This is a genomic window from Micromonospora sp. NPDC005367, from assembly GCF_040606825.1.
GTDB lineage: Bacteria > Actinomycetota > Actinomycetes > Mycobacteriales > Micromonosporaceae > Micromonospora.
In genome coordinates, this window is sequence record NZ_JBEXFP010000049.1 from 1 (window position 1) to 48,614 (window position 48,614).

The window sequence follows — 48,614 nt, forward strand, 5'->3', positions numbered from 1 at the left end:
GGTCGCGCTTCTCCTGGAGCTGGCCGTTGCCCATCTTCAGGTCGCGCATCTGGAAGGGCCGGACAGGAGCCGTTCCGCCGGGGCACCGCCGGCCGCACCGCCGGCCGGCCCTGGCCCCTCCGGTCCGGCCGCGCCCGACCCCGGCCCCGGCGGCACGGCTCCTGTCCGGCCCTTCCAGCTGCGCGACGTGAAGCTGGGCAACGGCCTGCTCCAGGAGAAGCGCGACCGCACGAAGAACTACCTCCGGCAGTACGACGAGCGCCGCTTCCTGGTGCTGTTCAACAACCAGGCCGGCCGCCCGAACCCCGCGGGCGTGTCGGTACCCGGCGGCTGGGAGGACGGCGGGCTGCTCAGCGGCCACTGGGCCGGCCACTTCATGACCGGCCTGGCACAGGCGTACGCCGACCAGGGCGAGTCGATCTTCAAGACCAAGCTCGACTGGATGGTCGACGAGATCGCCGCCTGCCAGGATGCGATCACCGCCCGGATGGGTGCCGGCGGCGGCCCGGGCGGCGGCGACCCGGAGGAGCCGCAGATCGGTCGCGCGCCGGGCAGGTTCGACAGCGGGCTCCGGCTGAACGGTCCCAGCGCGGCGCAGCACGTGACCCTCCCCCAGGAAGCGATCAGCCAGCTCACCGACTTCACGATCGCCACCTGGGTGAACCTGGCGTCGGCCCAGAGCTGGAGCCGGGTGTTCGACTTCGGTCAGAACGCCACTGTCAACATGTTCCTGACCGCGCGCGCGGGCGTCACCGGCAACGTGCCGCGGTTCGCCATCACGACCGGCGGATCCGGTGCTGAGCAGCAGATCAACGGCGATGCGGCGTTGCCGACGAACGAATGGGTGCACCTGGCGGTCACGCTGACACAGAACACGGGCACGCTGTACGTGAACGGTCGGGTGGCCGGCACGAACTCGAACATGACCCTCAACCCGACGCACCTCGGGAACCCCGGAAACCGGTGGATCGGACGGTCCCAGTACGGCGACCCGTTCCTGGACGCGACCATCGACGAGTTCCACATCTTCGACCGGGCCCTGAGCCAGCAGGAGGTCCAGTCCCTGCTGGACTCGGCGGCCGGCACCACCGGCGGCGGAACGATCGCCTGGTACCGGTTCGACGAGGAGGGCGGCTCCACCCTCAAGGACTCCTCGCCCAACGGCCGGGACGCGGGCGTCGTGGCGAACCAGGCCGAGACCGAACTGTGGGTCCCGACCCACCCCGGCTACGTGGGCGCCATCCCGGAGGACGCCGTGCTGCGCCTCGGCCCGCCGCGGTGGGCGGTCTACGGCGGCAACAAGGACACCAACACCTGGGCCCCGTGGTACACGCAACACAAGATCATGCGTGGCCTGCTCGACGCCTACTACCACACGGACAACCAGAAGGCGCTCGACGTGGTGGTGAAGATGGCCGACTGGGCTCATCTCGCGCTGACCGTCGGGGACAAGAACCACCCCGACTACACGGGCCCGATCACGCGGGACAACCTGAACTACATGTGGGACCTCTACATCGCCGGGGAGTTCGGCGGCGCGAACGAGGTGTTCCCCGAGGTCTACGCGCTCACCGGCGACGCGAAGCACCTGGAGACCGCCAAGTGCTTCGACAACCGCGAGTCGCTCTTCGACGCCTGCGTGCAGAACCGCGACATCCTCGTGGTGACTCCGGAGAACCGGCCCGGTCGTCGGCGTCCGGACCGGTTGCACGCCAACACCCACGTGCCGCAGTTCATCGGCTACATGCGGGTCTACGAGCACACCGGCGACCGGGAGTACTTCCAGGCGGCGAAGAACTTCTACGGGATGGTCGTACCGCACCGCACGTTCGCCCACGGCGGGACGGGCGGGAACTACCCCGGTTCCAACAACAACACCGAGATGTTCCAGAACCGGGACAACATCGCGAACGCGATGGCCCAGGGCGGCGCGGAGACCTGCACCACGTACAACGTTCTCAAGCTGGCCCGCAACCTGTTCCTCCATGAGCACGACGCCGCGTACATGGACTACTACGAGCGGGGCCTGCTCAACATGATCACCGGCTCCCGCGCCGACAGCACGAGCGTCAGCAACCCGCAGGTCACCTACTTCCAGCCGCTGACGCCGGGCACCAACCGCAGCTACGGCAACACCGGAACGTGCTGCGGCGGAACGGGCCTGGAGAACCACACCAAGTACCAGGAGACGATCTACTTCAAGTCCGCCGACGGCGGGACGCTGTGGGTCAACCTCTACGCGGCCTCGACGCTGACCTGGGCGGAGAAGGGCTTCACCGTCGTCCAGGAGACGAACTACCCGCGAGAGGACCACACCAGGCTGACCGTGAACGGCAGTGGTCGGCTCGACATCAAGCTGCGGGTGCCGGGCTGGGTACGGAAGGGCTTCTTCGTCTCGATCAACGGCAAGGCGCAGAAGGTCGACGCGAAGGCGGGCCGCTACCTGACGTTGAGCCGTACCTGGTCGCGCGGCGACACGATCGACATCCGGATGCCGTTCAGCATCCGGATCGAGCGGGCGCTCGACCGTCCCGACACCCAGTCGATCTTCTGGGGCCCGGTTCTCCTCCAGATCCTCGGCAACCCCGGCAACGGGGCCTACCGCGAGCTCACCCTCTACAGCCGACTGAAGCGGGACGGCGACTACGCCCGCTCGGCCATCACCCACGCGAGCACCACGGCCGCGGGAGACCCGCTGTTCACCACGCACGATCTCACCCTGCGCCCGTACTACATCAGCGACACCCAGCCCGCCTCCTCGTACTTCCGCCGGGTCGAGCCGACGATCGTGTTCGGGTCCATCGACACCGGGGTTGCGAACCGCAAGCGCAACGACGGGTTGCCCAACTACGACGTACCCGTGTCGGGCATCACCTCGCCCGGCGACGACGGCCCGACCTTCCTCGACCTGGTGTGGGACCAGGCGCCCTTCGGCAATCACGGTCAGTTCGTCTCGGCCGTGACCCGCACCGCGGAGTCGTTCCGCCGGGCGGGGGTCTTCACCGCGGTGGAGTCGGCTCGCGTGGTCTCGGGCGCGGCCCGGGCCAACCGGGATCTCGAGCCGTGAGGCCGGCTCGTCCGTAACCGACGGCACGGCGTCCGCGCGCGGGCGGCGGTCCGGTCCACGACCGGGCCGCCGTTCGCGCGTGCCCGCCGCAGCCGGGCGGGACCGCACAGTCGGCCCGTGTGGCGACGGCGTCCGGAGTGCCATCTGTGAGCGCTAACAGGACGGTCTCGCGCAGCGCTCGACCGGGTCCGGCACGCCGCCGCCGAACCGGTCCGTCCGTACGCCGGTCACCGCCGGTTGAGAGGTGATTGTGGTCGGCCAACGGGGCTGGACCAGAGCGTTACACGTATGTTTCCGACGGGGCCTTGACGGATGTTTATGTGAGCGCTAACACTATGGCCAGGAAGTGAGCGGAGGATGGCATGAGCGTATCCGTGGAGCCGGAAGACCGGTTCGTCATCGGCGTCGACTTCGGAACGTTGTCCGGGCGGGCCCTGGTGGTGCGCGTTCGTGACGGCGCCGAGCTGGGCACGGCGGTGCACGCCTACCGTAGCGGCGTCATGGACTCGGTGCTGGCCGCCGACGGGCAGCAGCTGCCGGCCGACTGGGCGCTGCAGGACCCCGACGACTACCGGGACGTCCTGCGGCACGCCGTGCCGGCGGCGCTCGCGGCGAGCGGCGTACCGGCCGACCGGATCGACGGCATCGGGATCGACTTCACCGCCTGCACCGTGCTGCCCACCCTGGCCGACGGCACCCCGTTGTGCGAGCTGCCCGACCTGCGCACCCGCCCGCACGCCTACGTCAAGCTGTGGAAGCACCACGCCGCCCAGCACCAGGCCGACCGCATCAACGAGCTCGCGCACCAGCGCGGCGAGCCCTGGATCGGCCGCTACGGCGGCAAGATCTCCGCCGAGTGGCAGTACGCGAAGGCGTTGCAGCTGCTCGAGGAGGACCCCGAGATCTACACCCGGGCGGAGCGGTGGATCGAGGCCGCCGACTGGATCGTCTGGCAGCTGTGCGGTACGGAGACCCGCAACGTGTGCACGGCGGGATACAAGGGCATCCACCAGGACGGTCGCTACCCGTCGCGGGACTACCTCGCCGCGCTGAACCCGGACTTCGCGGACTTCGTACAGAAGATCGACGGTCCGCTGGCCGCGCTGGGCGAGCGAGCCGGCGGGCTGACCGCGCAGGCCGCGGCGTGGACCGGGCTGCGCGAGGGCATCGCCGTGGCGGTCGGCAACGTGGACGCCCACGTCACCGCCGCGGCCGCGCAGGCTCTCGAGCCGGGCCGGCTGGTCGCCATCATGGGCACCTCGACCTGCCACGTGGTCAACGGCACCGAGCTGGCCGAGGTGGCCGGCATGTGCGGTGTGGTCGACGGCGGCATCAGCGCGGGCCACTGGGGGTACGAGGCCGGCCAGAGCGGTGTGGGCGACATCTTCGGCTGGTACGTCGAACACGCCGCACCCGCCGGGTACGCCTCGCACGAGTCGTTGAGCGAGGAGGCCGCCAGGCAGCCGGTGGGCGCGCACGGGCTGGTGGCGCTGGACTGGTGGAACGGCAACCGGTCGCTGCTGGTCAACCACGACCTGAGCGGGGTGATCGTGGGGCTGACCCTGGCCACCCGGCCACCGGACATCTACCGGGCGCTGCTGGAGTCCACCGCGTACGGCACCCGAATGATCATCGAAGCGTTCGCCGAGGCGGGCGTGCCGGTGAACGAGCTGGTCGTGGCGGGTGGACTCACCAACAACCCGCTGCTGATGCAGATCTACGCCGACGTCACCGACCGGCCGCTGAGCATCATCGGCTCCGCCCAGGGGCCCGCGCTGGGCTCGGCGATCCACGCGGCGGTCGCCGCGGGGACCCACCCCGACGTGCCGGCGGCCGCCGCGGCGATGGGCCGGGTCACCCGCGACGCCTACCTGCCGGACCCGGAGCGGGTCCGCGCCTACGACGCGCTGTACGCCGAGTACCGGCGGCTGCACGATCACTTCGGCAGGGGCGGCGACGACGTACTGCTGCGCCTGCGCACCATCCGTAACGCCGCCCGATCGGCGACCGTGCCCACACCGGCCGGCGAGGTCGCACTGTCCCAGGAGGCAATGGCATGAGCGAGCAGCGCAGTAGGAACGACACGGTGGCGCGGCTGCGCGAGACGGTCGCCGCCCTGCACGCCGAACTGGTCAGGTACGACCTGGTCGCCTGGACCTCGGGCAACGTGTCGGCACGGGTGCCGGGTCAGGACCTGATGGTCATCAAACCGAGCGGGGTCTCCTACGACGACCTCCGGCCCGACAAGATGGTCGTCTGCGACCTCGACGGGGTCGTGGTGGAGGGGGATCTGTCGCCGTCGAGCGACACGGAGGCGCACGCCTACGTCTACCGGGCTATGCCCGACGTCGGCGGGGTCGTGCACACCCACAGCGGGTACGCGACGGCCTGGGCCGCGTGTGGTGAGCCGATCCCCTGCTACCTCACCGCGCAGGCCGACGAGTTCGGCGGCGAGATCCCGGTCGGGCCGTTCGCCCTCATCGGTGGTGACGACATCGGCAAGGGCATCGTGGCCACCCTGTCCGGGCACCGCTCGCCGGCAGTGCTGATGCGCAACCACGGGGTCTTCACCGTCGGTCCCAACGCGAAGGCGGCGGTCAAGGCGGCGGTGATGTGCGAGGACGTCGCCCGCACCGCCCATTTCGCCAGGTCGCTCGGTCAGCCGCTGCCGATCGCCGCCGAGGACGTCGACTCGCTCTACGCGCGCTATCAGAACGTCTACGGGCAGAGCACCGTCCCGGCGCCGCGCCGGTAGCGCCACCGAGACCCCGGCCGGCTCCGCACCCCAGGGTCGGCTGGCTGAACGCACCTCGACGCACCAACCATCGTCTGCCCCGCCGGCGCGCTGGGGCGGCAGGCACAGCCAGGAAGGCCCACCTCACCCCCACAAGGAGTCAGCACATGCGAATCACGGGCAACATCCTCACCCGCCGCGGCTTCGGCGCCATGCTGGCCGCCGGGCTGCTCGTCACCGGGCTTGGCGCCTGCGCCAACAGCGACACCGGCGAGGCCACCGGCACGGGCGGCGACGACAAGCTCGTCCTCGGGTTCTCGCAGGTCGGCGCGGAGAGCGGCTGGCGTACCGCGAACACCACCTCCGTCCAGGAGGCCGCCGCCGAGGCCGGCATCGAGCTGAAGTTCGACGACGCCCAGCAGAAGCAGGAGAACCAGATCAAGGCCATCCGCAACTTCATCCAGCAGAAGGTCGACGTGATCGCCTTCTCGCCCGTGGTGGAGTCGGGCTGGGACACCGTGCTGAAGGAAGCCAAGGACGCGGGTATCCCGGTCATCCTGACCGACCGGGCCGTCGACTCGGCCGACAAGTCGCTCTACAAGACCTTCCTCGGATCCGACTTCGTGAAGGAGGGCCGGCTCGCCGGCGAGTGGCTGATCGAGGAGACCAAGTCCGCGACCGGTCCGGTGAACATCGTGGAGCTGCAGGGCACCACCGGTTCGGCGCCGGCCAACGACCGTAAGAAGGGCTTCGGTGAGGCGATCGCCGCCAACCCCAACCTGAAGATCATCGCCTCGCAGAGCGGCGACTTCACGCGGGCCGGCGGTAAGGCCGTCATGGAGCAGTTCCTCAAGGCCAACCCGAAGATCGACGTGCTCTTTTCGCACAACGACGACATGGGCCTGGGTGCGCTGGAAGCCATTACCGCGGCGGGCAAGGTGCCGGGCAAGGACATCAAGATCATCACCGTCGACGCGGTCAAGGACGGGATGCAGGCGCTGGCCGACGGGAAGTTCAACTTCATCGCGGAGTGCAGCCCGCTGCTCGGCCCCCAGCTGATGGACCTCGCCAAGAAGGTGCACGCAGGTGAGGAGGTTCCCCCGCGCATCGAGACCGAGGAGACCACCTTCACCCAGCAGACGGCCAAGGAGGCCCTGCCCACCCGCAAGTACTGACGGGTAGAGGCCCTCGCGCACTGTCGTGCCTGGCGGCGAACGGTCGCCCGGCGCTAGGGAACGGGCCGGCGGTGTCGACAGCACCGCCGGCCCGGCCACTCGGTCCTCCCCCGCACCGCCACTGCGGGAGCGCCGTGCGGCCGCGACGGCCGCGCACCTGACGACAATCACGAAAGGTCTGGTGGGATGTCGGATACGCGTCCGGTCCTGACGATGACCGCGATCAGCAAGTTCTTCCCCGGGGTCCGGGCCCTCGACGGTGTCGACTTCCGCCTGTTCCCCGGCGAGGTGCACGCCCTGATGGGCGAGAACGGTGCCGGCAAGTCCACCCTCATCAAGGTGTTGACCGGCGTGTACGGCCACGACACCGGCACCATCACCCTCGACGGCGAGCAGGTCTCCTTCTCCGGCCCCATGCAGGCCACCGAAGCCGGCGTGAGCACCGTCTACCAGGAGGTCAACCTCTGCCCGAACCTCTCCGTGGCGGAGAACATCTTCATCGGACGCCAGCCGCGGCGGCTCGGCGCGGTCAGGTGGCGTGACATGCGCCGCCGGGCGTCCGCGCTGCTCGCCCGCCTCAACCTGGACCTCGACGTCGGCGAGCTGCTCGGGAACCAGTCGCTCGCCGTGCAGCAGATGGTGGCGATCGCCCGGGCCGTCGACGTGCAGGCGCGGGTGCTGATCCTCGACGAGCCCACCTCCAGCCTGGACACCGACGAGGTGAAGCAGCTGATGCGCATCACGCGCCAGCTCCGCGACGAGGGCATCGCGATCGTCTTCGTCACGCACTTCCTCGACCAGGTCTACGAGATCGCCGACCGGATCACGGTGCTGCGCAACGGCCGTCTCGTCGGCGAGTACCCCACGTCCGAGCTGCCCCAGCTCGCCCTGGTGGAGAAGATGATCGGCAAGGAGCTCGACGCGTTGGAGCGACTCGACGAACAGGCCGGACGCGACCTGGCCGCCGTCGAGACGGGCACCCCGGTCGTGGAGGCGACCGATCTCGGCAAGGCCGGGTCGGTCGAGCCGTTCAGCCTGACCATCCACCAGGGCGAGGTGGTCGGTATGGCCGGGCTGCTGGGCTCCGGACGTACCGAAGCCGCCCGGCTGTTCTTCGGCGCCGACCGGGCCGACCACGGTCGGCTCGCGGTGGACGGTCACCCCGTCAGCATCCGCGGACCGATCACCGCCATCGAACGCAACATCGCGTTCTGCTCCGAGAACCGCCGCACCGAGGGCCTGGTGGGCGAACTGTCGGTGCGGGAGAACATCATCCTGGCGCTGCAGGCCGCTCGCGGCTGGCTGCGGCCGGTGCCGCGCCGCCGGCAGGACGAGCTGGTCCAGCGCTACATCGAAGCGCTCAGCATCCGCCCGGCCGACCCGGAGATGCCCGTACGCAACCTGTCCGGGGGAAACCAGCAGAAGGTCGTACTCGCCCGGTGGCTGATCACGGAGCCGCGCCTGCTGATCCTCGACGAGCCGACCCGTGGCATCGACATCGGCGCCAAGGCGGAGATTCAGCGCCTGGTGGTTCAGCTCTCCGACGGCGGCATGGCGGTGCTGTTCATCTCCGCCGAGCTGGAAGAGGTGCTGCGGCTCAGCCACAAGGTCGCCGTGATGCGTGACCGGCAGCTGGTCACCGAACTCGCCAACGACGACAGCCTCGACGCCGATCGCATCATGCGCGTCATCGCCGGCGGCGTGGAACAGAAGGACGGGACGAGGCATGAGTGAACGCAGCCAACGCGCCGAGACGCACGGCGCGTCGACACCGCCGGGCGGCGTCGAGCGGGGAGGGGGTACGCGGATGGGCAGCTGGCGAACGCGCCTGCCGGCCGTCACCGGTCACCGGCTGTTCTGGCCGGTCGTGGTGCTCGTGCTGCTACTGGCCGCGAACGTGGTCTACCGGCCGAGCTTCCTGGCCGTCGAAGTCAAGAACGGCCACCTGTACGGCAGCCTGATCGACATTCTGCGGCTCAGCGCTCCGCTCATCCTGGTCGCCCTCGGCATGACCCTCGTGATCGCCACCGGCGGGATCGACCTGTCCGTCGGGTCGGTGGTAGCGGTCAGCGGGGCGATGGCCTGCCTGCACATCAGCCGGCAGCCGGACCAGAACAGCCTCGGTGGCGTGCTGGTCGCCCTGGCCATGGCCATCGGCATCGCCCTGCTCCTCGGCATCTGGAACGGGACACTCGTCGCGGTCATCGGCATCCAACCGATCATCGCGACCCTGATCCTGATGGTCGCGGGACGAGGACTGGCCCAGCTGATCACCTCGGGACAGATCATCACGGTGAACAGCGATCCGTACCGGATGATCGGCGTCGGGCACGTGCTGACCCTGCCGTTCGCGATCGTCCTCGCCCTCGCGGTGACGCTGCTGGTGGCCGTACTGACCCGGCGCACCGCGCTCGGAATGATCATCGAGGCGGTCGGCGGCAACGCCGAGGCCAGCCGGCTGGCGGGTATCCGCGCCCGACGGATCAAGCTTCTCGTGTACGTGGTGAGCGCCGTGTGCGCCGCCGTGGCGGGGTTCATGATGACCGCGAACGTGTCCAGCGCCGACGGCAACGCGGCGGGCCTGTGGGTCGAGCTCGACGCGATCCTCGCCGTGGTCATCGGGGGCACCTCGCTGGCCGGCGGCCGGTTCTACCTCGGTGGCACGGTGGTCGGCGCGCTGCTCATCCAGACCCTGACCACCTCCGTCTACGCCATGAACATCGACCCGCAGACCGCCCTGCTGTTCAAGGCGATGGTCGTGATCGGGGTGTGCCTGATCCAGGCTCCCGCCTTCCGCGCCAAGTTCCGGCGTCGGCGTACCACCGCAGGGTCGCCGGCCGCTCCGGCCGGCGAGCAGAGGAAGGAGCAGGTGGCGGCATGAGCACCACGCAACTGTCCGAGCGGCTGCATCGCACGATACGGTGGCGGCTTCCCCGCCGGCAGCTACCGGTGCTGGTCAGCCTCGGCCTGCTCCTGGTGATGTACGGCATCGGCGTCTCGCAGTACCGGGCCTTCTCGAACGTCCAGGTCATCTTCAACGTCTTCATCGACAACGGCTTCCTGCTCGTCGTCGCGGTCGGCATGACCTTCGTGATCCTGACCGGCGGCATCGACCTGTCGGTCGGCTCGGTGGTGGCCATGACCGCGATGGTGTCGGCCGCGCTGCTACGCGACGGCCTGCCACCCGCGCTGGTCCTGCTAATCGCGTTGCTGATCGGCCCGACGCTCGGCTTCGTGATGGGCTGCGTCATCCACTTCTTCGAGATCCAGCCCTTCATCGTCACCCTGGCCGGCATGTTCTTCGCACGCGGCCTGTGCACCTGGATCAGCTCGTCGTCCATCCCCATCACGGACGGCTTCTGGACCAGCGCCGCTCAGGAACGGATCCGGATCGGTGACAACTTCGTGACCATCAGCGTCCTGATCACGCTCCTGGTGGTCGCGGTGGCCGCGTACACCCTCGCGTACACCCGGCTGGGTCGCAACGTGTACGCGATCGGCGGCAACCAGCAGTCCGCGCTGCTGATGGGCCTGCCGGTGGGTCGCACCCGGATCGGCGTGTACACCATCAGTGGCCTCTGCTCGGCTATCGGCGGCATCCTGTTGTCCTTTTACACCCTCTCCGGAGCCCCGCTGATCGCCGTCGGCATGGAGCTGGACGCGATCGCCGCCGTGGTCATCGGCGGCACCCTGCTCATCGGCGGCGCCGGCTACGTGCTGGGCACCGTGCTCGGCGTGCTGGTGCTCGGCGTGATCCAGACTCTGATCACCTTCGACGGCACCCTCAACTCGTGGTGGACCAAGATCGTGATCGGTGGCCTGCTGTTCGCGTTCATCGTGCTCCAACGCCTCCTCGGCTTCCGCAAGAAGTCGTTCTCCACCCGCTGATCGGAAGGCAAACCGCATGACTCGCCCCTCACCGGCCCCCGAGGTCTGGTTCCTCACCGGCAGTCAGGGTCTCTACGGCCCGGAGACCCTGCGCCAGGTGGCCGCCCAGTCCCAGCAGATCGCCGCGCAGCTCGACGCCGACCCCGCCATCCCGGCCCGGGTGGTCTGGAAGCCTGTACTGACCTCCAGCGCGGAGATCCTGGCCGTCTGCCGCGACGCGGCAGTCCAGGGCGCCGTCGGTGTCATCGCGTGGATGCACACCTTCTCGCCGGCGAAGATGTGGATCTCCGGACTGGACGCCCTGCGCACTCCCCTGCTGCACCTGCACACGCAGGCGAACGTGGCGCTGCCGTGGTCCGACATCGACATGGACTTCATGAACCTCAATCAGGCCGCCCACGGCGACCGCGAGTTCGGGTACGTGCAGAGCCGGCTCGGGGTCGCCCGCAAGACGGTCGCCGGACACGTCAGCAACCCACAGGTCGTCTCGCGGATCGCGGCGTGGACCCGGGCGTCGATCGGGTACGCGGCGATGCGATCGCTGCGGCTGGCCCGCTTCGGCGACAACATGCGTGACGTGGCGGTGACCGAGGGCGACAAGGTCGAGGCGGAGCTGAGGTTCGGTGTCTCGGTCAACACGTACGGCGTGAACGACCTCGTGAGCGTCGTCGACGCGGTCCCGGACGCGCGGATCGACGAACTGGTCAAGGAGTACGAGGACAGTTACCGGCTCGACCCGGTGCTGCGGGCCAACGGTGAACGGCACGAATCCCTCCGTTACGCCGCCCGTATCGAGGCCGGGTTGCGGCAGTTCCTCACCGACGGCGGATTCAACGCTTTCACCACCAACTTCGAGGACCTCGGTGGGCTACGTCAGTTGCCCGGCATCGCCGTGCAGCGGCTGATGGCCGACGGCTACGGCTTCGGCGGCGAGGGCGACTGGAAGACCTCGGTGCTCGTGCACACGCTCAAGGCCATGTCGGTGGGCACCACCGGCGGCACCTCCTTCATGGAGGACTACACCTACGACCTCACCCCGGGCGGGGAACTCGTGCTCGGCGCCCACATGCTCGAAGTCTGCCCGAGCATCGCCGCCGCGACGCCGAACGTGGAGATCCATCCGCTGAGCATCGGCGGGCGCGAGGATCCGGTACGGCTGGTCTTCGACGCCCAGCCGGGCCCGGGCGTGGTGCTGGGGCTGGCCGACATGGGCGAACGGTTCCGTCTGGTGGCCAACGAGATCGACGTCGTCGCTCCCCCGCAGCCGCTGCCGAAGCTGCCGGTGGCCCGTGCGGTGTGGCGACCCCGTCCGGATCTCGCCACCTCGGCGGAGGCGTGGCTCACGGCCGGCGCACCGCACCACACGGTCCTGTCGCAGGCCGTCGGCACCGAGGAACTGTACGACCTGGCCGAGATGAACGGCACCGAACTCCTCGTCATCGACGCGGAGACGACCCCTCGACAACTCACGAACGAGATCCGCTGGAACCAGGCCTACTACCGGCTGGCCAAGGGTTTCTAGGCCGTGTCCTGCCGATCATGTCGAGCCGAGGCGGGATCCGGGTGGCGGCCCGGCAAGGCGGAGGTTCGTCCGGATACCGGTGTTGTATCCGGACGGATTGACAACGCAGCCGGTCGTCGGCTGGACCCGACGCAGGCCGGCATTGATCGGCAGGACAGGGCCTAAGCCGATCCGCCGGCGTCGATCGCCCGTCGGTGCGCTCTCGTGTCCGGGCGCACCGACGGGTTCCGTCCCAGGCAGGAGGTCGTTTCGTCTCTGGCGGCGGGGCTACGATGACCATGAGGGGGACATGAAAATGCAACATCAGCCGGCTGCTCGTGCCGCGGTCATGAGCGATGTCGCACGGCTCGCCGGCGTCTCGCACCAGACGGTGTCCCGGGTCCTGAACAATCATCCGAGCGTCCGCCAGGAAACTCGCGAGCGGGTGCTACGCGCCGTACACCAGCTCAACTACCGCCCCAACGCCCTGGCCCGAGGCCTGGCCGCGCGACGCTCGAAGGTCATCGGGGTGGTCAGCTTCGACACCATCCTCTACGGCCCGGCCGCCACCCTGCTCGGCATCGAACGAGCCGCGCGTGCCGCCGGCTACGGCATCAACATCGTCACCCTGGAACGGCTGGACCGTTCGGGGGTGGCCACCGCGATCGACGCCCTGAGTGAGCAGTCAGTGGCCGGCGTCGTCCTCATCGCCCCGATGGTCAGCGCCGCCGTCGCCATGCACGGCCTGCCCACCGGCGTGCCCGCCGTGCTCGTCGAGCCCGGTGGCGGCAGCGAACTACCGAGCGTCTCGGTCGATCAGGTGGCCGGCGCCCGCCTGGCCGTCGAGCACCTCCTCGCACTCGGGCACGAGACGGTCGTGCACATCACCGGCCCGCGGGACTGGCTGGAGGCCCGCGACCGCCTCGACGGTTGGCGGCTGGCCCTCGAAACCGCCGGCCGCCGCGTTCCACCGGTCATCACCGGCGACTGGAGCCCCCGGGCGGGTTACGAGATCGGCCAGTCCCTCGCCGAGCGGCGGGACGCCACCGCGATCTTCTGCGCCAACGACCACCAGGCGCTCGGTCTGCTCCGTGCCCTGCATCAGCGGAAGGTACGGGTCCCGGAGGACGTCAGCGTGGTCGGCTTCGACGACATTCCCGAGGCCGAGTACTTCACCCCGCCGCTGACCACGGTCCGTCAGGACTTCGACGAGGTCGGGCGCCGATGCGTCGCGGCGCTGCTGGATCTGCTGGACGGCTCGGCGGAGGGATCGGACCTGTCTCCCGTGGAGCCGACGCTCGTGGTCCGGGCCAGCAGCGGCGGGGTCGGCTGAGAAGCACCGCTGTGAGCGCGGAACCCGCCCGGACGTCCTGCTCGTCCACTGCGGCGGGCCGTCGGCGGGACCTGGAGGGCGAGATGCGTCGCATAGCGGCGCACCTCGGCACCACGGTCCCGGAGGCCGCCCGGCGGGAACTGGTCGAGGCGGCGACCTTCTCCCGCGTCAAGCAGCGCGCGGACATGTTCGCGCCAGGCGGCCTGTTGAAGGACTATCTGCTGGAGTGGCTGCTCCGCCGCCGATGAGATCGCCTCGCCACCTGGGCGGCAGCATCGACCGGCTGGCGGGGCCGGGGTCGGCCCCCGCCACCAGGCCGTGTCCTGCCACCTGCCGGCCCGCGCAGCCCTGGGCTCAGCTCGGCACCGCCGCCCGGCAGGGCGGGTAGTCGGTGTAACCGCTGGCGCCTCCGGTGTAGAACGTCGCGGGGTCCGGCTGGGTCTCGGGCAGGTCGTGGCGCCAGCGCTCGACGAGGTCGGGGTTCGCGATCGCCGGACGTCCGACGGCTACCGCGTCGGCGATGCCTTCCGCGATCATCGCAGCCGACTCCTGCCTGGTGCTGGGCACGGAGAACCCGGTGTTGACGATGAGTGGCGCGCCGACGCGGGCCCGTAGCCGCTGGACGAGCGCCGACGCCGGTTCGACATGCACCACGCTGAGGTACGCGAGGCCCAGCGGCGCGAGCCCGTCGGCGAGTGCGTCGTACGTCGCGCGTACGTCGGCGGGATCGGTTTCCAGCGCTCCCTGGATGTTGACCGCGGGCGACAGCCGGATGCCGAGCCGGGATCCGCCGATCTGCTCGGCCACGGCCGACACGACCTCGACGACGAAGCGGGCCCGTGCCCGGGGGTCGCCACCGTATTCGTCGGTGCGGTGGTTCGCGCTGGGCGCGAGGAACTGGTGCAGCAGGTATCCGTTGCCGGCGTGCAGCTCGACACCGTCGAGTCCGGCGTCGATCGCGCGCTGGGCCGCGGCCACGAACTCGTCGCGTACGACGGCCAGCTCGGACGGCGCGAGCGCGTGCGGGGTGGGATAGGGCTGCTTGCCGTGAGCGGTGTGCACGTCGCCGGTGAGCGCGATACCGCTGGGCGCGACGATGCGGTCGGTCCCGGTGACGCTGAGGTGGGAGACCCGTCCGGCGTGCATGAGTTGCATGACGATGCTGCCGCCGCCGGCGTGCACGGCGTCGGCGACGTGTCGCCAGCCGTCGCGCTGTTGCCCGGTGACGATGCCGGGCTGGTGCGGGTAGGCGCGTGACTCGTGGCTCGGGTAGGCGCCTTCGGTGATCACCAGGCCGAAGCCGGCCCGCTGGGCGTAGTACGTGCCCTGAAGGTCGGTCGGCACTCCCCCGGCGTCGGCGCGGAGCCGGGTCATGGGTGCCATGACCAGCCGGTTCTTCAAGGTCAGCGCGCCCAGGGTGGTTGGTGTGAACAGGTCCATGTTCGTTGCCTTTTTGGGTCAGGGGTGCTGGATGGGTGACAGCGCGGCAGTGGTGGCGAGGCGGATGTCGTCGAGGATCAGCGCGTGGTTGATCGATCCGGCGGCGAGCGCGCCGGCGCCGATCGAGATGGCGACGTTCGCCATGGCGTTCACCACGTTTCCGGCTGCCCAGACGCCGTCGATGCTGGTCTGTCCGTTCCCGTCGACGGTCGCGAAGGAGCCCCAGGGGTGCTCCGTCCGCTCCGCGCCGAGCTGCCGCAAGGGTTCGTCGAGGGGTACCAGGCGCGGGATGGTGAAGATCGCGTCGAGCGCGACGGTCCGGCCATCGGCCATCTCCACCCCGACGACCCGGTTGTCGCGCGAGAGGACGCGCCGTACCGGTCCCTCCTCGACGCGAATGCCGCGGGCGTCGAACGCCGATCGCGTCTCGCCCTCGGGCCCGCCGACGGCGTCCGCCAGGTAGGTGATCGACGAGGACCACTGCCGCAACAGTTGCGCCTGGAACTCGCTTCCCGGACCGGTCGCGAGGATGCCGATCCGCTGGTCACGAACCTCGTATCCGTCGCAGTAGGGGCACACCGCGACGCCTCGTCCCCATTGTTCGGTCAGGCCGTCGAGCTCGGGAAGCTCGTCGCGGGCCCCGGTCGCGACCAGGAGTTTGCGGGCCCGCACGACCTCGCCGTCGGTGGTCTCGACGGCGAACCCGTCGCCCTCGCGGCGCGTCAGCCGTGCGGCGGTGTTCATGATCTTTCCGCCGTACGACTCGACTTCGCGTCGCCCGTCGGCCAGCAGCTCTGCCGGTGGCTTGCCGTCGTGACCGAGGACCGCGTGCATGTGTGCCGCGAACCTGTTTCGTGGGGACCCGCCGTCGATGACGACGACCCGGCGACGCGCTCGGCCGAGCATCAGGGCGGCGCTCAACCCGGCGCTGCCTCCACCGATCACCGCGGCATCCCAAGGAATCTGATTCATGCGCCCCACGGTGCGTCAGCGCGAACGGGATCGCAAATGAAGTTGCGATATCGGCAAAGATCAAGTTTCCGGGCGGTGTGCGGCGGTCCCACGGCCTTCAGCCGTCGGGCCGCCGCACCGCATGTCCGGAACACCCCGGTCCCGACCCGCACGCGTGTCCGGAACACCCCGGTCCCGACCCGCGCGTCGTGTCCGAAAACCGGTCCCGGCCCGCGCACCCCGTCTCCGGAACGCCCGGCCCCGGCCGGCGCATCTCGCGTCCGGGGCCCCGGGGCCTGGCCACCGGTAACGCGCGGCCGGTCAGAAACCGGCCAGCAGGTCGCGGGTCAAGGCGCGTAGCCGCTGCCGGTAGTTCGGCTCGTAGGCCTCCGCCGCGGCGCGTGCCTCCTGCCCGCTGTCGAAGTAGTGGCCGGTCACCCCGGCCACCTCGGCTCCGTCGACCAGCCTCCGCACGGCGGACACGCCCTTCTCCAGGGTGTCGACGAAATCCATGCCGGAGCGGGTCGACATGCTCGTCGGCATGTACGAGGCCGGGTGCACGCTGTTCGCGGTGACACCGGTGCCCGCGAGTTCGTCGGCCAGGTCCATGGTGTGGCAGATCAGCGCGAGCTTGGCGCGGCTGTAGGCGACCGGCTCGCGGAAGTCGTGTTCGAACTGCGGGTCGTCGAAGTCGATCGGCTGTTGGCCGACCGAGGCCACGTTCACCACGCGCGCCGCCGGGGCTCGGCGCAGCAGTGGCAGTAGTTCCCGGGTGAGCAGCACCGGAGCGAGGTAGTTGACCGCGAGGCACAGCTCGTAGCCGTCCCGGGAGAGTTGACGTGCCGTGCCGTCCACATGGAAGCCGACGCCGGCGTTGTTGACGAGGACGTCCAACCGGTCGTAAGCCTGGCTGACCCGCGCGGCGAGGCGTTTCACCTCGGCGAGCGAGGACAGATCAGCTCGCAGCGGGACACCGCCGGTGGCCTGCGCGACCTGCGCAAGCCGGTCGGCATTGCGGCCGTGCAGCAGGAGTTGGTGCCGGCCGCCCGCCGCGAGGTCTTCGGCCAGGGCGCGGCCCAGCCCGTCGGAGGCTCCGGTGATCAAGATCGTTGACATGTTCCTGTCCTTACTGGCTGAGCTGTCGCGGTTGTCGTGGGCTGGCCGGACCGTGCGGCGAGCTGGCCGGCGCTAGGGCGTGTGTCGACGCGCCGGGAGCGGCGTCCGGTGACGCGATCCGGGTGTGCTGGCGTCGCCGGAGCAATGCGAGAGCGGTCACGACCGCGAACGCCGCGCCCGCGAGCGCGAAGGCGAGAGTGAAGCGGCCTTCGGCAGGTAGGGCGGCCGGAGTGCGCGCGGAGGCGCCGCCGGCGAGCAGCACGCCCAGCAGCGCGCTGGCGACCGAACTGCCGACCGAGCGGAAGACGGAGTTGACACCGTTGGCCGCCGCGGTCCGGGTCAGGGGAACGGCGTCGAGCAGCACGGCGGGCAGCGCGGCGAACCCGAAGCTGACCGCGATGCCGACCAGCACGCCTCCGCCGAGTACCCCGGCGGTCCCGCTGTGGACGGCGGCCAGCAGCGCGAAGCCGGCCACCCCGGTGGCGCTGCCGGCAGCGAGCGCGCGGCGGGCGCCCACCCGCCGCGTCAGCGCACCCGCGACCCGGGCGGCGAACAGTGCGGCCACGGCCGGTGGCAGGAGGTATTCGAGCGCGGCCTGCGACACGCTGGCCCCCAGGCCGTACCCGGCGGGGGCGGCGGGAATCTGGACCACGGCCGATACGCCGATGAACTGCATGAACATGGCGAACCCCAGCAGGAATCCGGCGAGGTTGGCGAGCGCCACGGCAGGGCGGGCGACGATGCGCAGGTCCACCACCGGATCCGGTTGTCGACGTTCGACGTGCACCCAAACGGCGCCCAGCAGCAGGCCCGCGCCGAGGCAGCCGAGGGTCCGCCGCGACGACCAGCCCCAGTCGGAGCCGCGGGACATCGGCAGCAGAAGCAGCACGAGGACGCCGGCCAGGAGCGCCGCCCCGAGCCAGTCCGTACGCCGACCGCCGGCGGTGGCGGTGGTGGTGGTGGTGGGCACCACCATGGCGGTGGCGGCGAGCGCGAGCCCGGAGACGATCGCGGCCAGCCAGAAGACCAGGTGGTAGTCCGAGGTGGACTCTCGCCCGAGCAGGCCCGCGCTGGTGAGCGCGACGCCGTTGCCGATGGCCAGGGCACCGCTGACGGCGCCCATCGCCGCCGGCAGCCGACCGGCCGGCAGGCCGTGACGCAGGACCGACTGTGCGAGCGGGAAGACCGCGGTGGAGGTCCCCTGCATCGCTCTCGCGACGATCAACCATGGGAGTGTGCTGGAGACGGCGGCGACGACCGACCCGACGACGGTCAGCGCCAGCACGGCGAGCAGCACCCGGCGGGCGCCGTACTGGTCGCCCAGTCGCCCGGCCAGCGGGGTGCAGACCGCCGCCGCGAGGAGGGTGGCGGTGGTGAGCCACGCCGCGTCCCTCGTGGAGACGTGCAGATCCTGCTGGATGAGGCCGAGGACCGGCACCACGAGGGTCTGCATCATGGACACGACCACAGCGCCGAGTCCCAGGACGGCGACGAGGACCGGCATCGGGAGCCGGGTGTTCGCAGGTACGTCAGCTGTCATCGATTGTGGGCTTCCGTGACTCTAGGGTCCGGCCCGCCGGGTGAGGTGCCCGAACTGGCGTCCTCATCCGGCGGCCGGTCAGGCGGTGTGTCGCAGCGTGCCGAGCGGTCAGACCGTGCCGAGCCGGCCGAGCAATGCGGTGGCCAGCTCGGCGGAGGAACCGGGGTTCTGGCCGGTCAGCAGGTTGCGGTCGGTCACGACGTGCGACGACCACGCCGGGGCCTCGGTGAAGCGCACACCGAGCGCGACCAGGCGGTCCTGCAGCAGCCACCTGGCCCGCTCTGCGAGCCCGGTCCGGGCCTCCTCGGCCTTGGTGAATCCGGTGACCTGGTAGCCGCGCAGCGGCGAGACACCATCGGTCTCCTCGGTCGCCAGCAGGGCCGCCACCCCGTGGCACACCAGCGCCAGCGGCCGGCCGGAGCCCAGGGTCTCGGTGATCACCCGGGCGGACTCGCGGTCGCCGGAGAGGTCCTCCATGGGGCCGTGTCCACCGGGATAGAACACGGCCGCGTAGTCGGCGGGGTCGACGTCGGACAGGGCCACCGGTCGACGGAGCGGCGCGGCGCCGTCGAGCAACGCGGCGACGGCCTCGGCGCCCTGCTCGCCGCCGTTGAACTCGGGGGCCAGGCTGGCCCGGTCGACGGTCGGGACCACGCCGCCCGGCGTGGCGACGGTCACCTCGTGCCCGGCCTCGGTGAGCGCGCGGTACGGCGCGGCGAACTCCTCTGCCCAGAAGCCCGTGGGATGCCGCTCGCCGTCGGCCAGCATCCAGTGGTCGGCACCCGTCATGACGAACAAGATCTTTGCCACTTCAATCGCTCCCTTGGTCGTTTCCTAACTTCACATCCGGAGGGCGTGCTCGGCGCGGAGGTGTCCCGCGCCTGTTCACGGACCCGACGGTAGGCGGGGGTGCGCTCGGATAACCAATAGGATTACCGGCATGGCCCCCAAGAATTCCGATGGCTCGGCGGCCGGCAGGCCGCTCGATCTCACCCAGCTGCGTACCTTCCTGGCCGTCTATCGGGCCGGTTCCCTGACCGAGGCCGCCCGCCGCCTCGGGCTCGCGCAGCCGACCGTGACCGGTCAGATCCGCGCGCTCGAACAGCAGCTCGATCGTCAACTGTTCGAGCGTCTGCCCCGCGGGGTCGCGCCGACCGCCGTCGCCAACGACCTGGCCGCGCGGATCTCGGCGCCGATGGACGAACTGGCGATGGTGGCGGACCGCGACGCCGCGGCCCCCACCGAACCGGTGCACCTCGGCGGGCCCGCGGAGGTGCTGGCCGTCCGGATCATGCCGGTCCTCGCTCCGCTCGTCGCTGAGGGCGTACGACTACGTGTCACCCCGGGGCTGGCCGACGACCTGCTCGACGGATTGCGCGCCGGGCGTTTCGACCTCGTCCTGTCCGCCGTCCGACCGCGTGGACGCTCCGTCCTGGCGGCGCCGCTCATGGACGAGGAGTTCGTCCTGGTCGGGGCGCCGGCGTGGCACGCTCGCATCGGGCCTCTCGGCACCGACGACGTCGCGGTTCTCGACGGCGTACCGCTGATCAGCTACGCGGAGGACGTGCCGATCCTGCGCCGCTACTGGCGTCACGTCTTCCGGCAGCGACTGACCGTTCGACCCGCCCTGGTGATGCCCGATCTCCGCGGCGTACTGGCCGCCGCCGTGGCGGGCGCCGGCGTCACCGTGCTGCCGCGCTACCTCTGCGCCGACGAACTGCGTACGGGTGCCCTGCTCACCCTGCTCGACCCGGAAGATCCACCCATCAACACCGGGTTCATCGCGCAACGCGCGAACACCACACTTCGTCCGGAGGTGGCCAGGGTCCGCGATGCGATCCGGCAGGCCGCTCGTTCGTGGTGACCTGCGGCGTCGCCGCGCTCGACGGCGGTGCCGGCGGGTCGCCGGGCTGCTCCGGCCGGAGCGAACCGCCGCCTTCTGCCGACCATCTCTATGATCCACCGCATGGCATTGCTGCACCGGGCGGACGTGCGCCCCACGAAGCTCGAACTCCTGGCCGCCTGGCTGCCCGACCAGGCCTGGTTCCGCGGCGACGCGGGCGTCGCCCCGGAGCGGGTCGCCTCGTACCGCTTCGACGACCCGGCGGGCAGGGTCGGGATCGAGACGCTGCTGGTGCGCGCCGGTGCCGGGCCGATCCACCAGGTGCCGTTGACCTACCGCGATGCTCCGCTGGACGACGCGCAGCGGTGGCTCGTCGGCACGACGGAGCATTCGGTGCTGGGCCGCCGCTGGGTGTACGACGCCTGCGGTGACCCGGTCTACGGCGCGGCCCTCGCGTCGGCCGTCCTCACCGGCACGGGCCAGGCCGAGGAGTACTTCGAGGTGGACGGACGGCGCGAGGTACGGGCGCCGAGCATGGCGATCGCCGCCGACGGGCCCCGCCTGGCCACCGCCCCTCCGGTCGGTTCGATCGACCAGGTCGAGGACGGTGACCTGACCCGGATCGTCTGCGGATCCGTCGAGCTGACCGTGCTCCGGCGGCTCGGTGAGGACAGCGGTCTGCCGGGAAGCCGGCTTACCGGGTCCTGGGAGGGGCAGCACAGCGCGGTGCCGCTGGCGTACGTCTCGCTCCGCTGATCCGCCGAGCGAGCCGGCGGTTCGCTCAGCGGGCCCGCTGATCCGCCGAGCGAGCCGGCGGTTCGCTCAGCGGGCCCGCTGATCCGCTGAGCGAGCCCGCCGGTTCGCTCGCAGGGCGCCCAGAATCACCCCGGGCGTGATCAGCGAGTTCGGGTGCGCGCGCATGGACACGACCTGGTTGAACCGTCGCGCGACGGCCACGTCCGTGACGGTTGCCGAGATGATCTGCCTGCTGACCCAGCTGCGGAGCCGGTACGCGCGCGGGTACGGGCCGTCGACGTGCGGCAGCGCGAGGTCGGCGGAGGTCGACGTCGCCCAGGCGGCGTCGACCACGACCTTCTGCAGGGCGAGGAACTCCCGCGCGGGCACGCTGAGGTCCGGCTTCGACCGCAGGTACGTCGACAGGCAGGCCGCGTGCAGGGTCGCGGCGGTAATGCCCTGCCCGTACACCGGGTTGAACGACGCCACCGCGTCACCGACGCTGACGAGCCGGGCGGGGAATCGTGTCAGCGCGTGGAAGTCCCGCCGTCGGCTGTCGGCGTGGTGGTACGTCTGGACGTCGCCGAGCAGTTCGTTCCCGGCGACCTCGCCGAACTCCGGCGGGAACTGCTCGCGCATCCGCCGTACGAAGTCCTCCGCGGTGCGCCCCGGACGGTTTTCGCCGTAGCCGGCCATCATGGCCATCCACCGGTCGTCCTCGACGGCGAAGAACGCGGCACCGGCCACTTCCGACGACACGCTGGGACTGTGCAGTGCCAGGACGAGAGCGGGATGCGGGTTGGTCTCGCGTCGTCGGAACATCGCCGTCGCGTAGTTGAGGTTGACCGTCATCCGTCGGGTGGCTGGCCGGTCCCAGCCGGCCTGCTCCAGCCAGTCGGAGAGCCGGCTCGAACGCCCCATGGCGTCCACCACCAGGTCGGCGTTCTCGACGCCGGGCGTCCCGCCGACATCCACCCGGACTCCGGTGGTCGCGGCCCCGTCGAAGACGAGACCCACAGCCCTGGCGGCCACGGTCTTGACGTTCGGCAGTGCAAGCACCCGCCGGCGGATCAGCCCTTCCAGAAGAGGACGGGTGCCCGCCAGGCTGTCGGCGTCGTCGGGTACGACGACCTTTACGCGGCCGTCGAGGTAGTTGCGCCTGCTCGGCGGCGGAGCCTCGATCGCTCCCTGCGCCACGGCCTGCTCGCGGAAGCCCGGAAACAGGAGTTCGAGCTGGAGGAACCCGCCGGGCAGCAGCGCATGAAGCTGTGTCCCCTGCCGCACGCCGGGACGCGCGCCGGTCGCGTGCAGGTCGTCGCGATCGATGATGACGACACTCTCCGCGAAGTCGGACAACACCCGAGCGGCCAGCAAACCGGCGACGCTGCCGCCGATCACGACTGCCCCGCCCATGACCGGATGTGCCTGATCCGGTGGCCGCACCGCGTTCAGTTCCGCGAAGATCCGGGCCGGGGAGGGTGACATTGTGTCCTCCATAGGTGCGGGTGTGTTGTGTTGTCGAATCCTCTCAGGCAGATGGAAGGACAGGTTGCCGGGTGGCGACCTCGGTCTCCGCCGGCCTCGCTCAGGCCCCGCCCGCGTCGCTCAGGCCACGTCGTCGCTCGCGTCGTGGGCGAGCAACGCGAGCTGGATCCGGTTGGCCAGGCCCAGTTTCGTCAGGGCACTGGAGACGTGGGCCTTGACGGTGCCCACCGACATGAACAACCGGTCGGCGATCTCGCCGTTGGTCAGGCCCTCCGCCACGGCCGCCGCGACCTCCCGCTCCCGCTCGGACAGCCGGCCGAACCGCTCCCGGGACTGCTGCCGGCGCGCGTCGGGGCGGTGCCGACCGTCGCCGGCCACGTGCTGGATGAGGGTACGGGCGACGGTCGGCGACAGGACCGGCTCCCCGGCGGCGGCCCGGCGAACGGCGTCGACGATCTGCTCGGGCGGGGTGTGCTTGACCAGGAATCCGGCCGCGCCGTTGCGCAGCGCGTCGAGGATCGTCGCGTCGGCGTCGAATGTGGTCAGCACGATGACCTCGGGGCGGTGTCCGGTCCGGTCCGCGATCGCCCGGGTCGCCGCGATGCCGTCCAGCACCGGCATGCGTACGTCCATCAGGACCACGTCGGGGCGCAGTCGGGTGACGGCGTCGACGACGTCCACACCGTCGGCAGCCTCTCCCACCACGTGGATGTCGGGTGCCCCGCCGAGCATCAGTCGCAGACCGGTCCGGACCAGAGCGTCGTCGTCCACGAGCAGCACCCGGATCGTCGCGCCGCCGGTCATAGCGGCCACGGTAGCCGAGTCGTCAGCCGAAATGTTCCGTCGGCGACCCCGTGTTCGATGACGCCCCCGTCGATGGCGAGCCGCTCCGCGAGCCCGGTGAGACCGGCGCGGGCACCGGGGATCGTGGCGGCGGTGCGGTCAGGTGGAAGCGGGTTGCTGACCGTGGTGACGATCCCCGTCGCCGGGGTGACCTCCACCCGCACCGCCACCTCGGCCTGACCGGCGTGTTTGCGGGCGTTGGTGAGGCCCTCCTGCACGGTGCGGTACACGGTGCGCTGCACCGCCGGCTGCAACGACTCGGCCGCACCGGGCGCGCAGACGAACTCGAACCGCACCCGTTGCCCGGCCGCCTGCGCCTCACTCACCAGCCGGCCGATGTCGGCGAGTCGGGGCTGCGGCGCGCTGCGGCCGACCGGTTCGCCCCGGTCCTCGTCGCGGTGCGGCGGGTCGCCGTCGCCGCCTTCGCTGTGGAGGTCGCCGATGTCCGGCTCGCGGTCGTCCTTGGCGCTGGTGCGGAGCACGGCCAGTACGTCACGCAGCTCGACCAGCGCCTGCCGAGCGTTGTCGCGGATGACCTCGATCGCACCGCCCACCTCGGCAGCGTTCGGTGCGATGCCCGCGCCCGCATCGGCCTGTGCTGTGCGGTAGGCCAACGCTCCGGCGTGCACCGAGATCAGCGAGATCCGGTGGGCGAGGACGTCGTGCATCTCCCGGGCAATGCGCTCACGTTCGGCGCGGCGGGCGCCGTCCAGTCGTCGCTGGTGGTCGCGGCGTTCCCGCTCGACCTCTCGGCGCAGGTTCGCGATGAGTTGCCGGCGGGCCCGCACCGCGATCCCCCATCCGAGCGGTACGAGGTACATCAGGCAGATCAGCGTCACGTACGCCCAGCGCGTGACGCCGGGCGGCGGATTCTCGAAGCCGAATGCCAGGGACGGCAGCAGTTGGATGCCGGTGATCAGGGTCGCGGGCAGCCAGTTTCGGTGCACGGCGACGGTGAGCACGATGACCAGGGCGGCCCCGAGACCCGTCGCGGCCACCATCAGCACCCCGAACATCGCGATGCCGAGAGCCACCGGGTACCGGTGGCGCCACCACAGGCTCAGGCAGGCGACCGCACCGACCCAGGGGTCGATGGTGTGCATCCAGCCAGGAATGCCGTCGACATGGTGCAGCGGGGTGGTGTGCCACGTCCAGGCCCAGTGCCCGACCGCGACGCCGAACAGCACGGCGTCGACGAGCCAGTCCCGGGCGGTCCGCCGACGTGTCTCGGGACGCGGACCGGCCGTCGCGCGCCGGGGCCACCGGCGGCCGGGTGGATGGATTCGCCAAGCCCGATCCATGCGGCCAGCGTACAAAGGGTCGACGTCCCCGGGCCCTGGTCCAAAGGCTGACGGACCTGGCCAGGCGGCCAGGCCGGGTTGGTCGGCTGGCAGATGCGGCGAGGTCGGCCGGTGCCGCACCGTCTAACCATGAGGGAGCGGGTGAAGCTCGTTCGCTCCGTTCATGACAGCGACGAGCGCGGCGAGGAGATGCCATGAGTCGCCTGAGCCCTGGGGCCGAGCCGGCACCGGTGCAGCCACTGCCGGCTCAGCCGGAGCTGGTGGAGCCACGGCCGGGGGCACCGGCCCCGGTGGGAGGGTCGCGGTCGATCGGGTTGCGGTCGCTGCGGCACCGGGTCGACCGGCGGGCCGTCCGGTGGTGGACGGTGCGGGCGGTCCTGGCGATGGCGCCACTGGTGGCCGCGGTGGCGACCGGTCACGCCGTACTGGACGCGGCCCGGTCGTGGCTGACGCCGCTGCTGGTCGCCGTGGTGGCGATCGCGCTCGCGTACGTCGCCGTCGTACCGTCCCTGCGCTACGCCGTGTACCGCTGGGAGACGACACCGGAGGCGGTGTACGCGGTGTCGGGTTGGTTCGTCCGCGAGTGGAGGGCGGCGCCGGTCTCCCGGATCCAGACCGTCGACACGGTGCGCGGGCCGGTACAGCGGCTCTTCGGGCTCGCCACGGTGAGCGTGACCACCGCCTCCGCGCACGGTCCCGTCGTGCTCGTCGGGCTCGACCTGGACGTGGCTGACGAGACCGCCCGGCGGCTGACGGAGATCGTCCAGCGGACACGAGGGGACGCGACATGACCGTCGGCTCGCAGTGGCGTCGCCTCGACTCGCGCATCGTCTGGATCGACGGGCTGTACGCCGTCCTGTCCCTGGCACCGGCCGGGCTGACGCTGCTCGTCATCGACGAACCCGGCGCGGCGGTGCTGCTCCCGGTGCTCGTGGCGGCGGTTGTGGGCGTCCTCGACGCCGCCCGGGACAACCTGCGCTGGTTGAAGACCCGTTATCGACTGACGGACGAGCGGGTGGAGATCCGCACGGGCCTGCTGGTCCGGAAGGAACGGTCACTGCCGATCGACCGGATCCGCAGCGTGAGCACGACCGCGCGGTTGCGGCACCGGCTCGCCGGGATCCGGGTCGTCACCGTCGGCACCGGGCAACCGGGGGCGGCCGGCTCCGAGGCGTTGCACCTCGACGCGGTTTCGCGGGCGACCGCCGAGGAGCTACGCCGGAGGTTGCTGACCGATGCGACGGGGGCGATCGGCAGCGGCTCCGAGCCGGCCCCTGGGGTACACGAGGCGTCCGGTGCGGCTATTACATCTGGCGCTGAGGACCACCCCGCCGGTGACCGGACCCTGGCTCGGATCCGCTGGTCCTGGTTGCTCCACAACGTCTTCGGATTCTGGTCGTTGGTCACCGCCGCCGGCCTGCTGTGGGGCGGCTTCGCGTTAGCCGGCTCGTTCGGGCTCGACGCGGCCGGGTTCGTCGGTGAGCTGCTCGACTGGCGGGCGCTCGGCCCGTGGTGGTCCGCCGTGATCGTCGGGTTGCTGCTCGGCACGCTCGGCGTGCTGGGCATGGCGGTCGCGTTCATCGCGGAGAACTGGGACTTCCGGCTGGCTCGGGTCAGGACGGTGAACGGCAGCCTCCTGCGCACCACGCAGGGGCTGTTGAACACCCGGGAGGTCAACCGGGACGAACACCGGGTGCGGGGGATCGAGATCTCCGAGCCGTTGCTCTGGCGGTGGATGGGTACGGCGGACACGAACGTCGTCTCCACCGGTCTGCGGATCTGGAGCATGCACCCGGCCACCACCATCCTGCCGCGCGGCCCGGTTCGCGCGGCTCGTGCGGTCGCCGGCGAGGTGCTCGAACTGGACGAGGCCGAGAACCCGTTCCGGGTGCCGCTGCGCCCGCACCCACCAGCCGCGCTGCGCCGCCGGATCGGCTGGGCGGTTCTGGGTACCGCGGGCGTGGTCGCGCTGATCTGGCTGGGCGGGATGGTGTCGGCGCTGCCCGACCGGATCTGGCTTGCTGGCCTCGGCCTGCTCCCGCTGGCCGTGGGCGCCGCCGTGATCGCGTACCGATCGCTCGGGCACGGCATCGTCGGCGACTACCTGGTGGTTCGCTCGGGCCTGCTCAGCCGGTCCACCACCGCCGTCGCCCGCCCCGCCGTCATCGGCTGGCGGGTGCGCCAGTCGGTGCTGCAACGCCGCCTCGGCCTGGCCACGCTGGCGGCGACCACCGCGGCCGGACACGGCTGGTACGCCGCGATCGACGTCCCCGCGTCCACCGCGATCGCCTTCGCGGAGGCGGCCGCGCCCGGCCTGCTGACCCCGATCCTGGAGGAACCGTGCGAACGCGTCGCCTGACCCGGGCTCTGCTGGCCTGCGGGGTTGCCGCTCCCGCGCTGTTCATCCTCGTGTTCCTGGTCGACGGTGCGACCCGGCCCGGCTACGAGCCGACGTACCACCCGGTGAGCGCGTTGAGCCTGGGCGATCGCGGGTGGCTCCAGATCGCCAACTTCGTGCTGACCGGACTGCTGCTGCTCGCCTTCGGCGTCGGGATACGCCGTAGGTCGCACACCGGCCCCGCCGAAAAGTGGGGTTCGCTCGCCATCGCCGTCTTCGGACTCAGCCTGTTGCTCTCCGGCACGTTCGTGATGGACCCGATGGGGGGCTATCCGCCCGGCACTGCGCCCGGTGGCGGCACCGATCCCAGTTGGCACCATGTGCTGCACGACAATCTCGGCCTGCTGGTGTTCCTGTCGGTGCCGCTCGCCTGCCTGGTCTTCGCCCGGCGGTCGCTCGGACGGCCCGGCGGCCGGGGCTGGGCGGCGTACGACCTGCTCACCGGGGTTGCCGGGCTGGGGTTACTGGTCGTCTTCGGTATGGCATGGGAGACGGACCATCCGTTCAAGGGCCTGATCCAACGGGCGATGATCCTCGTCGACTGGGCCTGGGTGACCGCGCTCGCGCTGCGGCTGCTGACCGAGATGCCGCACGACGGCCATCGTGCCCGGTTCGAGAGAGAATATCCGGTTGTGCCGGATCACCCGGGTCCCGATCGACTCGAGATCCCTGAGGTCGGGCCATCCACGCGCCTCGGATAGCCCGGCTTCAAGGAAGGCGAGTCGATCAAACACCCAACAGTTTTGCCGGCTTCGGCAGTCACGCTGAGCCGCGTGTAGCATTTCGCCGGACAACGTGTCCGACACTGTGTCCGCGCCACCCAGCGCACGGCACGCTGGCACTTGTGTGCGGCAGAACACGACCAATTGGAGCTATAGGTGAAGTATCGGCTTTTGGGGCGCACCGGCGTGTGGGTCTCCGAGATCTCGCTCGGGACGATGACGTTCGGCGGCACCGGACACCCGGTGTACGACAAGCTCGGCGCGCTCGGGCAGGAAGAGCTCGACCGGATGCTCGGCGTGGCCCTCGACGCCGGGGTGAACTTCATCGACACGGCCGACGTCTACGCCGACGGCGAGAGCGAAGAGATGCTGGGCCGGGCGATCAAGCAGCGCCGGCGGGACATCGTGCTCGCCACCAAGCTGCTCGCCCCCGTCGGACCCGGACCCAACGATCAGGGCCTCACCCGCCTGCACGTCATGCGGGCGCTGGAGGACAGCCTGCGCCGACTGCAGACCGACTACATCGACGTGTACCACATCCACAACTACGACCACCTGACGCCGATGGAGGAGACGCTGGCCGCCCTCGACGACGCGGTACGGCAGGGCAAGGTCCGCTACATCGCAAGCTCCAACCTCGCGGCCTGGCAGGTCAGCAAGGCACTGGGCATCTCGTCGCGGCAGGACCGGGCCCGGTTCGTCGCCAACCAGATCCACTACTCGCTGGTGTCCCGCGACGCCGAGCGCGACCTGGTGCCGATGGCCGAGGACGAGGGGGTGAGCCTGACGGTCTGGAGCCCGCTCGCCGGTGGCTTCCTCTCCGGCAAGTTCAAGCCGGGCAGCACCGCCAGCGAAGAGGTCTCCCGGCGCAGCCAGGTCGGTGGCGACTTCGTCCAGTTCGACGAGGAGCAGGGCCACCAGATCGTCGACGTGGTGCGCACCGTCGCCGCGCGGCACGAGGTGAGCCCCGCCCGGGTCGCGATCGCCTGGGTGCTCGCCCAGCGGGCGATCACCAGCGTCATCGTCGGCGCCCGCCGGCTGGACCAGCTCACCGACAACCTGGCCGCCGCCGACCTGACCCTGACCGAGCAGGACCTCGCCGAACTCGACGCGGCGAGCCGTCCGCCGGCCGCCTACCCGAACTGGATTCAGGAGAGCTTCGGACCGGTCCGGATCCCGGCCGCCAACCAGGCGTAGCCGGCGGGGCCGCCGTCCCAGCAGAAACGCGCGTCGAAAAGCCGGATCGGAGCCCGATCCGGCTTTTCGACGCCGGTCGAGCCGGCCGTCCCAGCGTGCCCCGTTCGGGGTTGCCTGGGACGAGCGGCGACCGCAGGCCTCGTGGCCGGGCGATGTCCGACGCCGGGGACAAGGTCTGTACAGCGGGCGACGACTCCCTTCCCCTCGGTTCTCATGGGCACTACGGTCGCTTCCACGTGCGCCGGGTCCCGTCGTAGCGCCGCAGCAGCGGAAGGGGTCGTGATGACGATCAACCACATCAGCGTCGGTCGTGGGCCGCGGAGGGTGCTCGCCCTGCACGGTTGGTTCGGGTCGGCCCGTGGCTGGGGCTGGCTGCCGGAGCTGCTCGACACCGAGCGCTTCACCTGGGCGTTCCTGGACTACCGGGGGTACGGCGAGCGCATCGGGATCGCCGGCGACTTCAGCATCGCCGAGATCTCCCGCGACGCCCTGGAGCTCGTCGACTCCCTGGGCTGGAACACGTTCTCGGTGGTCGGGCACTCCATGGGCGGCAGCGCCGCGCAGCGGGTGCTCGCCGACGCGCCAGGACGGGTGGAACGCCTCGTCGGTATCAGCCCCGTGCCGGCCGGCGGGGTTCCCTTCGACCTGCAGAGCTGGGCGCTGTTCGACGGTGCGGCCGCCGACCCGGCCAACCGACGCGCCATCATCGACCTCACCACCGGCAACCGGCTCTCCGGCCGCTGGCTGGACGAAATGGTCCAGTTTTCGGTCGAGAACTCGGCCCGCGAGGCGTTCGGCGCCTATCTCAAGGCCTGGGCGCGGACGGACTTCACCGACGAGGTGAAGGGCAATCCCGTTCCGGCGCTCGCGATCGTAGGCGAACAGGACCCGGCACTGGGCGCCAACATGATTCGCGAGACCTGGATGCGCCACTATCCCAACGCCCGGCTGGAGGTACTCCCGAACGCCGGGCACTACGCGATGTACGAGACACCGGTGCGGTTGGCCACGGTGATCGAGGACTTCCTCGGGCGGTGACCGCCGACCCGACGCCGCTGGCCGACCCCCGCACCTACGTCGACGGCGTTCCGTACGACCTGCTCGCCGTGCTGCGCGCGACCACTCCGGTGGTGTGGGTCGAGGAGCCACCGCTGCTCGGGCTACCCGGCGGACCCGGCTTCTGGCTGGTGCTCCGGCACGCCGACGTGACCGACGTGCTCCGGCAGCCGCGGCTCTTCTCGTCCCGGCTCGGCGCCACCCAGATCCGCGACCCGGCCACCGCCGCGGATCTCGATTACGTCCGCCGCATGATGCTCAACATGGATCCGCCGGAACACGGGCGCCTGCGCCGGCCGGTCGCCCGATCGTTCACCCCGCGAGCGGTCGCCGTCCTGGAGGCGTCGATCCGGACGAACGCGGCGCTACTCGTCGAGCGCGCGCTCGGCGATGCGGACGAAGGGGTCTGCGACTTCGCCCGCGACCTCGCGGCGGACCTGCCGCTGCTCACCCTCGCGGACGTCCTCGGGGTGCCGGAGCCCGACCGCTGGTTGCTGTACGACTGGTCGAACCGGGTGATCGGCTTCCAGGATCCGGACTACGCGGTGTCGGCCGCCTTCGACCCGCGGGCCGGCACCGAGGTGGCGCGTGCGGCCTTGCGGCACCGGCCGGCGCCGGACCCCGATGGGCGGATGCCGGATCCGCGCACCCGGGCCGGGATGGCGGATCTCTACGCGTACGCGCACCTGCTGGCCGAGTCGAAGCGCCGAGGTCCCGGGCAGGACGTCATGTCCATCCTGTTGGCGCGGCAGGGTGACGAGCGGCTTGCCACGGAGGAGTTCGAGAACATGTTCTGGCTGTTCGCCGTGGCCGGCAACGAGACGGTCCGCAACGGCCTGCCGGGCGCGATGATCGCTCTGCTGGAGCACCCAGAGCAGATGGAGCGGCTGCGCCGGGAACCGGCCCTGTTCGACACCGCCGCCGACGAGTTGCTGCGCTGGTGGACTCCGGTGATGATGTTCCGGCGCACCGCCACCGAGGACACCGCCATCGCCGACGTACCGGTGCGGGCGGGCGACAAGGTGGTGGTCTCGTTCACGTCCGCGAACCGCGACGAGAGCGTGTTCGCCCAGCCGGACCGGCTGGACCTCACGCGGCACCCCAATGCGCATCTCGTCTTCGGGCACGGACCCCACTTCTGTCTCGGCGCGCACCTGGCCCGGTGCCAGGTCCGCGCGCTGTTCGAGGCGCTGCTGGCGCGTACGACCAGCGTCGCGTACGCGGGCGCGCCCGCGTACCTGCGCTCGAACTTCCAGCGCGGGGTGAAGCGGCTACCGATCCGCTGGCGACGCCGCTGACGGGTACCGCCGGCGAGTGCTCGATGTCAATGCTTGACCGTGGAGTGTGATCCGCTTAACTTCATCGATCAGGAAGGGCTCTTTACTGATTTTCGCGCAATCCTTTGGGAGTGCCATGCGAACATTCCGTCTCACCGCCCTCGTCGCCCTGGCGGCCATGCTGATCACCACCGGCCCACCGACCGCCGCGAGCGCAGGCGGACACCCGCACGACCGTGCCGGTTACCTGCGGGTGGGCTACTTCACCCAGTGGGGCATCTACGACCGGGCCTACCCGGTCGGCAAGCTCGACACCTCCGGCGCGGCAGACCACCTCACCCACGTGAACTACGCCTTCGGCAACGTGAGCGAGGACGGACGCTGCTACGTGGACGGCGGGCCGGGCGAAGGCGACGCCTGGGCCGACTACCAGCGTCCCGTCCCGGCCGAGGAGAGCGTCGACGGCGTCGCCGATGCCTGGGGTGAACCCCTCAACGGCAACTTCGGCCAGTTGGCCAAGCTCAAGGCCAAGCATCCCGACCTGAAGGTGCTGATCTCGCTGGGCGGCTGGAGCTGGTCGACGTACTTCTCGAACGCCGCCCGCACCGATGCCTCCCGCAAGGCGTTCGTCGCCTCCTGCATCGATCTCTACCTCAAGGGAAACCTTCCGATCCTGGACGGTGGCAGCGGCGGGCCGGGGGCGGCGGCCGGCGTGTTCGACGGCATCGACCTGGACTGGGAGTGGCCGAACTGGCCGGGTGAGCCCGGCAACGTGGTACGCCCGGAGGACCGGCAGAACTTCACCAAGCTGCTCGCCGAGTTCCGCCGGCAGCTCGACACGTACGGCCGGCAGACCCGCGAGCACTACCAGCTGACCGCCTTCCTGCCGGCCAACCCGGCGACCATGGACGCCGGATACGAGGGCCGGAAGATCTTCCGGTACCTGGACTTCGCCACCGTCCAGGGCTACGACTTCCACGGCGGATGGGATCCGGTGACCAACCAGCAGTCGGCACTGCGCGTGCCGGCGGGCGCGCCGGACGACCCCGACTTCTCCGTCGAGGTGGCGATCGACGGCTGGGTCGCCCGCGGCGCGCCGCGCGGGAAGCTGGTCCTGGGCGTGCCGTACTACGGGCGGGGCTGGACCGGCGTCACCGGGGGCGGGAACGGCCTCTTCCAGGCCGCGGCGGGGCCCGCGCCGGCCACCTTCGAGGCCGGGTACGAGGACTACCGGCGACTCAAGACCCTGACCGGTGCCGGCTACACGCTCCACCGCGACCCGCGCGGCGGGCACGCCTGGTTGTTCGACGGTACGACGTTCTGGACGTACGACGATCCGGCGGTCGTCCTGCAGAAGATGCGGTACGTCCGCCGGGCCGGCCTGGCCGGGGCGATGATCTGGTCGCTGGACGGCGACGACGACAACGCCACCTTGACCAGGACGATCGGCCTCGGGCTGGCGAGCAGGTAACCCTCCGTCCCACCGGGCGGCCCCTATCGGCCCGTGCCGGCCGCCCGCTCGGCCGGCACGGGCCGGTCGCCGCCGGCCCGAGAGGCGACGCGCATCTGATTTCCAACTGTTTTCCGTGGCTTGGACGAGCCCTGTCCCGGCAGACTCGGCACATCGTCCCGACGGTGACCGGTAGGGCGACGACGGAGTGCGAACCGCGGCAAGGGCCGGCTGACATCGTCCAATGTGGTCGATGTTCGTGGTCCTCGTCGGCGTGCCGCACATCGTCAAAATTCACTGGAAACGTTACGTTCGGATCGAACAAGCCGATCGATGGCGTGGGTAGTGTCGTCCTGGGGGAGCTGGCGTGGATGAGGCGGTGCTGACGAGTCTGCGTGAGGTGGCCGGGCCGGAGCTGTACCGGCGCAACGCCTTCCGGGTGACCGGCCTGCCGATCGACGTGGACCGGCCGACGGTGCGCCGCCGTCAGCAGCGTCTGGCGGCAGCGCTCAAGGTCGGCGCGGACATCGATGGAGCGGGATCGTCCGTCGGCCCGGACGAACTGCGTGGCGCGTTCGACGTCCTGCAGGGTGACCCGCGGCGTCGCCTGGTACACGAGATCTTCGGCAGCTGGGGCTCGCCGGACGGGTGCGGGTGCCCGACCACCACGCACGCCGACCACGATGACGCGGTGCAGGCCCACGCCGAAGTGCTCGACATGGACCCGGTCGACGTGCTGGCCCTGGCCATGGACGGCCGGGTGGACGAGGGTTGGGCGACAGCGGCAGCGGCCTGGACGAGGACGCTGCGGTCGGCGGCGTTCTGGCGCCACCTGCACCATCGCATCGAACGCCTTGACGATCGCCAACTCGACGCCTCCGTGGTCGATGCGCTGCGCGCGGAACTGCCGGGCGCGCTGATCCAGCCGTCGCTGCAGCTGGCCGTTGCCGCGGATTACCCCGCCCCGCTGCGAAAGAGCCTCGCGGACTGGCCCGTTGCGGAGCGCGACCGGGACCGGCTAGTCGAAGAGGCCGCCGGTCCGCAGTACGACAAGCTCGACGCGACCATGGGTGAGCTGCACAGGCTTCTGGAGTCCGGTGACGTCGAGGGCACCGTGGCGCGGTTGCACGCGGAGGCACTGCCCGCCCTCGCGCGGCTCGAAGGGCTCGCTCCACTCGACCGCCACCGCCGCACGGCGACCGCGCGCAACCGCATCGCGGTGGTCCTCAACAACTGCGCGGTGGCCGAACAGAGCAGGACCGCCCGGTACGAGGGCGACGTCAAGGCCTGGTTGGCCGGAGCGGAGAAACTCGCGACCGACCCGGAGACGGTTCGCCGGATCCACGAGAACCGCGACGGGTTCATCGGCGAGCAGCGGGCGGTTCAGAAGTTCCGGGCGAAGGTCCACACGCTGGAGCGGACGCACGGGCGACACGCGGCGGCGCAGTTCCTACGCGACATCCTCGGCCGCACCGACGACCCGTCGATGACCGCGGTGCTCTGGGAGCTGTTGGCGGAGCTCAACGCCGCAAGCGGGGTCAGCTACCGCCAGCCGGCGCAGCGACCGGCGTACGAGCGTCAGGGTCAACGCCGCCCGGTCTTCGGCCTCGTGGCCGCGTGCGCGCTGCTGATCGTGATCTACCTGCTGTACCAGGCGTTCAGCGGTCCCGACGTGCAACGGGTGGACGTCCACAGCCCGATCTTGACCGACAATCCACCAGCGGGCGCCTGCGTCGCCGAGGCCGAAGACTGGCGCGACGGCAGCTCGGCGGTGAGCGTCGTCGACTGCGGGGAAGACCACTGGGCCGAGGTGGTGGCCTATCTGCCACTGGCGACGGGGCCCACGGAGTACCCCGGTGTCGAGGAGGTGGGCAGGTTGGCCGCGTTCCTGTGCGCGGAGCAGCTGGCCCTGTTCAGCCTGCCCCCACCGACCTACGAGCCGGAGGTGATCTATTCCGGACAGACCGACTGGGACGCGCAGGATCCGGACGCGAACTATGCGACCTGCGCGGCGCGCCGGGCCGACGACCAGCGGTGGAAGGGCCAGGCCATGGGGGCGAACCCCAGTCATGCCCAACTGGCCGTCTCGATGCCCTTGATGTCACGCGAGGGCAGTCTCGCGAACCCGCCGATCGGCACGTGTGTGGAGCTCGCACAACCGTCCGCCGAGTGGGACGAGAAGCTGCCCATCGTGCGCTGCGACCAGCCGCACTGGGCGCAGATCCTCGCTTATCCGCCGGTGACCGGGCCGTGGCCCGACGAGAGCGCGGTGGCGGTGAGCGCGAAAGCCGCCTGCAGCAGTGTGGCGAGTTCGCAGCAGCTGTCCGACGAATACATGATGACCGCCGCCTGGCCGCCGTGGTGGAACGATTCGAACCCGCCTGACTACGTGGCCTGCCTCGTACATCGCGACGACGACCAGCCGTTCAGTGGGGAAATCCGGTTATGAACGCAGCGTCGACGACCCGGGGGGTGACACTGCGCGTGCGCTCACCGGAAGGAACGGTCACCGGGATGGAGCTGACGGACGGCCCGATCACCGTTGGCCGCACCGCGCCGGACCACACTCCCGACGTGCATCTGGAACCGGACCCGCAACGCTGGGTGGGCCGGCTGCACTGCACGCTGGACGTGGTCGACGGCGGGTGGTCGGTGACCGACAACGCGAGCGTCAACGGCACGCTGCTGCGTACGCTCGGCGGGCGTACCGAGCGCCTGGTCGGTCGTCGCCGTCTGCGGCACGGTGATTCGCTGTTGATCCTCGGCGACATGTCGCCCGAGGGTGAGCCGCTGTACTGGGAGCTGACCTTGCTCGACCCGCACACCACCCAGCCCGCGCCGTTCGAGCCGCCGCCGGCGGTGCCCGTGCGTGGCCCCAGCTTGCGCTACGACTGGGTGGAGGCCCGGGCGTACCGCTGCGACGCGGACGGCGAGACCGCGGTGAGCGGACTGCGACCGCAGGGCCACCAGTTGCTGCGGTACATGGTCGGTCGCAGCAGCAACGGCGCGGCCGTCGCGTGCGGCCACCAGGAGCTGATCGCCGCGCTGTGGGGCGCACCCGAGGAGTGGCCGCCGAGCCGCTCCTACACCCGCGCCGACCTCGCCGGCGTGGTGCGTGCGGTACGTCGGAGCATCGAGGCGGACCCGTCCGCGCCGCGGATCCTGGAGACCGTCACCGGCATCGGGTACCGGCTCACCGTCCATCCGGGCGAAGAGGCGGGTGATCGCGGTGACGCTGCTGGACAACGGTGACCGGGTGACCGAGACGCTGGTCGTGGACCGGATGCTCGGCGAGGGCGCCTTCGCGGAGGTGCACCGGGTACGGCACGAGTACCTCGGCTGGCAGGCGATGAAGGTCTTCAAGCGGGTCGCGTCGCTGGACGAGACCCGGACTCTGCTGGAGGAGGCGCGGCTGCTGTCCACGCTGGGGCACCCCAACATCGTCCGGGTGTTCGACGCCGGCACGGTCCGCACGGCGCGCGGCGTACGCGGCTTCTTCACGATGGAGTACGTCGCCGGGGGCAGCCTGGAACGGCTGGCCCGCGCCCACTCGCCCACCGCTCCGGTCGATCTGGTCATGGAGGTGGTCGAGCAGATCGCCGCGGGGCTTACAGCCGCGCACGACCAGGATCCGCCAATCCTGCACCGGGACCTCACACCGGCGAACATCCTGGTCGGGTACGACGGCATGGGCATGCGGATCCGCATCAGCGACTTCGGTCTCGCCAAGCGCGCCGACCCCTTCACGATGCTCGCCAGTGCTCAGGGAACGTTCGCCTTCATGGCGCCGGAGGTGTTGCGGCGGGAGGGCTACTCCCGGGCCAGCGACGTGTGGTCCGTCGGCACGATCGCCTACCTGCTGCTCACCAACCGCTTGCCGTACGACGACGGTGGACCGCTGTCGTCGTACTCGCCGAGCCGGTTCGCGCGGGGCCCGCTGCCGCCGAGCCGCTACAACCCGGCGGTGGACGCGGAAATCGACCGGATCGTGCTGGCCACGCTCGAGGTGGCAGCGGGAAACCGCCCTGCCTCGGCGGGCATGCTCGCCGGCGAGCTGCGGACGCGGCGGCAGCGCTTCGACGGTACGTCGAAGCGTGACGGTGGGGTCGTGGAGCCGCCCCCGCCGAGCGCGTGGGCCCGCCAACTGGTCGAGGAGGCCCTGGAACTGTCCCGGCGCGCGGGGCAACTCGATCGCGCCGCCGACCTGATGGAGGAGGCCGTGAACCTGTCCCCGGATCTCCGGGCGCGGTACCTGCCCATGCTGACCCTCTGGCGACGGGGGGTGACGTTGTGAGCCGGCTGACCCGACTGCGTGAGGACGTGCGCCAGCGTCGACACCATTCGGCGTTCCGGATTCCCGCGCCGGTGTGGACGGAGCAGCAGTGCCGCCAAATCGAGGAGCTGCTGGCGCAGGCGCAGGCGGCCACGCCGGCGGAGACCCCGGTTCCGGCGGTGAATGCGGCGCCCGACGAGTCCGCGCTCGCCACGGCCGCGACGAACCTGTGGCGCGCGGAGCGCAAGCTCACCGCGCCGGGTGAACGCCCCACCGCCCGCGACCGTCAGGCCGCCCGGTACCTGCGTACGTGTGCGGAAGCCCTGGCCGACGCCGGTCTGGTCGTGCAGGACCACGACGGGGATGCCTTCAACTCCGGCCGGGCGCTCGAGGTGCTCGTCTACCAGGAGAACCCGGGCCTCACCGGCGAGACCGTCCTGGAGACCGTGCGGCCCTCGATCTACCTGCACGGCCGCCTGGTCCAGATGGGTCAGGTGATCGTCGGTACCCCCAGCCAATCCCCCGACGGGAGGAACGACAATGCGTGACACCATCGACTTCGGCATCGACCTCGGCACCACCAACAGCGCAATCGCGACGGTCGAGGAGGATGGCACCGTCGCCGTCATCAAGAACAACGATGGCTGGGACATCACACCGTCGGCCGTGTGGATCCCGAAGCCGGGCATGGTCCACGTCGGCCGCAAGGCACGCGAGCGGGTGGAGAGCGACCCCGACAACGCGACGGCCGAGTTCAAGCTCGAGATGGGCCTGGCCGACGCCGGCAAGGACTTCGTCAAGGCCGCGGCGCGGCTCACGCCGCCACAGCTCTCCGCCGAGGTGCTGAAGTCGCTGCGGGCCGATGCGGCGCACCACGCCGGACGTCCACCGGACGCCGCAGTGATCACCGTGCCGGCGGCGTTCGCACTGAACCAGAACAAGGCGACCCTCGAGGCGGCCACCCTGGCGGGGTTCAGCGCCGCGTGCCCACTGGTCCAGGAGCCCACCGCGGCCGCGTTCGCGTACGGCTTCCACGACGCCGACGACCGCGCCTACTGGATGGTCTTCGACTTCGGCGGCGGCACGTTCGACGCGGCGGTGGTGAGCAAGCGCGACGGCGACCTGCGGGTGCTCAACCACGCCGGCGACCCGTACCTGGGCGGCAAGCTGATCGACTGGGCGGTCGTCGAGCGGGTCCTCGCTCCGGCGGCGGCCGCCGCCTTGGGGTTGGCCGACTTCCGGCGGAACAACCCGACCTGGCGGGGCAACTTCGCGAAGCTGAAGGGCGCCGCGGAGGACGGCAAGATCCAGCTCTCGCGTCGTGACGCGGTCGACCTGATGGTCGAGCTCACGGTGAGCGGCGGCGACACCGAGACGTTCGAGTACACGCTGCGACGCGACGAACTCGATCGCATCGCCGAGCCGTTCTACGCGCGGGCGATCAACCTCTGCCGGCAGGCGCTGGCCGACGGCGGGTTGCGGGCGGACGACATCGACAAGTTGCTACTCGTCGGTGGCGTGACCCTCTCGCCCGGCCTTCGTGAGCGTCTCGCCGACCCGCGGGACGGTCTCGGCATCATCCTGGACACCAGCCTCGACCCGACCACCGTGGTCGCCCGCGGCGCCGCGATCTTCGCCAGCACGGTCCGGCACCCGGATCCGCCGTCGTTCCGGCCCGCGGCCGACGAGTTCGGCCTCGAGCTGGCCTACGAGCCGAGTGTCACCACCACGACCCCCACGATCGCCGGGAAGCTGCACGCCGCCTCAGCGGTGGACTGGACGGGATTCGGTGTCGTCCTCAGCAATCCGGGCGGCAAACCGCCGTTCCGCAGCGCCCGGATCGCGGTGAACTCCGTGGGCGCCTTCGTGGCCGAGGTCGACATCGATGCGCACAAGGTCTCCCACTTCACCGTCGAACTCACCGACCGGGCCGGCGTGCCGCGGAAGGTGGTCCCCGACTCGCTGACGATCACCCACCGCGAGGTGGAGTTCGGCGGCGCCCGCCTCACCCACTCTCTCGGCATCCAGCTGGCCGACCGGGCCTTCGCGCCGCTGCTGCGCAAGGGAGCGACCCTGCCGGCGCGGGCGCGCGAGGTGTTCCGCACCACGGGCGCCCTGCGCCGGTCGGACAGCGAGGCCGTGGTCCGCATCCCAGTGGTGCAAGGCGAACGTGACCGGGCCGACCGCAACCGGCAGGTCGGCATCCTGGAGATCCGCCCGGTGGATCTCCGGATCGATCTGCCGGCCGCCACCGAGGTCGAGATGACGTTCGAGGTGGACGCCTCCAACCTCGTCACCGTGGTCGCGGACGTCCCGCTCATCCAGACCCAGTTCGACGCGGAGATCAACCTCGACGACGTCCTGGCACCGAAGCCGGACGACCTCGCGAGGACCCTCGGCGAGGTCGAGGGCCGGGTGGAATCGCTGCGCCAGTCGCACGCCGCGCAGCTGCCGGAGGTACGCGAGCGGCTGGACCAGTTGTCGGAGGAGGGCACCCTGACCACCGCCCGCGAGCAGGTGCGCGCCTCCGCCGTGGACGTCGGGGCCGCGGCGTCCGCAGAGGACCGGCTTCGTGAGGTGCAGGCGCAACTCGACGACATCGAGGAGGCCGCCGACCGGCCCGGGATGATCAATGAGCTTCGCGAGCTTCTCGCCGAGGTCGCCGATCTGGTGGCCCGTACTGGGCAGCAGGCCGACCGTCAGGAGCACACCGAGCTGGAGCGGCGCGCGGAAGACGCGATCGCGAGTGGCAGTTCGGCGCGGATCAGGGCGGAGCTCGACCGCGTCACCGGGTACCTCATCGATCTGCAACGGCGCCAGCCCGGCTGGTCGGTGCAGGTCTTCTACTGGCTCGGCGAGCAGGAGCACCGCATGCGGCCCCCCGGCGAGGCGGCCCGCCTGATCCGGGAGGGCCGGGAGGCGCTGGCCGGCAACGACGAGCGAGCCCTCGACGCGGTCAACAGCCGGCTGGTCCGGCTGCTCCCGGACGAGGAGCAGAACAAGATCATCGGGTTGACCCTCCGATGAGCGCGCCGGCCATCGACACCGACCTCGCGGTGAGCCGTGCCGCCGCGGCGGCACGGCGTGGCGAACTGGACGCCGCCGCCGAGGTGCTCACCGCGCTGGAAAGCGACGACCCGGCGGTGTTCGACCTGCTCGCCCGGATCCGCGCGCAACAGGGCCGCTGGCGCGACGCGGACGAGTACTGGGCGCGGGTACAGGCCGGCGACCCGGACCACGTCGGCGCTGCCGAGGGCCGGCGCGTCCTCGCCGGGGTCCTGGCCGGAAAGCGTCCGCCCCGGCCGGTCGCCCAGCCGGCGCGGGTCGCGGTGGTCGGCGGGGTGCTGGCCGTCGCCGCCGTCGCCGGTGGCGCCGTCGCCGTGGCCGAGGACGGCCCGCCCCGGCCCGTGTCGACCGCACCCGCCGCCGCCACCCCGTCGCAATTTGACACCGGCGACGGGGAGCGGCAGCGTGCCGAGGAGCTGGCCCGTCGGCTGGCGCAGGTGGAGGCCGAGCGGTCGGTCGCCGCCGAGCGGCTGACCGCCCGGCTCAACGTGATCAACCGGCAGCTCGCGATGCCCAGTGTCGTCGTGAAGCCCCAAGCGGGCGCCGTCGGGGTCTACTTCCGCGAGGGCCTGTTCATCGAGGACACCCGCCTGACCGCCCACGGCGCCGCGCTTCTCGAAAAGGTCGGCCGCCGCCTGGACGACGTCGACGCGTCGATCACCGTCGTCGGGCACAGCGTGCCCGTTCCGGGCGGACGTACGAGCGGTGGCTCCGGCACGGCGTTGAGCCGGGCCGAGGTCGCCGCGCGGAAGCTGTCCGAGGCGAGCGGACTGCCGCTCACCGCGTTCGCAATCAGGTCCGCGGAGCAGTCGGAGCGCCCATTCGAGCGGGAGTCCCGCAACCGTACGGTCAGCCTGGTCCTGACCCCCGCCTGAACAACGGCCGCCGGCGGCTGCCCGCGCGGGCGGTCCTCAGGAGGCGAACACCTGGGAGTCGTCGGCGAACGCCTTGAACTCCAGGGCGTTCCCGGCGGGATCGAGGAGGAACATCGTCCACTGCTCCCCGGGCTGTCCGGCGAACCGCAGATAGGGCTCGATGACGAAGGTCGTACCGGCGGCCCGCAGCCGCTCGGCGAGGTCGTGGAACTCCGGGACGGTCAGCAGGAGGCCGAAGTGCGGGACGGGCACGTCGTGGCCGTCGACCTGGTTGTGCGCCGCCGGTCCACGTCCCGGGGCGAGGTGGGTCACGAACTGGTGGCCACGCAGGTCCCAGTCGATCCAGGTCTCTGAGCTGCGTCCCTGCTCGCACCCGATGAGCTTGCCGTAGAAGTGGCGGGCGGCGTCGAGGTCGTCAACGGGCATGGCCAGGTGGAACCGCGGGATGGGCGAGTCGAGTGTGGTCACGTGCGTTGGTCCTCTCTCGAAAGGGCTCGCTGCCGGCGTCTTGTCACGCCTCGAGGCGGGGTCGCTCGCCCGCCTGTTCCGCCATCCTCCGCCATCGCGCGTCGCCGGCGGAAGGGTTGGATCGATCGCCGCCTTCTGTCACGATACTTGCGCTCACGGTGCAAAAACCCCGTCGACTGCTGGAGGCCCTGTGCACACTCTTCGCCGCAGGATGTTCGCCCTGCTGGCCGGGATCGCAGTCGCGGCCGGCCTGTCCGTCACCACCACCGCACCCGCCGCGGGCGCCGGCGCGCGCACGTCGTACCGTCCCGTGGTCTTCGTGCACGGCAGCGCCGGATCGGCGTCACAGTTCCAGACCCAGGCCAAGCGCCTGGCCAGCAACGGCTACCCGATCGACATCATCGAGGCGCAGGAGTACGACTCACCGAACGTCGCCACGATCCTGCCCCAGATCTACGCGGAGCTGGACGCCCGGATCGACCGGCTGCTGACCGTCAGCGGCGCGGACAAGGTGGACCTGCTCGCGCACAGCCTCGGCACCTTCGTCATGCAGGGTTACCTCGGTAGCTCACCGGCGCGCGCCAGCCGCGTGGCGCACTACGTCAACCTGGACGGGCGCACCGCGGCGGCACCGCCGGGCGGGGTGCCCACGCTCGCGATCTGGGGCGAGGGCGACCCGGCCCGGGCCATCGCGGGTGCGACCAACGTGTACTTCCCGGACCAGTCCCACACCCAGACCGTGTCGTCGGAGGAGTCGTTCCGGGAGATCTTCCGCTTCTTCCGGGGCCGGGCGCCGCACACCACGCGGATCCTTCCGCAACTCCTCGGCACTGCCCGGATCTCCGGCCGCGCGGTGCTCTTCCCCAGCAACGTCGGCGTCACCGGTGCGACGCTCGAGGTCTATCCGGTCAGCCCGCTGACGGGCCGTCGACTGTCCAGCCGCCCGGCGCACCGGCAGCCCCTGGCCGGCGACGGATCGTTCGGTCCGATCCCGGTGCTCGCCACCGCCCGGTACGAGTTCGCGATCGTGCGAACCGACGCGCCGACGCACCACTTCTACTTCCAGCCGTTCCTGCGGTCGGATGCGTTCGTGCGGCTGCTCACCAGCCGGCCGGGCGAGGGTCTCAGCGCGCTGATCGACACCAGCGACCGGCACACGGCGCTGACCATCCAGCGGCAGAAGGAGTGGTGGGGTGACCAGGGCGGCGCCGGCGACCAGCTATGGATCAACGGCCGCAGCGTTCTGAACGCCGCGAACGCGCCGCGCGCCAAGCGGACCATCGGGATCTTCGCGTTCGACGACGGCAGCGACCGGGTCACCGACCTGACCGCTCCCCTGCCGGAGTTCTTCAGCCAGACCTTCATGACCGGCATGGACGTGTTCATTCCGGCGGCGCCGGCCCACCTCGGCCTCGTGTCGGTCTCGGTGGACCAACGCGGCGGCGGCTTCGACGTGATCAACGTGCCGAACTGGAAGTCGAGTGAGCACCGGGTGACGTTGAACGTCGACGACTTCTGACCGCCCGTCAGGGCTCGGCCGTCCGGCCGAGCCCTGACGGCGAACGGTCCGCTACCCGGCGTCCACGGCGGAGGTGTCGACGATCTGCTCGGTGGGCAGGCGCGGCGTGTGGGGTGGCGCGGGGTTCGTCCGATCCACGGCCCCCAGACGCATCGCCAGGTACGGAAAGCCGAGCCCGGCCAGCATCTGCCGCAGGATCTGCCGGGTGCCGTCGGTCTCGATCACACCGCTGAGCGGCACCATCGAGACGCCGAGCCGAGTGGCGGTCAGCCAGGCGGCGGAGAGCCCCTCCCCGGCGCGCAGCCAACTGTCCGGCTCGTCGTCGGTGTTCCAGAGGATGGCGTACGCGGCGGCACGGTCGTGCCCGGAGCTGATCGGCAGGGTCCCGGACTGGCCGAAGTCCCGTACCGGCACGGTGGTCTGCGGGGGCTGCTCGGGCAGCACCTCGGGCGGCAGCCCAGCGCCGGTGCCGGCCCGACTCGTCCAGTAGGCGAGTTCCTCGCGCAGCTCCGGCTCCTCCTTTGCGACCACCGCGGCCTGGCCCGCCGCGGCGGCCAGATCCATCACCTGGTCGGAGTCGAGCAGTTGGAGCCGGGCACCCTGCGCGACGGCCGCGCCGACGATCTCGTTGAGCGTCGCGTCGGGCACCGGCTCGTCGCTGACCGGCCGCCGGTCGGTCTGCCGAGCCCGTATGCACTGCACGAGGCGGGTCGCGTCCGCGTCGGCCCTGGTCTGCTGGAACCGGCTGAGCCGGGCGAGCAGCTCAAGCTGACCCGGGTCGGGCAGCCGCTCCACGTCGGCGGCCCAGCCCTCGGCGGCCAGCACCACCCGCGCGTGGTGCAGCGCCAGTCCGCAGCTCAACGTCACCAACCGATTCTCCGGATCGGTGGCGGCGAGTTGCGGCTCGTGCACCATCCGCAGCTCCAGCGCGTCGGGGAGAACCGTCCAGCGCCACGGCTGGCTGTTGTGCACCGACGGGGCGAGACCGGCCGTCGCGGCGGCCTGGGTGAGCGCGGTGGTCAGCGGGCGGTCCCCGGCCGGCGTCTCCTGGCTCATCGTCACGACCTTTCCTTTCCCCTCATCGTGCCTCACTCCGGGCGCGTCGCGCGCGCTGTTGCCGCTGCACCGTCCGGAATACCGGGCAGCCGGCACGCGAGTCCGACTCCACTGTCGTCCGGTCGGGACGGATCACACCGGTTCCCGCGTCCGGACAGCCGGGCCGCTGAGACGATCCGCAGGTGGGAGCGGAACCGGACGAGTGCGTGCCGGAGCGGCCGGCACGGCAGCGCCGGATGGCCTGGCGGGAATGGGCGCCGCTGACGCTGCTCACCGTGGCCGCGCTGATGGGCGGCGGGCTGTGGCTCGCCGGGCTGCGCACGACGCCGCAACTGGTCTGGGCGGCGGTGACCCTGGTGGCGCTGGTGCCGGCCGCGTGGGCGACGCTGCGCCAGCTGTGGCGTCGCCAGTTCGGGGTCGACGTGATCGCCGTGCTGGCGCTGGTCGGCACGCTGCTGGTTCGCGAGTACCTGGCGGGTGCGGTGATCGCGGTGATGGTCAGCACCGGGCAGGCGTTGGAGGGCTACGCGCAGCGTCGGGCCAGCCGTGACCTGCGCGCACTGCTGGAACGTGCTCCCCGGCAGGCGCGGCGGCGCACCCCGGACCGCGGGATCGAGCAGGTGCCGCTGGACCGGGTGACGGCCGGCGACCGGCTGGTGGTGGGTCCCGGCGATGTGGTGCCGGTTGACGGGACGGTCGAGGAGGCCGTGACGCTGGACGAGTCGGTGGTCACGGGCGAGTCGCAGCTGGTGACCCGTGCCGCGGGCGAGCAGGTGGCCAGCGGAGTGGTCAACGCGGGTGCCGGGTTCGGGCTGCGGGCGACGAAGAACGCGGCGGAGAGCACGTACGCCGGGATCGTCCGGCTCGCGGAGGAGGCCACCGCGCACAAGGCCCCGATGGTCCGCCTCGCCGACCGGTACGCCGCCGCGTTCGTGCCGTTCACGCTGCTGCTGGCGGGCGTCGCATGGCTGCTCACCGGCCAGTTCCTGCGGGCGGTGGCGGTGCTGGTGGTGGCCACCCCCTGCCCGCTGCTGCTGGCCACCCCGATCGCGATCGTCGCCGGGCTGTCCCGGGTGGCCCGGCGTGGGGTGCTGGTGCGCGACGGCGGGTCGCTGGAGCTGCTGGGCAGAGCCCGCACAATGCTCCTGGACAAGACGGGGCACGCTCACTGCCGGGCGTCCCGTCGCGGCGGAGACGATGGTGGCGCCGGGCGGCGACCGCGACGAGGTGCTGCGGCTGGCCGCCTCCGTCGAGCAGCTCTCCCCGCACGTGCTGGCCACCGCCTTGGTCCGGCAGGCCCGGGAGCGAGGGCTGCGGCTGGCGGAGCCGTCGGACGTCACCGAACAGCCGGGGCACGGGGTGAGCGGCCGGGTTGACGGGCGACTCGTCCGGGTGGGGCAGCTCGCCGGTGAGCCGCCCGAATGGGCGCAGCGGGTGCGCGAACAGGCCGAGCTGACCGGCCGCTCCGGCGTCTGGGTGAGCGACGAACACGGGCTGCTCGGCGCGATCGTCCTCGAGGACCCGGTGCGCCCCGACGCCCGGCGCACCGTGCGGCGGCTACGGCAGGCCGGGCTCCGACGGCTGATCATGGTCACCGGCGACCGGCCGCTCACCGCCCGGCAGGTGGCGCAGGTCGTCGGCGTGGACGACGTGATCGCCCAGTGCTCCCCGCAGGAGAAGATCGACCGGGTCCGCGACGAGTCCGGGCGGGCGATCACGCTGATGGTCGGCGACGGCGTGAACGACGCACCGGCCCTGGCCGAGGCACATGTGGGCGTGCGATGGGCGCCACCGGCGCCACCGCCTCCGCGGACGTGGCCGACGCGGTGCTCACCGTAGATCGGCTGGACCGTCTCGCCGACGCGGTGGAGATCGCCCGGTACGCGCGCCGCATCGCCCTGCAGAGCGCCACCGTCGGTATGGGCCTCGCGGTCGTCGCGATGGTTGCCGCCGCCGTGGGCAGGTTGCCTCCGGTCGCCGGCGCGTTCCTTCAGGAAGGCATCGACGTGCTGGTGATCCTCAACGCGCTGCGTGCCCTCGGCGGCGGCCTGCGTCGCCGGGAGGTCTCCCCGCAGATCCGGCAGCTGCTCGACCGGTACGCCGGCGAGCACGCCGGGGTGCGGGACGTGCTGGCCCGGCTGCGGGACACCGCCGACATGGTGGCGACCCGCCCGGACGTGCCGGAGTGCGTGCCGACGCTGCGTGAGGTGCACCGTCGGCTGGTCGACGAGGTGCTGCCGCACGAGGCGGCGGAGGAACAGTGGCTCTACCCGGCGCTGGCCGGTCCGCTCGGCAGCGACGAGGCGACCTCCACGATGAGCCGGGAGCATGTGGAGATCAGCCGTCTGGTCGACCGGATCGGCGGTCACCTGGCCCGGCAGCCGGACGGCCGGCTACGCGCCGACGAGGTGCCCGATCTCCTCGCAGCCCTGTACGGCCTGGACGCCGTGCTCCGGCTGCATCTCGCGCAGGAAGAGGAGGACTACTTCTCGTTGAACGCCGCCGACGGCCCGCAACGGTGACAAACCGGGTCAGGCGTCCGGCGCCCCACGCATCACAGGTCGTCGACGACGGAGATGATCCGGAAGCCGGTACCGGCCGTCGTGACACGGTCGAGGTCAGCCGCGGTGATGCCGTACCCGGTGAACCTCTCGACCGCGACCAGGCCCTTCAGGTGGCGATCGTGGTCGGCGAGTTCCAGGCCGGCGGTCGCGGCGGCGACCGCCGGCTCGACGTCGACCTTCGGCTCGGCGGCGCTCATGCCGGGCTCGAACGCGGCGAGCAGCCGTCCCTGCTCCGCGAAGGACAGCCGCATGAGGGCGTTGACGTTCCAGAACATGCTCGCCGCCCGGCCGCGCGCGGACGCCCGGCGCAGCACCGGTTCCTGCGAGCCCTGGAAGCCGTTGTACTCGACGGCGAGGATCGCCGGCCCGGCGTCGAGCACGGCAACCCAGGGGAAGTTCGAGTCCCCGGCGTACAGGTCAGCCTCGATCGAGCGGATCGACTCCGGCCGGTCCGGATCGGCGCCGAACGCGCGCAGCACCTGCTCGACCGTCGCGCCGGTCGTCACGGTGACCGTCGCCGCCTCCGACAGCACGCTGCGACGTATCCACCGGTAGGCGCGCTCCGGTCGCGCCGGCCGCGCCGGTTCGGGTTCGCCGCGCAGCCGGTGCCCCAGCCGGTCGGTACGGCGATGAACGACCTCCGGCGCGGCAGGTGCCGCCCAGACCACCAGCTCGTACGTCTCCGCGTCCGGGTCGTCGTGGTCGTCGCGGCCACGCGCGTGCACCCGTAGGCGGTAGTCGCCGGGCCACGGCGGCGTCTGGGCGCGCAGCTGCGGCTCGCTCGTGCCGTCGGGGCCGAGCACCGACGCGAGCCCCTCGACGGCGTGCCAGCTGACCTCGACGATCTCCTCCCAACCGGACGCCACCTCGGGCGGCGCCTCGGCCAGCACGGTGAGCTGGACGCGCGCCGGGCCGTCGGCGATTCCGGTCCGGATGACGGCGCCGCCGTCGACCACGGCGACCAGCCCGTTGCCGGCGAAGTCGGCGGTGTCGGGGAAGCTGCCCTCGACCAACCCGAACCGGTGCCGCGACACCCGCACCGAGCCGAACGATCGGCGAGGCAGCAGGTACTCGGCTCGGATCTTGTTCAGCAGCGCCGGGGCGTACGCGGGCGGCATCGGCCTCTGCCCCAGCACGACGGCCGCCGCGCCGATCCCCACACCGACGGTGGCGGCGGTCCGGTCGGCGAGGGGTGGTACCTGCACGTTCCCGACGACGGTGTGCGCCACTGCCACGGCGAGAGCTAGATGCGCCTGCCCGTGCCGCGCCGCCACGGCCTGCTCGTCGGCGGCGTCCGGCGGCACCACCAGGAGCGGGACGACGGCCGGGTGCACGGCGAGCCGCCCGGCCAGGGCGAGAACCAGGTCGGCGAGGCCGGGTCGCACTGCGTCCAGCAGCAGCGCGGCGGTCAACGCCTCGCTGTCGTTGCCGGCCGAGGCGAACCCGTACCGACCGCCGGCGGGCGGCGGTGGCGGCAGGTACACCGTCAGGCCCGGCACGTCGACCGGTTCCATCCCGGTCACGGTCATTTCCAGCGCGCCGAGCAGACGTTCGGTGGTCAGCGCTGCCAGCTCCCGGAGCGCGGCCAGGCCCAACGGCTCGCTCGGCGCGGAAACACGACGGTCCGCCACCCGGGGTCCCGGTCTCTGGCGCCGCGGCGACGCCGACCAGGGCGACTACCACGAGGACGTCGAGGCGCTCTACCGGGCGCTGCTGGCCGCCAAGGCGGAGACCGGCCGTC

General features: G+C 71.2%; 39 protein-coding genes and 1 pseudogene. 29 read left to right on the top strand and 11 right to left on the bottom strand.

Annotated elements, in window-relative coordinates; genetic code table 11:
• Positions 1-49: 49 nt before the first annotated feature.
• The 10 genes from ABZS42_RS26085 to ABZS42_RS26130 all read left to right on the top strand — a co-directional run bounded on the left by ABZS42_RS26085 (position 50) and on the right by ABZS42_RS26130 (position 13,946).
• On the top strand, positions 50-3,067 hold the full coding sequence (locus tag ABZS42_RS26085; RefSeq protein ID WP_355149611.1) for a beta-L-arabinofuranosidase domain-containing protein: 3,018 nt from the start codon (positions 50-52) through the stop codon (positions 3,065-3,067).
• Between the two features lie 362 nt (positions 3,068-3,429).
• Positions 3,430-5,127 (top strand): ribulokinase, encoded by a 1,698-nt coding sequence (araB, locus tag ABZS42_RS26090; RefSeq protein WP_355149541.1) that lies wholly within the window; start codon positions 3,430-3,432, stop codon positions 5,125-5,127.
• Positions 5,124-5,822, top strand: a complete 699-nt coding sequence (locus tag ABZS42_RS26095; RefSeq protein WP_355149543.1) for an L-ribulose-5-phosphate 4-epimerase — start codon at positions 5,124-5,126, stop codon at positions 5,820-5,822. Before araB ends, ABZS42_RS26095 begins: the two co-directional genes overlap by 4 nt.
• A 146-nt stretch (positions 5,823-5,968) precedes the next feature.
• A complete protein-coding gene (locus ABZS42_RS26100; RefSeq protein ID WP_355149545.1) occupies positions 5,969-6,976 on the top strand; it encodes an ABC transporter substrate-binding protein in 1,008 nt (335 codons plus the stop codon).
• 186 nt (positions 6,977-7,162) lie between these two features.
• Positions 7,163-8,710, top strand: coding sequence for a sugar ABC transporter ATP-binding protein (locus tag ABZS42_RS26105; RefSeq protein WP_355149547.1), 1,548 nt, complete (start codon positions 7,163-7,165; stop codon positions 8,708-8,710).
• Positions 8,711-8,783: 73 nt separating this feature from the next.
• Positions 8,784-9,857 carry an ABC transporter permease gene (locus ABZS42_RS26110; RefSeq protein ID WP_355149613.1) on the top strand — a complete coding sequence of 358 codons (1,074 nt, stop codon included), beginning with the start codon at positions 8,784-8,786 and terminating at the stop codon, positions 9,855-9,857.
• A complete protein-coding gene (yjfF, locus tag ABZS42_RS26115) occupies positions 9,854-10,864 on the top strand; it encodes a galactofuranose ABC transporter, permease protein YjfF (protein WP_355149549.1) in 1,011 nt (336 codons plus the stop codon). The genes ABZS42_RS26110 and yjfF overlap by 4 nt, the downstream gene beginning before the upstream one ends.
• A gap of 16 nt (positions 10,865-10,880) precedes the next feature.
• Positions 10,881-12,386, top strand: a complete 1,506-nt coding sequence (gene araA / locus ABZS42_RS26120) for an L-arabinose isomerase (RefSeq protein ID WP_355149551.1) — start codon at positions 10,881-10,883, stop codon at positions 12,384-12,386.
• 328 nt (positions 12,387-12,714) lie between these two features.
• Positions 12,715-13,698 carry a LacI family DNA-binding transcriptional regulator gene (locus ABZS42_RS26125; RefSeq protein WP_355149553.1) on the top strand — a complete coding sequence of 328 codons (984 nt, stop codon included), beginning with the start codon at positions 12,715-12,717 and terminating at the stop codon, positions 13,696-13,698.
• A gap of 11 nt (positions 13,699-13,709) precedes the next feature.
• Entirely contained in the window at positions 13,710-13,946 is a 237-nt protein-coding gene (locus ABZS42_RS26130; RefSeq protein ID WP_355149555.1) for a hypothetical protein, read from the top strand.
• Positions 13,947-14,052: 106 nt separating this feature from the next.
• Here ABZS42_RS26130 and ABZS42_RS26135 read toward each other — a convergent pair whose 3' ends face one another.
• The 5 genes from ABZS42_RS26135 to ABZS42_RS26155 all read right to left on the bottom strand — a co-directional run bounded on the left by ABZS42_RS26135 (position 14,053) and on the right by ABZS42_RS26155 (position 19,555).
• Positions 14,053-15,138, bottom strand: a complete 1,086-nt coding sequence (locus ABZS42_RS26135) for an alkene reductase (protein ID WP_355149557.1) — start codon at positions 15,136-15,138, stop codon at positions 14,053-14,055.
• 18 nt (positions 15,139-15,156) lie between these two features.
• Positions 15,157-16,110, bottom strand: coding sequence for an NAD(P)/FAD-dependent oxidoreductase (locus tag ABZS42_RS26140; RefSeq protein WP_355149559.1), 954 nt, complete (start codon positions 16,108-16,110; stop codon positions 15,157-15,159).
• 300 nt (positions 16,111-16,410) lie between these two features.
• Positions 16,411-17,205 (bottom strand): SDR family NAD(P)-dependent oxidoreductase, encoded by a 795-nt coding sequence (locus ABZS42_RS26145; RefSeq protein WP_355149561.1) that lies wholly within the window; start codon positions 17,203-17,205, stop codon positions 16,411-16,413.
• Positions 17,206-17,215: 10 nt separating this feature from the next.
• Complete coding sequence (locus ABZS42_RS26150) at positions 17,216-18,745, bottom strand: MFS transporter (RefSeq protein ID WP_355149563.1); 1,530 nt, start codon at positions 18,743-18,745, stop codon at positions 17,216-17,218.
• Positions 18,746-18,853: 108 nt separating this feature from the next.
• Positions 18,854-19,555: a type 1 glutamine amidotransferase domain-containing protein gene (locus ABZS42_RS26155; RefSeq protein ID WP_355149565.1), complete on the bottom strand. Its 702-nt coding sequence runs from the start codon at positions 19,553-19,555 to the stop codon at positions 18,854-18,856.
• Between the two features lie 130 nt (positions 19,556-19,685).
• Here ABZS42_RS26155 and ABZS42_RS26160 point away from each other — a divergent pair, with 130 nt between their 5' ends.
• Both ABZS42_RS26160 and ABZS42_RS26165 read left to right on the top strand, forming a co-directional pair.
• Positions 19,686-20,609 carry a LysR family transcriptional regulator gene (locus ABZS42_RS26160; protein ID WP_355149567.1) on the top strand — a complete coding sequence of 308 codons (924 nt, stop codon included), beginning with the start codon at positions 19,686-19,688 and terminating at the stop codon, positions 20,607-20,609.
• Between the two features lie 102 nt (positions 20,610-20,711).
• A complete protein-coding gene (locus tag ABZS42_RS26165; protein WP_355149569.1) occupies positions 20,712-21,344 on the top strand; it encodes a hypothetical protein in 633 nt (210 codons plus the stop codon).
• Positions 21,345-21,410: 66 nt separating this feature from the next.
• Here ABZS42_RS26165 and ABZS42_RS26170 read toward each other — a convergent pair whose 3' ends face one another.
• The 3 genes from ABZS42_RS26170 to ABZS42_RS26180 all read right to left on the bottom strand — a co-directional run bounded on the left by ABZS42_RS26170 (position 21,411) and on the right by ABZS42_RS26180 (position 24,952).
• Positions 21,411-22,808 carry an FAD-dependent oxidoreductase gene (locus ABZS42_RS26170; RefSeq protein WP_355149571.1) on the bottom strand — a complete coding sequence of 466 codons (1,398 nt, stop codon included), beginning with the start codon at positions 22,806-22,808 and terminating at the stop codon, positions 21,411-21,413.
• Positions 22,809-22,928: 120 nt separating this feature from the next.
• Positions 22,929-23,612, bottom strand: a complete 684-nt coding sequence (locus ABZS42_RS26175; RefSeq protein ID WP_355149573.1) for a response regulator transcription factor — start codon at positions 23,610-23,612, stop codon at positions 22,929-22,931.
• A complete protein-coding gene (locus tag ABZS42_RS26180; protein WP_355149575.1) occupies positions 23,609-24,952 on the bottom strand; it encodes a histidine kinase in 1,344 nt (447 codons plus the stop codon). Before ABZS42_RS26180 ends, ABZS42_RS26175 begins: the two co-directional genes overlap by 4 nt.
• 194 nt (positions 24,953-25,146) lie before the next feature.
• Between ABZS42_RS26180 and ABZS42_RS26185 the strand changes: the two genes are divergently transcribed.
• From ABZS42_RS26185 to ABZS42_RS26245, 13 genes are all read left to right on the top strand, one after another.
• A complete protein-coding gene (locus tag ABZS42_RS26185; RefSeq protein ID WP_355149577.1) occupies positions 25,147-25,743 on the top strand; it encodes a PH domain-containing protein in 597 nt (198 codons plus the stop codon).
• Positions 25,740-27,311, top strand: coding sequence for a PH domain-containing protein (locus ABZS42_RS26190; RefSeq protein WP_355149579.1), 1,572 nt, complete (start codon positions 25,740-25,742; stop codon positions 27,309-27,311). The genes ABZS42_RS26185 and ABZS42_RS26190 overlap by 4 nt, the downstream gene beginning before the upstream one ends.
• Positions 27,293-28,051 (top strand): DUF998 domain-containing protein, encoded by a 759-nt coding sequence (locus tag ABZS42_RS26195; protein ID WP_355149581.1) that lies wholly within the window; start codon positions 27,293-27,295, stop codon positions 28,049-28,051. The genes ABZS42_RS26190 and ABZS42_RS26195 overlap by 19 nt, the downstream gene beginning before the upstream one ends.
• Before the next feature lie 177 nt (positions 28,052-28,228).
• Complete coding sequence (locus ABZS42_RS26200; RefSeq protein WP_355149583.1) at positions 28,229-29,269, top strand: aldo/keto reductase; 1,041 nt, start codon at positions 28,229-28,231, stop codon at positions 29,267-29,269.
• A gap of 282 nt (positions 29,270-29,551) precedes the next feature.
• Positions 29,552-30,307, top strand: a complete 756-nt coding sequence (locus tag ABZS42_RS26205) for an alpha/beta hydrolase (RefSeq protein WP_355149585.1) — start codon at positions 29,552-29,554, stop codon at positions 30,305-30,307.
• The gene (locus ABZS42_RS26210) at positions 30,304-31,623 is read left to right on the top strand and encodes a cytochrome P450 (RefSeq protein WP_355149587.1); all 1,320 of its coding nucleotides are present in this window, start codon (positions 30,304-30,306) and stop codon (positions 31,621-31,623) included. Before ABZS42_RS26205 ends, ABZS42_RS26210 begins: the two co-directional genes overlap by 4 nt.
• Before the next feature lie 115 nt (positions 31,624-31,738).
• Positions 31,739-33,073: a glycoside hydrolase family 18 protein gene (locus ABZS42_RS26215; protein WP_355149589.1), complete on the top strand. Its 1,335-nt coding sequence runs from the start codon at positions 31,739-31,741 to the stop codon at positions 33,071-33,073.
• A gap of 346 nt (positions 33,074-33,419) precedes the next feature.
• Positions 33,420-35,501, top strand: coding sequence for a hypothetical protein (locus ABZS42_RS26220; protein ID WP_355149591.1), 2,082 nt, complete (start codon positions 33,420-33,422; stop codon positions 35,499-35,501).
• Between the two features lie 65 nt (positions 35,502-35,566).
• Positions 35,567-36,304: an FHA domain-containing protein gene (locus ABZS42_RS26225; RefSeq protein WP_355149593.1), complete on the top strand. Its 738-nt coding sequence runs from the start codon at positions 35,567-35,569 to the stop codon at positions 36,302-36,304.
• Complete coding sequence (locus ABZS42_RS26230) at positions 36,282-37,346, top strand: serine/threonine-protein kinase (protein ID WP_355149595.1); 1,065 nt, start codon at positions 36,282-36,284, stop codon at positions 37,344-37,346. Before ABZS42_RS26225 ends, ABZS42_RS26230 begins: the two co-directional genes overlap by 23 nt.
• On the top strand, positions 37,343-37,873 hold the full coding sequence (locus tag ABZS42_RS26235; RefSeq protein WP_355149597.1) for a hypothetical protein: 531 nt from the start codon (positions 37,343-37,345) through the stop codon (positions 37,871-37,873). Before ABZS42_RS26230 ends, ABZS42_RS26235 begins: the two co-directional genes overlap by 4 nt.
• Positions 37,866-40,352 carry an Hsp70 family protein gene (locus ABZS42_RS26240; RefSeq protein WP_355149599.1) on the top strand — a complete coding sequence of 829 codons (2,487 nt, stop codon included), beginning with the start codon at positions 37,866-37,868 and terminating at the stop codon, positions 40,350-40,352. The genes ABZS42_RS26235 and ABZS42_RS26240 overlap by 8 nt, the downstream gene beginning before the upstream one ends.
• Positions 40,349-41,266 (top strand): hypothetical protein, encoded by a 918-nt coding sequence (locus ABZS42_RS26245; protein ID WP_355149601.1) that lies wholly within the window; start codon positions 40,349-40,351, stop codon positions 41,264-41,266. Before ABZS42_RS26240 ends, ABZS42_RS26245 begins: the two co-directional genes overlap by 4 nt.
• A 36-nt stretch (positions 41,267-41,302) precedes the next feature.
• On the opposite strand, the gene ABZS42_RS26250 is transcribed toward ABZS42_RS26245, so the two are convergent.
• Positions 41,303-41,734: a VOC family protein gene (locus tag ABZS42_RS26250; protein WP_355149603.1), complete on the bottom strand. Its 432-nt coding sequence runs from the start codon at positions 41,732-41,734 to the stop codon at positions 41,303-41,305.
• A gap of 190 nt (positions 41,735-41,924) precedes the next feature.
• Here ABZS42_RS26250 and ABZS42_RS26255 point away from each other — a divergent pair, with 190 nt between their 5' ends.
• Entirely contained in the window at positions 41,925-43,253 is a 1,329-nt protein-coding gene (locus tag ABZS42_RS26255; protein WP_355149605.1) for an alpha/beta hydrolase, read from the top strand.
• A gap of 51 nt (positions 43,254-43,304) precedes the next feature.
• Here ABZS42_RS26255 and ABZS42_RS26260 read toward each other — a convergent pair whose 3' ends face one another.
• Entirely contained in the window at positions 43,305-44,309 is a 1,005-nt protein-coding gene (locus tag ABZS42_RS26260; protein ID WP_355149615.1) for a nitroreductase family protein, read from the bottom strand.
• A 182-nt stretch (positions 44,310-44,491) separates the two neighbouring features.
• Between ABZS42_RS26260 and ABZS42_RS26265 the strand changes: the two are divergent.
• Together ABZS42_RS26265 and ABZS42_RS26270 are read left to right on the top strand one after the other, a co-directional pair.
• Positions 44,492-46,348 (top strand): annotated as a pseudogene (locus ABZS42_RS26265) (heavy metal translocating P-type ATPase); the annotation flags it as partial.
• Complete coding sequence (locus ABZS42_RS26270; protein WP_355149617.1) at positions 46,322-46,831, top strand: hemerythrin domain-containing protein; 510 nt, start codon at positions 46,322-46,324, stop codon at positions 46,829-46,831. The pseudogene ABZS42_RS26265 and the gene ABZS42_RS26270, both read left to right, overlap by 27 nt.
• A gap of 32 nt (positions 46,832-46,863) precedes the next feature.
• Here ABZS42_RS26270 and ABZS42_RS26275 read toward each other — a convergent pair whose 3' ends face one another.
• Entirely contained in the window at positions 46,864-48,387 is a 1,524-nt protein-coding gene (locus tag ABZS42_RS26275; RefSeq protein ID WP_355149607.1) for a DUF6461 domain-containing protein, read from the bottom strand.
• Between the two features lie 40 nt (positions 48,388-48,427).
• Between ABZS42_RS26275 and ABZS42_RS26280 the strand changes: the two genes are divergently transcribed.
• A partial coding sequence (locus ABZS42_RS26280) for a hypothetical protein (RefSeq protein ID WP_355149609.1) occupies positions 48,428-48,614 on the top strand: 187 nt, incomplete at its 3' end.

Coding starts and splice junctions, on each gene's coding strand:
- araB (WP_355149541.1), top strand. CDS start 3,430: ATGAGCGTATCCGTGGAGCCGGAAGACCGGTTCGTCATCGGCGTCGAC.
- ABZS42_RS26095 (WP_355149543.1), top strand. CDS start 5,124: ATGAGCGAGCAGCGCAGTAGGAACGACACGGTGGCGCGGCTGCGCGAG.
- ABZS42_RS26100 (WP_355149545.1), top strand. CDS start 5,969: ATGCGAATCACGGGCAACATCCTCACCCGCCGCGGCTTCGGCGCCATG.
- ABZS42_RS26105 (WP_355149547.1), top strand. CDS start 7,163: ATGTCGGATACGCGTCCGGTCCTGACGATGACCGCGATCAGCAAGTTC.
- ABZS42_RS26110 (WP_355149613.1), top strand. CDS start 8,784: ATGGGCAGCTGGCGAACGCGCCTGCCGGCCGTCACCGGTCACCGGCTG.
- yjfF (WP_355149549.1), top strand. CDS start 9,854: ATGAGCACCACGCAACTGTCCGAGCGGCTGCATCGCACGATACGGTGG.
- araA (WP_355149551.1), top strand. CDS start 10,881: ATGACTCGCCCCTCACCGGCCCCCGAGGTCTGGTTCCTCACCGGCAGT.
- ABZS42_RS26125 (WP_355149553.1), top strand. CDS start 12,715: ATGAGCGATGTCGCACGGCTCGCCGGCGTCTCGCACCAGACGGTGTCC.
- ABZS42_RS26135 (WP_355149557.1), bottom strand. CDS start 15,138: ATGGACCTGTTCACACCAACCACCCTGGGCGCGCTGACCTTGAAGAAC.
- ABZS42_RS26140 (WP_355149559.1), bottom strand. CDS start 16,110: ATGAATCAGATTCCTTGGGATGCCGCGGTGATCGGTGGAGGCAGCGCC.
- ABZS42_RS26145 (WP_355149561.1), bottom strand. CDS start 17,205: ATGTCAACGATCTTGATCACCGGAGCCTCCGACGGGCTGGGCCGCGCC.
- ABZS42_RS26150 (WP_355149563.1), bottom strand. CDS start 18,745: ATGACAGCTGACGTACCTGCGAACACCCGGCTCCCGATGCCGGTCCTC.
- ABZS42_RS26160 (WP_355149567.1), top strand. CDS start 19,686: ATGGCCCCCAAGAATTCCGATGGCTCGGCGGCCGGCAGGCCGCTCGAT.
- ABZS42_RS26165 (WP_355149569.1), top strand. CDS start 20,712: ATGGCATTGCTGCACCGGGCGGACGTGCGCCCCACGAAGCTCGAACTC.
- ABZS42_RS26170 (WP_355149571.1), bottom strand. CDS start 22,808: ATGTCACCCTCCCCGGCCCGGATCTTCGCGGAACTGAACGCGGTGCGG.
- ABZS42_RS26175 (WP_355149573.1), bottom strand. CDS start 23,612: ATGACCGGCGGCGCGACGATCCGGGTGCTGCTCGTGGACGACGACGCT.
- ABZS42_RS26180 (WP_355149575.1), bottom strand. CDS start 24,952: ATGGATCGGGCTTGGCGAATCCATCCACCCGGCCGCCGGTGGCCCCGG.
- ABZS42_RS26185 (WP_355149577.1), top strand. CDS start 25,147: ATGAGTCGCCTGAGCCCTGGGGCCGAGCCGGCACCGGTGCAGCCACTG.
- ABZS42_RS26190 (WP_355149579.1), top strand. CDS start 25,740: ATGACCGTCGGCTCGCAGTGGCGTCGCCTCGACTCGCGCATCGTCTGG.
- ABZS42_RS26205 (WP_355149585.1), top strand. CDS start 29,552: ATGACGATCAACCACATCAGCGTCGGTCGTGGGCCGCGGAGGGTGCTC.
- ABZS42_RS26215 (WP_355149589.1), top strand. CDS start 31,739: ATGCGAACATTCCGTCTCACCGCCCTCGTCGCCCTGGCGGCCATGCTG.
- ABZS42_RS26225 (WP_355149593.1), top strand. CDS start 35,567: ATGGAGCTGACGGACGGCCCGATCACCGTTGGCCGCACCGCGCCGGAC.
- ABZS42_RS26240 (WP_355149599.1), top strand. CDS start 37,866: ATGCGTGACACCATCGACTTCGGCATCGACCTCGGCACCACCAACAGC.
- ABZS42_RS26245 (WP_355149601.1), top strand. CDS start 40,349: ATGAGCGCGCCGGCCATCGACACCGACCTCGCGGTGAGCCGTGCCGCC.
- ABZS42_RS26260 (WP_355149615.1), bottom strand. CDS start 44,309: ATGAGCCAGGAGACGCCGGCCGGGGACCGCCCGCTGACCACCGCGCTC.
- ABZS42_RS26275 (WP_355149607.1), bottom strand. CDS start 48,387: ATGGAACCGGTCGACGTGCCGGGCCTGACGGTGTACCTGCCGCCACCG.